Source organism: Bacillus sp. HNG (assembly GCF_003400205.1).
GTDB lineage: Bacteria > Bacillota > Bacilli > Bacillales > Bacillaceae_L > Ferdinandcohnia.
The window spans coordinates 1-57,671 of record NZ_QUQV01000013.1 but is presented as its reverse complement, the minus strand read 5'-3'; the positions used below and the strand labels follow the sequence as shown (position 1 = coordinate 57,671).

General features: G+C 37.6%; 62 protein-coding genes and 1 pseudogene (1 of these 63 running past the window's edge). 6 read left to right on the top strand and 57 right to left on the bottom strand.

The genetic code is table 11. The annotated features are described in order from the left end of the window. The 20 genes and pseudogenes from DZB84_RS19505 to DZB84_RS19410 form a co-directional block, all read right to left on the bottom strand. Positions 1-1,107: the 5' portion of an LL-diaminopimelate aminotransferase gene (locus DZB84_RS19505; protein WP_116353989.1), read on the bottom strand. 135 nt of this gene lie to the left of the window's left edge; 1,107 of the gene's 1,242 nt are visible here — the first part of the coding sequence; the start codon lies at positions 1,105-1,107; its stop codon lies off the left edge, out of view. A gap of 18 nt (positions 1,108-1,125) precedes the next feature. After that, the gene (locus DZB84_RS19500) at positions 1,126-2,604 is read right to left on the bottom strand and encodes a glutamate synthase subunit beta (RefSeq protein WP_116353988.1); all 1,479 of its coding nucleotides are present in this window, start codon (positions 2,602-2,604) and stop codon (positions 1,126-1,128) included. 19 nt (positions 2,605-2,623) lie between these two features. Continuing rightward, the gene (gene gltB, locus DZB84_RS19495; protein ID WP_116353987.1) at positions 2,624-7,111 is read right to left on the bottom strand and encodes a glutamate synthase large subunit; all 4,488 of its coding nucleotides are present in this window, start codon (positions 7,109-7,111) and stop codon (positions 2,624-2,626) included. 320 nt (positions 7,112-7,431) lie between these two features. Then, positions 7,432-8,226 carry a helix-turn-helix domain-containing protein gene (locus tag DZB84_RS19490; RefSeq protein WP_116353986.1) on the bottom strand — a complete coding sequence of 265 codons (795 nt, stop codon included), beginning with the start codon at positions 8,224-8,226 and terminating at the stop codon, positions 7,432-7,434. A 166-nt stretch (positions 8,227-8,392) separates the two neighbouring features. Further along, on the bottom strand, positions 8,393-9,685 hold the full coding sequence (locus DZB84_RS19485) for an adenylosuccinate synthase (protein ID WP_116353985.1): 1,293 nt from the start codon (positions 9,683-9,685) through the stop codon (positions 8,393-8,395). 238 nt (positions 9,686-9,923) lie between these two features. Next, positions 9,924-10,439, bottom strand: coding sequence for a spermidine/spermine N(1)-acetyltransferase (gene paiA / locus DZB84_RS19480; RefSeq protein WP_116353984.1), 516 nt, complete (start codon positions 10,437-10,439; stop codon positions 9,924-9,926). 60 nt (positions 10,440-10,499) lie between these two features. After that, the gene (locus DZB84_RS19475; protein WP_116353983.1) at positions 10,500-10,880 is read right to left on the bottom strand and encodes a hotdog domain-containing protein; all 381 of its coding nucleotides are present in this window, start codon (positions 10,878-10,880) and stop codon (positions 10,500-10,502) included. 60 nt (positions 10,881-10,940) lie between these two features. Beyond that, on the bottom strand, positions 10,941-11,363 hold the full coding sequence (arsC, locus tag DZB84_RS19470; protein ID WP_116353982.1) for an arsenate reductase (thioredoxin): 423 nt from the start codon (positions 11,361-11,363) through the stop codon (positions 10,941-10,943). Positions 11,364-11,375: 12 nt separating this feature from the next. After that, the gene (locus DZB84_RS19465) at positions 11,376-12,674 is read right to left on the bottom strand and encodes an arsenic transporter (protein ID WP_116353981.1); all 1,299 of its coding nucleotides are present in this window, start codon (positions 12,672-12,674) and stop codon (positions 11,376-11,378) included. A gap of 74 nt (positions 12,675-12,748) precedes the next feature. Further along, positions 12,749-13,156, bottom strand: coding sequence for an ArsI/CadI family heavy metal resistance metalloenzyme (locus DZB84_RS19460; RefSeq protein ID WP_116353980.1), 408 nt, complete (start codon positions 13,154-13,156; stop codon positions 12,749-12,751). A gap of 60 nt (positions 13,157-13,216) precedes the next feature. After that, positions 13,217-13,543 (bottom strand): ArsR/SmtB family transcription factor, encoded by a 327-nt coding sequence (locus DZB84_RS19455; protein WP_116353979.1) that lies wholly within the window; start codon positions 13,541-13,543, stop codon positions 13,217-13,219. A 323-nt stretch (positions 13,544-13,866) separates the two neighbouring features. Continuing rightward, on the bottom strand, positions 13,867-14,277 hold the full coding sequence (locus tag DZB84_RS19450; RefSeq protein WP_486187569.1) for an NADPH-dependent FMN reductase: 411 nt from the start codon (positions 14,275-14,277) through the stop codon (positions 13,867-13,869). Positions 14,278-14,348: 71 nt separating this feature from the next. After that, the gene (locus tag DZB84_RS19445; RefSeq protein ID WP_116353978.1) at positions 14,349-14,621 is read right to left on the bottom strand and encodes a hypothetical protein; all 273 of its coding nucleotides are present in this window, start codon (positions 14,619-14,621) and stop codon (positions 14,349-14,351) included. Between the two features lies 1 nt (position 14,622). Further along, positions 14,623-15,330 (bottom strand): pirin family protein, encoded by a 708-nt coding sequence (locus DZB84_RS19440; protein ID WP_116353977.1) that lies wholly within the window; start codon positions 15,328-15,330, stop codon positions 14,623-14,625. Between the two features lie 103 nt (positions 15,331-15,433). Next, positions 15,434-15,859, bottom strand: coding sequence for a DoxX family protein (locus DZB84_RS19435; protein WP_116353976.1), 426 nt, complete (start codon positions 15,857-15,859; stop codon positions 15,434-15,436). A 28-nt stretch (positions 15,860-15,887) separates the two neighbouring features. Then, a complete protein-coding gene (locus DZB84_RS19430; RefSeq protein ID WP_189655314.1) occupies positions 15,888-16,493 on the bottom strand; it encodes an alpha/beta hydrolase in 606 nt (201 codons plus the stop codon). After that, positions 16,490-17,434: pseudogene (locus DZB84_RS19425) on the bottom strand (ring-cleaving dioxygenase). The gene DZB84_RS19430 and the pseudogene DZB84_RS19425 overlap by 4 nt, the downstream one beginning before the upstream one ends. A 31-nt stretch (positions 17,435-17,465) precedes the next feature. Next, positions 17,466-18,404, bottom strand: a complete 939-nt coding sequence (locus DZB84_RS19420; protein WP_116353974.1) for a ring-cleaving dioxygenase — start codon at positions 18,402-18,404, stop codon at positions 17,466-17,468. A 147-nt stretch (positions 18,405-18,551) separates the two neighbouring features. Then, entirely contained in the window at positions 18,552-18,980 is a 429-nt protein-coding gene (locus tag DZB84_RS19415) for a MarR family winged helix-turn-helix transcriptional regulator (RefSeq protein ID WP_116353973.1), read from the bottom strand. Positions 18,981-19,063: 83 nt separating this feature from the next. Further along, positions 19,064-19,558, bottom strand: a complete 495-nt coding sequence (locus DZB84_RS19410) for a hypothetical protein (RefSeq protein ID WP_116353972.1) — start codon at positions 19,556-19,558, stop codon at positions 19,064-19,066. A 288-nt stretch (positions 19,559-19,846) separates the two neighbouring features. Here DZB84_RS19410 and DZB84_RS19405 point away from each other — a divergent pair, with 288 nt between their 5' ends. Next, positions 19,847-20,167: a winged helix-turn-helix transcriptional regulator gene (locus tag DZB84_RS19405; protein ID WP_116353971.1), complete on the top strand. Its 321-nt coding sequence runs from the start codon at positions 19,847-19,849 to the stop codon at positions 20,165-20,167. 100 nt (positions 20,168-20,267) lie between these two features. Here the strand turns inward: DZB84_RS19405 and DZB84_RS19400 are convergent, their stop codons facing one another. The 14 genes from DZB84_RS19400 to DZB84_RS19335 all read right to left on the bottom strand — a co-directional run bounded on the left by DZB84_RS19400 (position 20,268) and on the right by DZB84_RS19335 (position 34,113). Then, positions 20,268-21,605 carry a glucose-6-phosphate isomerase gene (locus tag DZB84_RS19400; protein ID WP_116353970.1) on the bottom strand — a complete coding sequence of 446 codons (1,338 nt, stop codon included), beginning with the start codon at positions 21,603-21,605 and terminating at the stop codon, positions 20,268-20,270. 93 nt (positions 21,606-21,698) lie between these two features. Then, a complete protein-coding gene (gene fsa, locus DZB84_RS19395; RefSeq protein WP_116353969.1) occupies positions 21,699-22,361 on the bottom strand; it encodes a fructose-6-phosphate aldolase in 663 nt (220 codons plus the stop codon). A 21-nt stretch (positions 22,362-22,382) separates the two neighbouring features. Further along, positions 22,383-23,276 carry a phosphogluconate dehydrogenase (NAD(+)-dependent, decarboxylating) gene (gnd, locus tag DZB84_RS19390; protein ID WP_116353968.1) on the bottom strand — a complete coding sequence of 298 codons (894 nt, stop codon included), beginning with the start codon at positions 23,274-23,276 and terminating at the stop codon, positions 22,383-22,385. 28 nt (positions 23,277-23,304) lie between these two features. Then, positions 23,305-25,299: a transketolase gene (gene tkt, locus DZB84_RS19385; RefSeq protein WP_116353967.1), complete on the bottom strand. Its 1,995-nt coding sequence runs from the start codon at positions 25,297-25,299 to the stop codon at positions 23,305-23,307. Positions 25,300-25,318: 19 nt separating this feature from the next. Beyond that, the gene (gene zwf / locus DZB84_RS19380; protein ID WP_116353966.1) at positions 25,319-26,833 is read right to left on the bottom strand and encodes a glucose-6-phosphate dehydrogenase; all 1,515 of its coding nucleotides are present in this window, start codon (positions 26,831-26,833) and stop codon (positions 25,319-25,321) included. Between the two features lie 61 nt (positions 26,834-26,894). After that, on the bottom strand, positions 26,895-27,578 hold the full coding sequence (gene rpiA, locus DZB84_RS19375) for a ribose-5-phosphate isomerase RpiA (RefSeq protein WP_116353965.1): 684 nt from the start codon (positions 27,576-27,578) through the stop codon (positions 26,895-26,897). Positions 27,579-27,620: 42 nt separating this feature from the next. Further along, on the bottom strand, positions 27,621-27,755 hold the full coding sequence (locus tag DZB84_RS19370; RefSeq protein WP_116353964.1) for a BA3454 family stress response protein: 135 nt from the start codon (positions 27,753-27,755) through the stop codon (positions 27,621-27,623). A gap of 203 nt (positions 27,756-27,958) precedes the next feature. Further along, positions 27,959-28,582: a nitroreductase family protein gene (locus DZB84_RS19365; RefSeq protein ID WP_116353963.1), complete on the bottom strand. Its 624-nt coding sequence runs from the start codon at positions 28,580-28,582 to the stop codon at positions 27,959-27,961. 24 nt (positions 28,583-28,606) lie between these two features. Next, positions 28,607-29,173: an NADPH-dependent FMN reductase gene (locus DZB84_RS19360; protein ID WP_116353962.1), complete on the bottom strand. Its 567-nt coding sequence runs from the start codon at positions 29,171-29,173 to the stop codon at positions 28,607-28,609. A 17-nt stretch (positions 29,174-29,190) separates the two neighbouring features. After that, positions 29,191-30,246 carry an LLM class flavin-dependent oxidoreductase gene (locus tag DZB84_RS19355; RefSeq protein ID WP_116353961.1) on the bottom strand — a complete coding sequence of 352 codons (1,056 nt, stop codon included), beginning with the start codon at positions 30,244-30,246 and terminating at the stop codon, positions 29,191-29,193. Between the two features lie 2 nt (positions 30,247-30,248). Further along, the gene (locus tag DZB84_RS19350) at positions 30,249-31,193 is read right to left on the bottom strand and encodes a ring-cleaving dioxygenase (RefSeq protein WP_116353960.1); all 945 of its coding nucleotides are present in this window, start codon (positions 31,191-31,193) and stop codon (positions 30,249-30,251) included. A 51-nt stretch (positions 31,194-31,244) separates the two neighbouring features. Next, entirely contained in the window at positions 31,245-31,688 is a 444-nt protein-coding gene (locus tag DZB84_RS19345) for a MarR family winged helix-turn-helix transcriptional regulator (RefSeq protein WP_116353959.1), read from the bottom strand. A 208-nt stretch (positions 31,689-31,896) separates the two neighbouring features. Then, positions 31,897-32,658, bottom strand: a complete 762-nt coding sequence (locus DZB84_RS19340) for an SDR family NAD(P)-dependent oxidoreductase (protein ID WP_116353958.1) — start codon at positions 32,656-32,658, stop codon at positions 31,897-31,899. 135 nt (positions 32,659-32,793) lie between these two features. Further along, the gene (locus DZB84_RS19335; RefSeq protein WP_116353957.1) at positions 32,794-34,113 is read right to left on the bottom strand and encodes a GntP family permease; all 1,320 of its coding nucleotides are present in this window, start codon (positions 34,111-34,113) and stop codon (positions 32,794-32,796) included. 413 nt (positions 34,114-34,526) lie between these two features. On the opposite strand from DZB84_RS19335, the gene DZB84_RS19330 reads away from it, so the two are divergent. Continuing rightward, entirely contained in the window at positions 34,527-35,438 is a 912-nt protein-coding gene (locus DZB84_RS19330) for a LysR family transcriptional regulator (protein ID WP_116353956.1), read from the top strand. Between the two features lie 148 nt (positions 35,439-35,586). On the opposite strand, the gene dpaL is transcribed toward DZB84_RS19330, so the two are convergent. The 11 genes from dpaL to DZB84_RS19275 all read right to left on the bottom strand — a co-directional run bounded on the left by dpaL (position 35,587) and on the right by DZB84_RS19275 (position 42,298). Beyond that, entirely contained in the window at positions 35,587-36,828 is a 1,242-nt protein-coding gene (gene dpaL / locus DZB84_RS19325; RefSeq protein ID WP_116353955.1) for a diaminopropionate ammonia-lyase, read from the bottom strand. Between the two features lie 207 nt (positions 36,829-37,035). Further along, positions 37,036-37,296 (bottom strand): metal-sensitive transcriptional regulator, encoded by a 261-nt coding sequence (locus DZB84_RS19320; RefSeq protein WP_116353954.1) that lies wholly within the window; start codon positions 37,294-37,296, stop codon positions 37,036-37,038. Positions 37,297-37,334: 38 nt separating this feature from the next. After that, on the bottom strand, positions 37,335-37,700 hold the full coding sequence (locus DZB84_RS19315; RefSeq protein WP_116353953.1) for a rhodanese-like domain-containing protein: 366 nt from the start codon (positions 37,698-37,700) through the stop codon (positions 37,335-37,337). A 162-nt stretch (positions 37,701-37,862) separates the two neighbouring features. Continuing rightward, positions 37,863-38,639 carry a sulfite exporter TauE/SafE family protein gene (locus tag DZB84_RS19310; protein ID WP_116353952.1) on the bottom strand — a complete coding sequence of 259 codons (777 nt, stop codon included), beginning with the start codon at positions 38,637-38,639 and terminating at the stop codon, positions 37,863-37,865. A 56-nt stretch (positions 38,640-38,695) separates the two neighbouring features. Next, positions 38,696-38,923 (bottom strand): sulfurtransferase TusA family protein, encoded by a 228-nt coding sequence (locus DZB84_RS19305; RefSeq protein ID WP_116353951.1) that lies wholly within the window; start codon positions 38,921-38,923, stop codon positions 38,696-38,698. A 31-nt stretch (positions 38,924-38,954) separates the two neighbouring features. Beyond that, positions 38,955-40,082: an MBL fold metallo-hydrolase gene (locus tag DZB84_RS19300; protein ID WP_116353950.1), complete on the bottom strand. Its 1,128-nt coding sequence runs from the start codon at positions 40,080-40,082 to the stop codon at positions 38,955-38,957. Between the two features lie 41 nt (positions 40,083-40,123). Beyond that, positions 40,124-40,699, bottom strand: a complete 576-nt coding sequence (locus tag DZB84_RS19295) for a sulfurtransferase TusA family protein (protein ID WP_116353949.1) — start codon at positions 40,697-40,699, stop codon at positions 40,124-40,126. A gap of 127 nt (positions 40,700-40,826) precedes the next feature. After that, a complete protein-coding gene (locus DZB84_RS19290; RefSeq protein ID WP_116353948.1) occupies positions 40,827-41,123 on the bottom strand; it encodes a rhodanese-like domain-containing protein in 297 nt (98 codons plus the stop codon). A gap of 37 nt (positions 41,124-41,160) precedes the next feature. Beyond that, positions 41,161-41,520 (bottom strand): rhodanese-like domain-containing protein, encoded by a 360-nt coding sequence (locus DZB84_RS19285; protein WP_116353947.1) that lies wholly within the window; start codon positions 41,518-41,520, stop codon positions 41,161-41,163. A gap of 41 nt (positions 41,521-41,561) precedes the next feature. Further along, positions 41,562-42,041 carry a DsrE/DsrF/DrsH-like family protein gene (locus DZB84_RS19280; RefSeq protein WP_116353946.1) on the bottom strand — a complete coding sequence of 160 codons (480 nt, stop codon included), beginning with the start codon at positions 42,039-42,041 and terminating at the stop codon, positions 41,562-41,564. Between the two features lie 29 nt (positions 42,042-42,070). Beyond that, positions 42,071-42,298 carry a sulfurtransferase TusA family protein gene (locus DZB84_RS19275; protein ID WP_116353945.1) on the bottom strand — a complete coding sequence of 76 codons (228 nt, stop codon included), beginning with the start codon at positions 42,296-42,298 and terminating at the stop codon, positions 42,071-42,073. Between the two features lie 333 nt (positions 42,299-42,631). Here DZB84_RS19275 and DZB84_RS19270 point away from each other — a divergent pair, with 333 nt between their 5' ends. After that, complete coding sequence (locus DZB84_RS19270) at positions 42,632-43,537, top strand: ferritin family protein (protein WP_189655312.1); 906 nt, start codon at positions 42,632-42,634, stop codon at positions 43,535-43,537. Positions 43,538-43,638: 101 nt separating this feature from the next. Here the strand turns inward: DZB84_RS19270 and DZB84_RS19265 are convergent, their stop codons facing one another. The 4 genes from DZB84_RS19265 to DZB84_RS25665 all read right to left on the bottom strand — a co-directional run bounded on the left by DZB84_RS19265 (position 43,639) and on the right by DZB84_RS25665 (position 49,745). Beyond that, positions 43,639-45,135, bottom strand: coding sequence for a right-handed parallel beta-helix repeat-containing protein (locus tag DZB84_RS19265; protein ID WP_142759853.1), 1,497 nt, complete (start codon positions 45,133-45,135; stop codon positions 43,639-43,641). Between the two features lie 212 nt (positions 45,136-45,347). Continuing rightward, positions 45,348-47,507 carry a beta-glucosidase gene (locus DZB84_RS25670; protein WP_223254515.1) on the bottom strand — a complete coding sequence of 720 codons (2,160 nt, stop codon included), beginning with the start codon at positions 47,505-47,507 and terminating at the stop codon, positions 45,348-45,350. Positions 47,508-48,437: 930 nt separating this feature from the next. Then, complete coding sequence (locus tag DZB84_RS19255) at positions 48,438-49,331, bottom strand: putative RNA methyltransferase (RefSeq protein WP_116353942.1); 894 nt, start codon at positions 49,329-49,331, stop codon at positions 48,438-48,440. Between the two features lie 369 nt (positions 49,332-49,700). Continuing rightward, positions 49,701-49,745 (bottom strand): erythromycin resistance leader peptide, encoded by a 45-nt coding sequence (locus DZB84_RS25665; RefSeq protein WP_116354017.1) that lies wholly within the window; start codon positions 49,743-49,745, stop codon positions 49,701-49,703. Positions 49,746-50,043: 298 nt separating this feature from the next. On the opposite strand from DZB84_RS25665, the gene arr reads away from it, so the two are divergent. Next, positions 50,044-50,433 carry an NAD(+)--rifampin ADP-ribosyltransferase gene (gene arr, locus DZB84_RS19245; protein ID WP_411266278.1) on the top strand — a complete coding sequence of 130 codons (390 nt, stop codon included), beginning with the start codon at positions 50,044-50,046 and terminating at the stop codon, positions 50,431-50,433. Between the two features lie 1,183 nt (positions 50,434-51,616). Here arr and DZB84_RS19240 read toward each other — a convergent pair. Further along, the gene (locus tag DZB84_RS19240) at positions 51,617-52,216 is read right to left on the bottom strand and encodes a TetR/AcrR family transcriptional regulator (protein WP_099354672.1); all 600 of its coding nucleotides are present in this window, start codon (positions 52,214-52,216) and stop codon (positions 51,617-51,619) included. A 98-nt stretch (positions 52,217-52,314) separates the two neighbouring features. Here DZB84_RS19240 and DZB84_RS19235 point away from each other — a divergent pair, with 98 nt between their 5' ends. Both DZB84_RS19235 and DZB84_RS19230 read left to right on the top strand, forming a co-directional pair. Further along, positions 52,315-53,028, top strand: a complete 714-nt coding sequence (locus DZB84_RS19235) for a GAP family protein (RefSeq protein WP_116353941.1) — start codon at positions 52,315-52,317, stop codon at positions 53,026-53,028. Between the two features lie 24 nt (positions 53,029-53,052). Then, positions 53,053-53,274, top strand: coding sequence for a hypothetical protein (locus DZB84_RS19230; protein WP_099354670.1), 222 nt, complete (start codon positions 53,053-53,055; stop codon positions 53,272-53,274). Positions 53,275-54,071: 797 nt separating this feature from the next. Here DZB84_RS19230 and DZB84_RS19225 read toward each other — a convergent pair. The 7 genes from DZB84_RS19225 to DZB84_RS19195 all read right to left on the bottom strand — a co-directional run bounded on the left by DZB84_RS19225 (position 54,072) and on the right by DZB84_RS19195 (position 57,498). Next, complete coding sequence (locus DZB84_RS19225) at positions 54,072-54,503, bottom strand: DUF4304 domain-containing protein (RefSeq protein ID WP_189655310.1); 432 nt, start codon at positions 54,501-54,503, stop codon at positions 54,072-54,074. Positions 54,504-54,603: 100 nt separating this feature from the next. After that, entirely contained in the window at positions 54,604-55,050 is a 447-nt protein-coding gene (locus DZB84_RS19220) for a WapI family immunity protein (RefSeq protein ID WP_116353939.1), read from the bottom strand. A 45-nt stretch (positions 55,051-55,095) separates the two neighbouring features. Then, positions 55,096-55,332 carry a hypothetical protein gene (locus DZB84_RS19215; protein WP_189655309.1) on the bottom strand — a complete coding sequence of 79 codons (237 nt, stop codon included), beginning with the start codon at positions 55,330-55,332 and terminating at the stop codon, positions 55,096-55,098. 143 nt (positions 55,333-55,475) lie between these two features. Further along, positions 55,476-56,018 carry an SF0329 family protein gene (locus tag DZB84_RS19210; RefSeq protein WP_116353938.1) on the bottom strand — a complete coding sequence of 181 codons (543 nt, stop codon included), beginning with the start codon at positions 56,016-56,018 and terminating at the stop codon, positions 55,476-55,478. Positions 56,019-56,088: 70 nt separating this feature from the next. Next, a complete protein-coding gene (locus tag DZB84_RS19205) occupies positions 56,089-56,352 on the bottom strand; it encodes a CPCC family cysteine-rich protein (RefSeq protein ID WP_116353937.1) in 264 nt (87 codons plus the stop codon). A gap of 183 nt (positions 56,353-56,535) precedes the next feature. After that, on the bottom strand, positions 56,536-57,024 hold the full coding sequence (locus DZB84_RS19200) for a hypothetical protein (RefSeq protein ID WP_116353936.1): 489 nt from the start codon (positions 57,022-57,024) through the stop codon (positions 56,536-56,538). A gap of 84 nt (positions 57,025-57,108) precedes the next feature. Continuing rightward, positions 57,109-57,498, bottom strand: coding sequence for a hypothetical protein (locus DZB84_RS19195; RefSeq protein WP_116353935.1), 390 nt, complete (start codon positions 57,496-57,498; stop codon positions 57,109-57,111). Between the last annotated feature and the right edge of the window lie 173 nt (positions 57,499-57,671).

Genomic DNA, 57,671 nt, shown 5'->3' with positions numbered 1-57,671 from the left:
AATTAAATGCTCATTTATTAAATATTGGCTAAACTCTTCTGCAGATTGAAATTCTGGACCATTTTCTACTGCTCTAGGAATCTTCGTATATAAGAAAAAGGAGCCTTTTGGTTTGTTTGCATGAAATCCACACTCTCTTAAAATCGCAGAAAAAAGAGTATGGCGACGTGAATATTTTGCAGAAGTTCGTTCCGTGATTTCAGGTTGTGACAAAGCATAGGCTGCTGCTTTTTGAATGGGTATAAATTGACCTGAATCATAATTATCCTTTACCGCCGCAAATGCAGAAACAAGTTTGGCGTTACCTGCAATAAAACCAATGCGCCATCCTGTCATATTGAAGGATTTCGATAACGAATGCAGCTCGATTCCAACCTCTTTCGCCCCAGGTACAGATAAGAAGCTTAGCGGTTTTTCTCCATCAAACACTAATGCGGCATAAGCAGCATCATGAATCACGATCAACTCATGTTTTTTAGCAAATTGCACAACCTCTTCAAAAAACGTCCGATTTGCAACAGCACCTGTTGGGTTGTTTGGATAGTTTAAATAAAGTAATTTAGCCTTTTTCAACACACGATCAGGCAATGAATCTAGTTTTGGAAAAAATGAGTTTTCTTCCAAAAGTGGTAGATGTACGACTTCCCCACCTAGATATTCTGTATGAGTACCTAAAATCGGGTAATTAGGTGAAGGCATGATTGTTATATCTCCAGGATTGATAAATGCTGTTGGAAGCATAGCCAATGCTGATTTTGAGCCAATCGCATGATTGATTTCCGTATCAGGATCAAGACCATCTACCCCAAAAACTTCTTTCATATAAGCTGCTGCAGCTTGCTTAAATTCTTGAATTCCATTATCAGCATAAAAGCGATTTTCTACCTTTTTTGCTTCCTCCTCTAATTTTCTAACAACCCTCTCATCAGCCATTGCATCAGGTTCACCGACACCAAGGTCAATTAAGGTTTTCCCAGGATTTCTTTGCAACGCTACCTTCTTTGCCCTTTTAATTTTTTCAAATTTATAGATTTCATTTATTAAGCCAAATTGGGGTCCACCTATTCGGTCAGCAAATAGATCTTGTATATAATCAATTTCCAACATACTGTTTCCTCCGTATTCTTACGCCATCTTTCTCATGATGAAATCATGGCACTCCATCGCTGCTTCTTTTCCTTCCTGGATCGCCCAAACAATCAAACTTGCACCCGTTCGAGCATCGCCAGCTGTAAAAACACCTTTTTCATTCGTGTGATATTTGCTATTGGTTACTGCAATATTTTTGCGACGATCCACCGTTATATTGGTATCGTGGAACATCTCTGCTTCTGGTCCTTCAAAGCCAATTGCTAATAAAACCAATTGGGCTGGCCAATTTTTTTCTGTTCCTGGAATTACTTCTCTTATTTTTTGGCCCTTTTCATTTATGTTTGTGTTAACTTCCGCACTCTTCACACCTGCTACATTTCCATTGTCATCAGCACTAAACTCAAGTGTTGTTGTAGCAAACGCTCTTGGGTCATGCCCGAAAACGCTAGCCGCCTCTTCCTGACCTGTATCCACCTTATGAATAATGGGATACTGTGGCCAAGGGTTATCAATTGCACGGGTAGTAGGACGAATTGGATAAATATCAAACTGTACAAGACTGTTACAGTTTTGTCTTATAGCCGTAGAAACACAGTCTGTGGCTGTATCCCCACCCCCAATGACGATGACATCTTTCCCTTCTGCAGAGATAAAATTTCCATCAGCAAATTGGGAATCGAGGAGGCTTTTCGTATTCAAATGTAAATAATCCATAGCAAAGTGAATTCCTCCAAGCTCCCTACCCGGAACACTTAAATCCCGAGGTCTGGTAGAACCGATACAAAGGACTACTGCATCATTTTCGGTTCGTAATCGGTCTAATGATATTTGTTTTCCAACTTCCATATTGGGAGCAAATTGAATGCCTTCTTCTTGCATCAATTTGATTCTTCGATCAACCACATGCTGCTCGATTTTCATCTTAGGGATTCCATATGTTAACAATCCGCCGATCCGATCTGCGCGTTCATAAACAGTCACCGTATGTCCATGTTGATTTAAAATAGAAGCGCAAGAGAGTCCAGCAGGCCCTGATCCAATAATGGCTACTTTTTTACCTGTCCGTTGAGTAGGAATTTGTGGCCTGACCCACCCTTCTTCAAATGCTTTATCAATAATGGCACGTTCAATGTTTTTGATGGTGACTGAATCATTGGCGAGTGAAGCGACACATCCACCCTCACAAGGGGCAGGACAAGCACGTCCAGTAAACTCCGGGAAAGGATTCGTCCTGCTTAAACGCTCGTAAGCTTCCCTCCATCTTCCTTTATAAACAAGATCATTCCATTCTGGAATTAAGTTATAAATTGGACATCCGGTTGTCATACCCGCTAACTGACTACCATTTTGACAAAAGGGAACAGCGCAATCCATACAACGAGAAGCCTGACTGCGTAGTACCATTTCAGAGGGGAGCTGAGCAATTTCTTTCCAATCTTTCACCCTTTCTAACGGGTCGCGATAGAGTACTGAACTCCTTTGATGGTCGATAAACCCCGTTATGTTTCCCATCTATCTAACCCCCAATCGATTAACTGTATTGTAAATATTCGTTTTGGCTGGATTCTTCAAGAATTCTTTTATATTCTTTGGGAATCACTCGTACGAAACGAGATACGTAGCTGTCCCATTTATTCAGGATTTCTGCGGCTACCGCACTTTTTGTATATTGATGATGTTGTTTGATCTGTCCTTTAATAAAGTCCACGTCATCTCGGTCTTGTAAAGATTCAATGATTACGAGTTCTTGATTACATCGTTGCTTGAATTTTTCGACCTCACCAACTAAAACATAAGCCACTCCACCTGACATTCCTGCTGCAAAGTTTTGACCGACTTCTCCAAGAATAAGTGCGCTACCGCCTGTCATATACTCACAACCATGATCTCCGATTCCTTCGACAACAACATCGGCACCACTATTTCTTACACAGAATCTCTCCCCAGCCTTCCCTCGAATGTATGCTCTTCCACTTGTTGCTCCATAAAAAGCTGTATTTCCAATAATCATGTTTTGTTCCGCTAAGAAATTTGATTTTATCGATGGGAAGATAGCCATTTTCCCACCTGATAATCCTTTTCCAACGTAATCATTGGCGTCTCCCTCTAATGTCATCGTTGTTCCCTTTGGTATAAAGGCACCAAAGCTCTGACCTGCCGAGCCTTTAAAATGAAGCTTGATTGTGTCTTCTTTTAACCCTACTTCCCCATATCTATTAGAAATGGTATTCCCTAGTAGAGTTCCAACAGAACGATTTATATTGTGAATAGGGAGCACTGCGCGTATTGGCTTTCCCTTTTTCAAACCTTTAAGAAATAAAGGCAGGAGCTCCTTACTGTCCAATGTTTGATCAATTTCATGAGCCTGCCGCTCTTTTGGCTTTTTATCAGTAGGTTGATGTAATAAAATTGGCGTTAAATCAAGTTTTTGAGCTTTCCAATGATTTGTTTTAGTCGGTTTTAGTAAGTCAGTGCGCCCGATCATTTCATCCAATGTTCTAAACCCTAATTGAGCCATATATTCACGAATTTCTTGAGCAAAGAAATGCATCAAATGAACAACATGGTCTGCTGTGCCAATCATATTTTTACGGAGTAGTGGGTTTTGAGTCGCAATCCCAACTGGGCATGTATCCAAATGACAAACTCTCATCATGATGCATCCCAGAGAAACAAGTGGTAATGTTGAAAAGCCATATTCTTCAGCCCCAAGAAGCGCGGCTATAACTACATCTCGGCCACTCATCATTTTCCCATCCGTTTCCAACGTTACTTTATGTCTCAAGCCATTCAACTTTAATGTTTGATGAGTTTCAGCAAGCCCCAACTCCCATGGCATACCAGCATGTTTTATACTTGAACGGGTAGCTGCTCCAGTCCCGCCATCATAGCCACTAATTAAAATCACATCTGCTTTTGCCTTTGCTACACCTGCAGCTATCGTGCCAACACCTGATTCTGATACGAGTTTCACATTGATTCTCGCTTTAGGATTTGCATTTTTTAAGTCGTAAATCAGTTGGGCTAAGTCTTCAATGGAATAAATATCATGATGAGGCGGTGGTGATATCAGTTCAATTCCCGGAGTGGACCCTCTCGTTTTTGCTACCTCTGGGGTTACTTTATGCCCTGCCAATTGGCCTCCTTCACCAGGTTTTGCTCCTTGGGCCATCTTAATTTGAATTTCTTCACAATTAACGAGATAGTGACTCGTAACCCCAAATCTTCCTGAAGCTACTTGCTTTATACTGCTACATTTCGAATCGCCATTCTCCATCGGTGTAAATCGCTCAGGATCCTCTCCACCCTCACCACTATTACTCCTTCCACCAATTCGATTCATCGCAATCGCTATTGCTTCATGAGCCTCTTTGCTAATCGACCCGTATGACATCGCTCCTGTTTTAAACCTTTTAAAAATCAATTCAATTGGTTCAACTTCCTCGATTGGTACAGGTTTCCTTTTAAAATTGAACTCTAGTAATCCACGAAGTGTCGTCTGCTGACTGATTTCCTCATTTAACAGATTGCTATATTCCTTGTAGATTTCATATTTTCCTGTACGAACGGCATGCTGTAATAAATGAATGGTTTTCGGTTGGAATAAATGGGTCTCTCCCCCATACCGCCATTGAAAATCTGATCCTGTTTCTAATACTGCCTCTTTCGACTGGAAAGCTTCTTCATGGCGTAACCGTACTTCTTTAGCAAGATCATCTATCGTCAATCCACTGAGCTTTGAAGATGTATTCGGAAAATAACGGTCAATTACTTCATGACTAATCCCTAAAGCTTCGAAAACTTGTGCACCTATATAACTTTGAACAGCTGAAATGCCCATTTTGGACATGATTTTCATAATTCCCTTTGTGATAGATTTCACATAATTTCTGGATGCATCCTCAATCGAAAGACCTTCAACAAATAGAGGAAGTGATTCGTAAACAAGATAAGGGTATATCGCATTCGCACCATATCCAAGTAGCGTTGCAAAATGGTGTACCTCTCTCGGTTCTCCAGATTCTGCTATTAAACTCACTTTACTTCGCTTGCCGGTTTGAATTAAATGATGATGAACAGCTGATACCGCAAGCAATGACGGAATCGCCCCAAACTGTTCAGTTACGTTTCGGTCACTAAGAATGAGGATATTACTCCCTTTTTCAGCCTCCTCATCTACTCGTTGAAATAATTGAACGATGGCCTCACTCAAACTTCCTGTAATCGGGAATAAAGTTGAAATAACCGCTGCTCGCCAATCGTTTGTTTGTAGACTACTTATTTTTTTCATTTCCGAGTCTAGTAGAATTGGGGATTTTAGACTTATTTTTTTATATTTAGTTTGTGTAGGTTGAAGTAAATTACCGCTTGACCCTAACATCACTTCTAAAGAGGTTACAAATTCCTCTCGAATGGCATCTATTGGTGGATTGGTGACTTGAGCAAATTTCTGCTTGAAATAATTAAATAACAGCTGAGGTGTGCTGGATAATACAGCTAAAGGAGCATCGTAGCCCATCGAACCAATGGGTTCATACCCATTCAAAGCCATCGGCTTTAAAACTTTCTCCCATTCTTCATTTGTATATCCAAAGATCGCCTGTTTGCGATGAGTTCCCCCGTCTGGTATACCCTCGGTGTGGGTCATATCATCAGAAATCCTTTCAAGAGGTACGATGGTTTCTTCTACAAGCTTCTGATAAGGTCGTTGGGAGATAATCCTTTGTTTGACTTCTTCATCAGCAAGTAAGGTTCCACTTTCCAGATCAATTAAAAGCATCTGCCCTGGCTTTAAGCGATCTTTACAAATGATTTTTTCCTCTGGAATGTCAACAACCCCTACTTCAGATGAAACGCATATAAAATCATCTTCCGTTATTACAATCCGTGCGGGTCTTAACCCGTTTCGATCAAGACACGCTCCAACTAATTTCCCATCTGTAAAAGCCATTGCTGCTGGTCCATCCCACGGCTCCATGAAACTGCTATGATACTGATAAAATGCCTTTTTTTGTTCATCCATTACCTGATTTTTTTCCCACGGTTCTGGAATCATCATCATCATCGCATGTGGCAATGACCACCCTGATAACACGAGAAATTCCAATGCGTTATCAAACATTGCTGAATCACTACCATCTGTTTCAATAACAGGAAGCAAGCTTTCTATTTCTTCTATTACATCTGATTTGAATGCCGCTTCTCTTGCCTTCATCCAATTCACATTTCCGTTAATCGTATTGATTTCACCATTATGCATCATATAACGATTTGGCTGTGCCCTTTGCCAACTAGGGAAAGTATTAGTACTGAAGCGATTATGGACCATCGCCATGGCCGATTCGAATAATTCACAGTTTAAATCAACATAGTATTCTTTCAGTTGCTCTGGGAGTAATAAACCCTTGTAGATAATGGTTCTTGCTGAAAGACTGACAATATAATAAGAGTCATCCTTTGCGAACTTCGCACTTTTAAGCGCTTTTTCTATTTTTCTTCGAACTTGATATAATTTTCTTTCAAACCTGATATCTCCTGGTTTGCTATAAGGAGATTTCACAAATAATTGGCGAATCACCGGTTGTGTTTCTTTGGCCTGTTGATGTAGACTTTTATCATTCGTTGGGACATTCCTCCAACCGAACAGTTTTAAGCCTTCCGTTTCCATCACGTTTTCAATGATATCTTCACAGCGTTTTCTCGAATCTTCTCGTTGAGGCAGGAAGAACATTCCAACACCATACTTCCCAGCATCGATTAGAGATTTTCCCGCTTTTTCCCACTCTGCTTGAAATAACGTATGAGGAATTTGCGTTAAGATCCCAGCCCCATCCCCCAATATATTGTCAGCACCGCGTCCTCCCCGGTGATCAAGCCGTTCAAGTGCAATTAATGCTTGAGATACAATGGAGTGTGTTTGCTTCCCGTTTATATTGGCGAGCATCGCAATTCCACAAGCATCATGTTCAAATTGAGGATCATACATCCCTTGTTTATCTAGCGTCCATGTCCGATGCATTTCATATCCTCCTTTGCATCTTTGTTTATTTTTAATGTTAAGGCATTACATGATAAATGTATTTAGACTTATTAACTGAAGATTTGTACTTTTTAGATAGTAATAAAGACAGACATTTATAAAATAGTAAGTAAACAATGTTCGTATTCACCGTTTTTTCCTTGTTTTTTATCCTACCATTGCTTTGTTTTTTTATATTTAGATGTTTTGATGAATCATTTGGATTTTTTGTAGGGGCGAGTTAGATTTTCACACAATAAATAAGGTTGCTAGGAATCTTTAACAAATCCCGCAGCAACCTATCCGTGTATATTCTATTTTCAACGTATTTCAGAGGGGTTTTTACCAGTGTATTGTTTAAATTGTCTACTAAAAAAGTGCAAATCGTTGTAGCCAAGGGCATATGCCGTTTCTGTAACTGACATTCCAGTAAAATGGAGTAAATGCTCCGCGCGTTTGATCCGAGAATATACAATATAAGATTTCACCGTATGACCTATAATTTCTTTAAATTTTTGAGAAAAGTATCGTTGAGAAAGGTTAGCACGTTCAGATAAGCTATCAATTGTATGTGGTTCTCCAGGGTGTTGCTGAATATAATTGGCAATTTCACGAATTGTTTCCATGAGGCTATTGCTTGCGCTACCCATTTCTTCTTTTTTATCATGTTCATCTCTTAACAGATGGATCATTAATTGCTTTAAGATTAACTTTCCTTCAATTTCCGCGCCAAATGTATTGACTAAAAACAAACGAACATACTGTGTTAACAGGGATTCAAAGCTAATTGTATTTTCAAGAATTCGATGTGAAGAAGGAATCATCCTAGGTGTTTTGGTTTCAGCAATATCAAAATGAATATAGGTTAAAACGAGAGGATTTTGGGGATTATGTGTCGCTTCCGTCTCATCGCCTGGCCTAAACAAAAAGCAATGACCTTTCCCCACTTGATAAGACTTGTTGTTTAGTCTAACAGTCCCTTCACCACTCCATACATAAAATAAATCATAATTTGGCATGGGGTTATCTCTTTTTCTCCACATCCAGTTCGGTTCACAATGTATGGTGGCTAATGCAGGTTTTAATATAAAATCTTCTGGATTCAGTTCAAGCATCCAATTCCCTCCTTCCCTAGATGGGAAACTTATTTTATATTTTAATTGTTTATTGTCCAATGTAGCAATCAGTCTGCATTAGAATGGTAGACATTTTTTTAGCACGTGTCATTTTTGAAAAAAACAGCCAAATTTAAAAAAGGAAGCTCTAGGCTTCCTTTTCCGATTAGCTTTGACGCCATGGGCTTCGGACGACATTTGTCTGAATTCTATCTGGGCCAACCGAGAAGATTGACAATGGTATACCAGTCAACTGAGAAACTCTTTCGACATAATGTCTTGCGTTCTCTGGCAGTTCTTCCAGTGATTTGCAGGCAGTAATCTCTTCTGTCCAGCCCGGAAGTTCTTCGTATACTGGCTCGCATTGAGCTAATATTTTTAGGCTTGCCGGAAATTCCTCCATCACTTTCCCATTATAACGATAAGCAACGCAAATCTTTAGCGACTCAATCCCTGTTAACACATCAATTGAGTTCAGTGATAAATCGGTTAAGCCACTTACTCGTCGGGCATGACGGACGACAACACTGTCAAACCAACCAACTCGTCGTGGTCTTCCTGTCGTTGTTCCGTACTCACGACCGACTTCTCGTATTTGAGTGCCAATTTCATTATTAAGCTCTGTAGGGAATGGACCGTCACCAACTCTTGTTGTATAAGCTTTACATACCCCAACAACATGAGTGATTTTACTTGGCCCTACTCCAGAACCAATTGTTACCCCTCCTGCAACTGGATTAGAAGACGTAACAAACGGATAGGTTCCTTGGTCAATATCAAGCATAACCCCTTGTGCTCCTTCAAAGAGGACACGTCGACCGTCATCTAAAGCATCATTCAAAACCACAGATGTATCACATACATATTTTGCAATCATTTGGCCGTAATCATAATATTCATCAAGGATATCCTCAAGTTTAAAGCCCTCGGTTTCATATAGCTTTTCAAATAACCGATTTTTCTCTTCCAGATTACGTATTACTTTTTCTTCAAATACTTCGCGGTCCAGCAAATCTGCAATCCTAATCCCAATACGAGCAGCTTTGTCCATATAGGCTGGCCCGATGCCTTTTTTCGTCGTGCCAATTTTATTTTCACCTTTTCTCGCCTCTTCGACTTCATCCAATTTTACATGATAAGGCAAGATGACATGGGCGCGGTTAGAGATCCTCAAGTTATCTAGAGTCACTCCTTTATCATGTAGGTAATTCATCTCCTGCACGAGTGCTTTCGGATCGACGACCATTCCATTGCCGATAACACAGATTTTATCCTTGTAAAAGATTCCGGATGGAATCAAATGCAGCTTATAGGTTTCACCGCTAAATTTAATCGTATGTCCCGCATTGTTTCCACCTTGATAACGTGCAACTACTTCGGCATTTTCTGATAAAAAGTCCGTGATTTTTCCTTTTCCTTCGTCTCCCCATTGTGATCCAACTACGACAACTGATGACATTTCTCTAACGCACCTCCATTAGGTTCATAAGCATTTTTCCTTTTAGAGGTACATTTTATCAATAAATTCCAGGGTCAGTCAACAAAAATACGAACATTTCATTCGTAATTTATATATTCATTCGTGTTTATTTATAATTTTATAAACATCTATTGCCAAATAAAAAAGATTGGCCCCTTAACGGTTCCAACCTGATTTTGACTATTTCTATATTTATTCGTTTCCTCCGAATTGTTAATTAGAGTGTTTTCAGCATAATAAAATCCGTCTGTTCTTCATCCCCCATATAAAAAGAATGGGCTCCTGTTTGGACAAACCCCATTTTCTTATAGAAGGCAATAGCATTTGCATTTTTCTCCCAAACGCCTAGCCAGATATTGTTCTTATTAAAATCCAATGCCATTTCCAGCGCCTTATTAAACAACACTTTACCAAGTCCATGTTTTTGAAATTTATTCTTTATGTAAATCCTCTCAATTTCAAGGGATTCATTACCCATTTCTTCTGACTGAGCATCATCGATATTGACTTTCAAATATCCAGCGACTTCGGTATTAAAATGGACAAAAAAGAATTGTGACGATGTATTGGATAATTCCATTTCCAATTGTTTCAAGTTAAATGCCTTTTCCAAATAGGCTTTCATATTTTCAGGTGAATTTTGTTCCTTAAAGGTTTCATTAAAGGTTTCAATACTTACTTCTTGGAGTGTTTGTAAATCTTCAAGATTACATTTTTTCATTTTTACTGTCATATTAAAAGATTGCCCCTTTAATTTTTTCTGGAATCTCCCTCGAAGCAAATCAAGTGAATGTTAACCTACTATTACTCCCGCAAAATTTCCGCTCAATACTTGTTTCTCCATTTGATTTATGCATAGGAAACTTGCCATAATAGATATTCTATTATTATCTTTCCGTTCCAATTTTTCGATCGTTACTTTACAACTAATGGTATCCCCAGTGAAGACAGGTCTAAAAAACTCAAAATTCATTGTACGAGCCAATACATTGTAATCTCCACCAACTTTTGTTGGTAAGGTAGCAGTTAACAACCCTTGAACCACTACTCTCCCGAGTTCATCAGGGTTCATATGGTGATCCCCTTCATCCATGGATACTTTTGTAAATAATTCAACATCTTCCTCTATAAATGTCCGTTCAAATCGAATGATATCTCCAACTTTCAAATCCAATGCAAACTCCCCCTGAATTTTAATAGTTTTTAAGACCATATTATTCCTATCAAATTTAGACTATTCTCCAGTTTCGGCAAAGCGTTTGATTCTTTCACCAATTTCATCACGGACACGTTGGAAAACGGCCCATTTTTCTTCTTCCGTTCCTACTGCTTTTGCAGGGTCATCAAATCCCCAGTGTTCTCGTTTGACTTGAGGCGGTGTAACAGGACATTTATCTTTGGCATCCCCACAAAGGGTAACAGCTAGTTCTGCGTTGTTAAGTATTTCAGGATCGATGATATCCGAAGTTTGGTTTGATATATCAATTCCAACTTCCTTCATTGCTTTTACTGCATTAGGGTTAAGTCCATGTGCTTCAATTCCTGCACTTTTAACTTCCCATTCATCCTGATTTAAGAATTGTTTTGCCCAGCCCTCTGCCATTTGGCTTCGACAAGAATTACCAGTGCATAGAAAGTAGATCGTTTTTTTTGCCATAACTCATTCTCCTTAGAAAAATAGTAGTGAAATATAAAGCCCAATTAACGTTATTAATAGAATAGGTATCGTTAAGACAATTCCTGTTTTTAAATACGTTCCCCACGAAATTTTCACCCCTTTTTGGGATAAAATGTGAAGCCATACTAAAGTGGCAAGCGAACCAATTGGAGTGATTTTAGGACCTAAATCCGAACCAATAACATTTGCATAAATGAGACCTTCCCGGATTAATCCTGACGTGTTCGTTTCTGCAATGGCCAAGGCATCAATCATAACGGTCGGCATATTATTCATAACCGCAGATAATAGTGCTGCGATAAAGCCCATTGAAACAGTAGCAATAAACAATCCTTCCTCCGCCACATTTTGAATCAGACCTGCTAAGACGGAAGTAAGTCCCGCATTTCCTAATCCATAAACAACTACATACATGCCAATCGAGAATAAGACAATATTCCAAGGGGCTCCTTTAATAGCATCCTTTGTATCAACTGCTTCACTTCTTCTAGCCATGAGAATAAAAAGGATTGCAATCATTCCTGCTACGATGGAAACAGGAACATTAATAAATTCGCTAATAAAGTAACCAATTAGTAACACCGCAAGAACAAACCATGAGAGGCGGAACAATTTTTGGTCTTTAATGGCCTCATCTGGCTGCCTTAATTTAGATAGGTCGTATGTCTTAGGTATGCTTTTTCTGAAGTAAATAAGTAGAACTGCAATCGTTGCGACTAGCGAAAAGATGTTAGGGATAATCATTCTCGAAGCATATTCAAGAAATCCAATTCCAAAGAAATCGGCAGATACGATATTCACTAGGTTACTTACGATAAATGGTAGTGAAGTGGTATCGGCAATAAAGCCACTTGCCATAATAAACGGAAACACCATTTTTTCTTTGAAGTTCAAATTCCGAACCATCGCAAGGACAATCGGTGTTAATATCAATGCAGCCCCATCATTAGCAAATAGAGCGGCAACAATAGCACCTAAAATACTGACATAGACAAACATCCTGATCCCATTTCCCTGTGCAATCCTCGCCATATGTAGTGCAGCCCATTCGAACAAACCAATCTGATCTAATAGTAATGAAATGAGGATAATTGCAACAAAAGATAATGTTGCGTTCCAAGTAATGTCAATTACTTCTAAGACATCACTAAATCCAACAACTCCTACTAATAAAGCAATGATTGCTCCGCCACACGCAGACCAGCCAATATTTAAACCTTTGGGCTGCCAAATAACTAAAATTAATGTTGCAATAAAAATAATAAGTGCTAATACCAATGTTGTTGACAACAGTTGAACCTCCAATTAACAGAATGAAATTCTTGGATGTAAATTATATTTGATATGGAAAACCATTGATTTTTTTAGCTAACACAACAAGTATCTTTTACATCTTGTTTCATATCACTTTCTTCTTTTGTATAAAAGAACTCCCACTCATTTCCATCTGGGTCTGTAACCCAAAATTTATCTTGAAGCGCATAGCAACACGTTGTATTCATCTCCTCACGAGCAAAGAATCCCTCTTTTTCTAATCTTTCTTTATGAAAAATGACTTCTTCAGCGTTATGAACTTGGAACCCAAAATGATTAACTTGATTACCTTTTACTTCATTCTTCACGTTTAACGTAAAATTCAATCTTGTCTCTTCTACTAAGAATTTAGCGTAATCATTTTTCGTTTTAACAGGCATGACCCCAAACACCTTTTTATAAAATTCAATCGACTTTTCCAAATCCGTTACATTAATTCCCACGTGAACATATTTCATATAAAAGCCCTCCCAAATGTTATTCCCCTATATCAAAAAAAATTGATTTAAAAGTTAAAATTAGCAACAGCTGTTTTGTGCTGCCTTATTGCCCGTTTTTCTAAAAATACAACAAAGTTCTTCAGAGAGTAAGCCGTTTACTTCATTCTCATTTAGATCGTAATAACTCCATGTTCCTTTTGTTTGTTTAACAATTAAATTTGCATCTAATAAAATTTTAAGATGGTAAGATAGTTTTGATTGTGAAATCCCAAAGGTTTCTGTTAAATCACATACACACGTTTGACCCCGTTGACAAAGCTCATACATGATTTCTAGCCTCTTTTGATCAGCAAGGGCTTTAAACTTTTTTTCATATTGTTGAAATGTTGGTTTGACTGCCTCCATTGATATCCTCCTTTCATCAAACTTTTTTGATATTTAAATCTTAATTTAAATTCCAATAAAATGCAATTAATAAATCAAAAAAATTTGATTTATGTAAAATGAACTGAACTGGACACAAAAAAACCCGATGTTCTACCAAAGAAGTATTGGTAAACCTTCGGGTTGAGAAGCGAATAATTTTTTCAAGTAATCAATATTAGTTTTGATATCTTCTTATTAAATCAACAAATGCATTCACAAAGGATTGTAAAAACTCAACCGTTCCTTCATCCTTGATCTTACCTTCATCATCCAATAAACTAATAACATTCCCAATATACGCCTCAGGTTGTTGAACTATTGGGAGATTGTCGCAAATGATGGTTTGCACCAAAAGCACTTAAACTTCCTGGAGATTGGCTAATAATGGCTGCCGGTTTTCCATCCCAAACACTTGCTCCATAAGGACGAGACCCCACATCTAATGCATTCTTTAAGACAGCTGGTACAGAGCGGTTATACTCTGGGGTTATAAACAAGACAGCATCAATTTCCTTCATTTTGTTGCGAAATGCAGTATACTCTGCTGGTACATTGTTCTCATCATCGAAATCCTGATTATACAAAGCTAGATTTCCAATCTCTACAATTTCAGCTTCATATCCTTCCGGGAACAATGAAGCTACATTATTTGCGATTTTTTTTGAAAAAGATTCTTTTCGAAGACTCCCTAGAATAATACCGATTTTTGCCATTACAAAGCACCCTTTCAAGTTATTATTATTTCTATCAATTATCGTTTTTTCACTTCGTGGTATACCTTTTATTAAACTGGATAGATAGTTTTATGGTCTGCAGTAATCGTAATTGTAGACTCTTCCATACTAAACTCAACATTACCATCTGATGAATAATACCAAGTCTTTTGGTTCTCTTCGACATCAAACAGATTCAATTCCTCTTTAAATTTAATGACCTCTTTGGCACCTTCATCGGAAATTTTAAGAGATATGACCCACTTGTCTTGCTCTGGATGAATCTCATATTCTTCTGTTTGATAAAAGAGTCGGCTTCCAATCGAATGACGAATTAATAACATATTAGGCACCACCCAAATCTATCAATAAAAAGAAGGTTTCTTTTGTTGATTTTAACGTGAGTTCATTTAGTTCAGTTATACGTGCACTGTCTCTTTTTCCAACAACAACGTCATTGTTTAAAACAAGCACCCCATCAATCACAAAAACATACATCTTTCTTCCTTGTTCTTGTTGATAGAAGATCTCTTCTCCTGCATCCAGTTTGGATAAGTATAATGTAACATCGCTATGAATTTTCGCTGCTCCATTGGTTGGAGCTGTGGAAACGATGGGTAACAATTTATTCCTCATATCATCAGGATTATAAGTAATATCCTCATAGGAAGGAGATAATTGCTTTTCAGTAGATTTGAACCAGAGCTGTAAAAAGCTTACTTCCTCTTCTAGAGAAGGATTCACTTCAGAATGGAGTAAACCAGTTCCAGCAGTCATACGCTGAACATTTCCAAATTGTAAGATCCCACTATTTCCAAGACTGTCCTCATGCTTTAGTTGACCACGCAATACAATCGAAACAATTTCCGCTTCCCTGTGCGGATGAATACCAAATCCCTTTCCTGCTTGTACGGTGTCATCATTAAAAACACGAAGTGGACCAAAATGGATATTTTCCTCGTCATAGTACTCACCAAATGAAAAACTAAGATTGCTCTCTAACCAATCATTTTTAACAGAGTACCTAGATGCTGCCGGATATCTTTGAATCATTTATCTCACCTCTATATATCTCGAATTCAAGATAAACATATAGTAAAAAGCCAAAATTGTCAATTTCCATCTACTCTATATAGGTCAACGGGTACTTCTACATTTAAGCGGCTCTTTTTATCTCATTTGAATCTTCGTTAAATAACAAACGACTTATGGATAATAGCTTACTTCCATTAATTGCAAGGTAAACTGCTATAGCTAAAAACGCTAAGTCTAATTCATATCCTGCCATTTGGCCATTCCCTAGTAAGCCAACTGGAAGTTTTGCTGTAAGTGTTGCCCCAATCATTAATAGAGCAATTAAAATAGATACAAGTCTAGTAGCAAATCCAATGATAAGCGCTATACCCCCAATTACTTCAAGTAAAGCAACAACATATGCCATAAATCCAGGTATATTAATACTTTCAAACCATCCGACAGTATTCTCAATTCCTCCTTGGAATTTCACTACCCCGTGTATTAGAAAGAGTATTCCCAGTGTGATTCGTAAAATAAGTGCTCCAATTTCGTTTTTTTGTACCATTCTTTCTTCCTCCATAAATCTATTTTAGTTATAAATCTTTATACCATTGTGCAGCAGCTTCTACTTCCGTTACCGTCAACTGATGGCCTCTATCTTCCCAATGAATTTCTACATTTGCATGTGCATTTTCAAGAATAGATTTTAATTCAGCTGATTCCATTGGCGAACAAATTGGATCGTTTGTCCCCGCAGCGATAAAGATGGATGTTCCAGTTAGGTCTGGAAGATCCATCCCTTTTCGAGGAACCATGGGGTGATGAAGAATCGCCCCTTTTAATGCATCTTGATAGTGAAACAATAGACTAGCTGCTATATTTGCTCCATTTGAATATCCAATTGCTAAGATGTTATTTCGATCAAATTCATATTTCACCGCAGCTTCATCAAGAAACTCATTCAATTCTTTTGTTCTGAAAATAAGGTCTTCTATATCAAAAACACCCTCTGCTAATCTTCTAAAGAATCGAGGCATACCATTTTCCAAGACATTGCCACGAACACTTAATACGGATGCTTCATCATCTATTCTTCCTGCGAGAGGTAACAAATCTAATTCGTTACCTCCCGTACCGTGAAGTAATAACAATGTAGGTTTTTCAGGATTTTTACCCTTGTTAAATATGTGTTTCATTATTTCTCTCCTTCCAATACGCGAACCTTAACAGGTGGTAAGGTTGCTTCTAATTCTTCTCGTTTTGACTCAAGCCATGCAGGAAGCATAAGTTTTTCACCTAGTTCAACATTTGACTCATCTACCGAAAACCCAGGTGGGTCTGTTGCTATTTCAAAAAGAATGCCTCCCTCTTCGTGAAATTAAATAGCTTTGAAATATTGTCGATCCCTTACTTCTGTTGGATAATAGCCTTTTTCTTGAAGGAGCTTTCTCCATCGGAGAAGATCCTCTTCATCCTTTGCTCTCCATGCGATATGGTGAACTGTTCCTGCTCCCATAAGGCCCCTAACTGAAGGGGTTAACTTAATATCAATGACATTTCCTAGTAAGCCATCGGACTTGAATCGAAGAAAACCCTCTTCATCACCAATACATGTTAGACCTAATACATTCTCAAGTACTTCTGCCGTTTTATTGGGTTGTGCGGAAAGTAATGTTGCTCCAGCAAAACCTCTTATTGCATTCTCGACTTTTATCCCGCCAAAACTCCAATGATTAGTTGGTCCTTCTTTTCTTTCAATTAGTTCAAGTTCAAGACCGTCTGGATCTTTAAATGTTACATATCTTTCTCCAAAGCGGATGGATGACGTGAAATCAATACTGAACTTTTGCAAACGTTCTTCCCAAAATTCCAATGATCCGGTAGGTATAGAGTAGCTTGTAACCCCTACTTGCCCCATTCCAATTCGACCTTTTAGCTGTTTGGGCCATGGAAAAAAGGTAATAACGGTTCCTGGATCTCCAGTTTCATTTCCAAAGTACAGATGATATACCTCTGGTCGATCAAAATTTATGGTTTTTTTAACAAGTCTAAGTCCAAGTACACCTGCATAAAAATCAATATTTCTTTGGGCATCGTTGACCATTGCCGTTATATGATGGATACCAGATGTTTTTTGCATCTCATTCTCTCCATTCATCATAATTTGCTAATTAATCTAATTCTTTCACCTGAATTGGAATCAAACTATGTTCGAGTTGCTCTCTATACTGTTCATACTGTGCAGGTAACATTAGTTGTTCTCCCATTGTTTCATGTGATTCGTCATGTGCGAATCCAGGAGGATCTGTTGCAATTTCAAATAAAATTTCTCCGTGTTCTCTAAAATAAATCGCATTAAAATAATTTCTGTCTTGTACAGGGGTTACACCATATCCATTTTCTGCAACGTATTTCTGCCAATCCAATTGATCTTTGTCGTCAATTGCTCTCCATGCAATGTGGTGAACTGTTCCAACGCCCATTTGTCCTCTTCCAGTTGGAACCACCTTTAAGTCTATGATATTTCCTATGTCAGCTGAAGAACGAAAACGGACAAAATCTGCTTCTTTATCTACGTATTCAAGACCCATTACTTTTTCTAGTAATTCTGCAGTTTTATCTGGATGGGATGAAAACAAAGTCGCTCCACCAAAACCTTTTATTGCAACTTCAGGGGTTACTTCTCCGAATGTCCAATTATTGATTTCTCCTTCTTCTCTCTCGACGATTTCAAGGTGTAATCCATGTGGATCATCGAATTCCAGATATTCTTCTCCAAAACGCTTTATTTTAGTGAAAGGAATATTAAATTTTTCTAATCTTGACTCCCAGAAATCCAATGCTCCTTTAGGTACAACATAAGAAGTAACACCTACTTGACCATCACCAATTCTTCCTTGATAAGCACCTGCCCAAGGGAAAAATGTAATAATTGTTCCTGGTTTTCCACCTTCATTCCCAAAATACAAATGATATGTTCCTGGGTCATCAAAATTCACTGTCTTTTTAACTAAACGTAATCCTAAAACACCTGCATAGAAATCTACATTCTCTTGTGGGTGACCTACTATTGCAGTTATATGATGAATCCCCATTGTCTGTTTACCCATTTTGGTCTCACTCCTATTAATCGTTTTTTTATCTAATAAATTCAATTTCAGTTTTTAAAATCATTCAATTCTTATCTTTTATCTTTAATTTAAGTATCTTCATTTCAAGATATTACTTCTAAAAAAATGTCAATACTAAATTGACCTTTAATCTTCCACCTTTTCTTTTACTTTTTTTAGTAGGTCTATCAGAGTATCTACTTCCTGAGAATTTAGTGAATCAAAAATACTATCCACACAATCCTCATGTTCAGGCATAATTCTATTCATCAATTCACTTCCAGCAGTCGTTAACGATACATGTATCGCTCGTCGATCATCTGGACAAGCACTGCGCTTTAATAATCCTTTTTGTTCTAATTTATCGATTACATATGTCATTGAACCACTTGTAATCAATATGCTCTTTCCAATTTGATGAATGGTTTGTTTACCTTTATGAAAAAGCACTTCTAGAACCGAAAATTCAGTTATGCTTAAGTTATTTTTCATCATATCGTCTCTGATTCTTTCTTGGATCGCTCTAGATGTTTGCATCAAAATTAAAAATGGTTGGTTTGAGCATTTTTTCGCCATATTGCACCTCCTCAAAAGAATCTTTAATTAAAATATCTCGAATTCAAGATAATTGTAATATATTAAAAAGCATGTGTCAATAACTAACTAGCTTTTTTGACTTCAGCCTTTAATATATCCTCTGTTTTCAGTTCAAGTGTCTTTTCTAATAATTCAATGGTGCGTAATGTTTCTCGAATGTCTTTTTCTGTTACCACATTTTCAGATTTCTTTTCTTCAATCAGATTTTTTATTGAAGATTTAAAAGCATTTGTGTTAATTAACCATTCACCAATTAATTTTTTCGTTGCCACTCTTTCATTCACATCTTTAATACTAAAAATGTTTTGTATTTCAGGTTCTAATAAAGCAATTGTATTCATCTCTGGATGTATTCTTATCCAAAAGTAGTTGACCTGGCTATCATAATAGTTCTGGTCTATCAAACGATAATATTCAATTCCTATCTTAATATCGAAAAAAGGACTGTCTTCTGTTGGGATGTGTAGATCGGCAACATGGACATTTTTTTGGATATCTAAATACGTTTCCAATCCCGACTTGGTATCAATCATTTTTGCGTCTAATATTTGCATCATTATCAATCTCCCCTAGTGTATTTATTGGGTGAAAACTTTAGGTTACTTTATGTAACCTATATTACAATATTGGTTACTTTTAGTCAACAAGTAACTATAAATATAAATAACTAGCAGCTTATTATTTTTCTATAGTTTCATTACTATTATCCCTTTAATATTGTCACAATTCATTCATAATATTCCCTTTTTATAATGGTCTATTTAGGATATAATTTTATTAAACATTACATTACCTTGTTACTTTTTGTGTATATAGATGATTACTGATATAGGAGGTGTATAGTCATGATAGATAAAGTTATTCAAGAAAGAGAATGCTCAAAGGTTGAAGAATTATATCATATGATCGGAAAAAAATGGATGGGGTTGATCATTCATACCTTAATGGAGGAACCAAAACGATTTAGTGAAATACATTCCTCGATTCCTGATTTAAGTAAAAGAATGCTTAACGAACGGATAAAAGAACTTGAAGATTGCGGATTAGTCCTTCGAAACGTGATTACGGATCGTCCCGTACGAACGGAATATTCACTAACAAAAAAGGGACATGAATTGGGAAAGGCATTAAAAACTGTTGAGGATTGGGCTAATAACTGGTTATGATGATTAAACTCTTACTGCTTGCTTGATCAAGCAGTATTTTTTTTGACATAGAAAAGAGGATGCAATACACAGATATATAGCATCCTCTTATATAGTCACCCTACTTAGAAATACGCTCTAGCAATTCAGCTCTTTCTTTTTCATAGCCAGGTTTACCTAATAACGCAAACATATTCTTTTTATATGCTTCTACTCCAGGCTGATCAAATGGATTTACGCCCATTAATAAACCACTAACTCCACAAGCCTTTTCAAAGAAGTAAACCATCTCTCCAAATGTAAATTCGTCTAGTCTATCGAGCTCTACAGACAGGTTAGGGACGCCTCCATCCACATGGGCCAATACCGTACCCTGTGCTGCATTCTTGTTCACATAGTCCATTGTCTTTCCAGCTAGATAGTTTAAGCCATCTAGGTTAGCCGCTTCCTCACCAATCGTAATATCAAGCTTAGGTTCTTTTACAGTTACAACTGTTTCAAGAAGGTCCCTGCGACCTTCTTGAACATATTGTCCCATCGAATGCAGATCAGTAGAGAAGTCAACTGAAGCTGGGTAAAGTCCTTTTTGGTCTTTCCCTTCACTCTCTCCAAATAATTGTTTCCACCATTCAGATACGTAATGTAAAGATGGTTCAAAGTTAACCAATAGTTCTATAGATTTCCCTTTTCGATAAAGTGCGTTTCGAACTGCTGCATACTGATAGCTTTGGTTTTCGGCCAAGTTAGGATTACTATATTTTTCTGCTGCAGCTGCAGCACCGGCCATCATTTTATCAATATCTAGCCCCGCTGTAGCAATCGGCAATAACCCTACCGCTGTTAATACGGAGTATCGGCCGCCAACATCATCAGGGATAACAAAGGTTTCATACCCTTCTTCGTCTGCAAGAGTTTTTAAAGCACCTTTTGCACGATCTGTTGTTGCGTAGATACGTTTTCTCGCCTCTTCTTTTCCATACTTTTTCTCCATATACTCTCGGAAGATACGAAAAGCAATTGCAGGCTCTGTTGTTGTACCAGATTTTGAAATAACGTTAACTGAAATATCTTTATCCTTAAGTACATCAAATAAGTGTGAAATATATGTAGCACTTATATTTTGTCCAACATAATAAATCTCTGTTTTGTCATCCATTTGGTTATGGAATGTATGTGAGAGCGCATCGATTGCAGCCCTTGCACCAAGGTATGAACCACCAATTCCGATTACAACCAAAGCATCTGAATTGCTACGAATTCTTTCAGCAGCTGCTTTAATTCTAGCAAATTCCTCTTTGTCATAGTTATACGGTAATTCAACCCAACCAAGATAGTCAGAACCTGGTCCTCTTTTCTCATGAAGCATATCATGTGCTACCTTTACAAATTCACTTAAATATTCAACCTCATGCTCCTGCATGAATGATAACGCATTAGAATAATCAAAAGTAATAGACATATATATTTCTCCTATTCTTCCTAAAATTTATGTAGAGAGGGACTACCGTAAATAGAATCCCTCTATTCTAGTTGTAATGTCTTCAAACATTTTTTACAGTGCAGATTTCCAATCAGCAGCAAATTTTTCAAGGCCTTGATCTGTAAGTGGGTGCTTAGTAAGTTGCTCAATTACAGAGTACGGAATAGTTGCGATATGAGCACCAGCCAATGCTACACGAGTAACGTGGTCTGGGTGTCTTACAGATGCAGCAATGATTTGAGCATCTAGGTTGTGAACACGGAATAGCTCAGCGATTCTTTCAACAAGCTGTACACCATCTTCAGAAATGTCATCAAGACGACCTAAGAATGGGGATACATATGTTGCCCCAGCACGAGCTGCTAATAGAGCTTGGTTCATTGTGAAAATTAATGTAACGTTCGTTTTAACACCTTTTTTAGAAAGATAACGAGTTGCTTCTAATCCAGCTACAGTCATTGGTACTTTGATTGTGATGTTTTTGTCACCACCGTTTATTTTTAGAAGCTCTTCCGCTTCAGCTATCATTTCTTCAGCAGTTTCGGCACTTGGAGAAACCTCTGCAGATACACTTTCTACTTCTGGCACTGCTTGAAGGATTTCGGCGATGCGGTCTTCGAATTTTACGCCTTCTTTTACAACAAGTGATGGGTTTGTTGTGACACCAGATAAAACACCCATTTTGTACGCTTTTTTAATATCATCTAGGTTAGCAGTATCTATAAAGAATTTCATTTTTCATTTCCCCCATTTACATTATTTTTTTACAACAGCATGTCCACCAAATTCATTTCGTAATGCGGCTACAACTTTCCCTGTAAAAGTATCATTTTCTAATGAGCGGTAGCGCATCAATAGCGACATCGCAATAACTGGAGTAGCTGTTTGTAAATCTAAAGCTGTTTCAACGGTCCATTTCCCCTCACCTGAAGAGTGCATGATTCCTTGGATTTCATCCAATTTAGCGTCCTTTGAAAATGCATTCTCTGTTAATTCCATGAGCCAAGAACGAATAACGGAACCGTTATTCCACACTCTTGCTACTTTTTCATAATCATAATCAAACTCACTTTTCTCCAACACTTCGAAACCTTCTCCTATCGCAGCCATCATTGCATACTCGATGCCATTATGAACCATTTTTAAGAAGTGGCCGCTTCCTGCTTTTCCTGCATACAAGAAACCATTTTCTACAGCTGTATCTTTGAAAATAGGTTCAACCTGTTCCCACGCCTCCGGATCGCCTCCGATCATGTAGCAAGCACCATTTCGTGCCCCTTCCATTCCGCCTGAAGTACCAGCATCCATGAATCGTACGCCAATTTTCTTTAAATCATTATAGCGTTGGATAGATTCCTTATAGTGAGAATTTCCAGCTTCAATCACAATATCATCTTTCTCTAGAAATGGTGCGACTTCATCAATGACAGAATCTACAACTGAATGGGGGACCATAATCCAGATAATTCTTGGCTTCTCTAATGACTCAACTAGTTCTTTATAGCTTGATACCCCAGAAGCTCCATATTTCTTCATTTCATCCACAGCACTTGGGTTCACATCATATGCCACTACTTCGTGATTATTATCGATAAGATTTTGTCCTAAGTTTAAACCCATTTTTCCTAAACCTATTAATCCAATTTTCATGCTGTATTCCTCCAATAATGTTGTATTTTTAAGAGTGTAATAGATTTTTTGTTATTTGAATTACGTTTTCAGTAGTAAAACCAAACTGTTCCATAACTTCAGATCCTGCTCCCGAAGCACCAAATGATTCAATTGATACGATTTTTCCTTCCGTACCAACAAATCGTTCCCATCCCATTGAGATCCCAGATTCGATTGCAATTCGTTTTGAAATGGATGATGGAAGTATGGCTTCTTTATAATCAGATGGTTGTTTATCAAATAATTCCCAGCTTGGCATTGCTACTACTCGAACAGATCTGTTTTCTTTTTCAAGCTCTTCTTTTGTACTTACGGCTAATGACACTTCAGAGCCTGTCGCAATTAGAATAACCTCTGGAGCTGAATTTGTTTCAGTTAGAATATAAGCCCCTTTTGAAACATTTTCTAGATTTGCTCTTGTTTCGTTATATACCGGTAGGTTTTGACGACTTAAAATCAACGCAACTGGGCCTTCCGTCTGTTGAAGAGCATATGCCCAAGCACTTGCTGTTTCGTTAGCATCAGTTGGTCTTATCACTGTAAGCCCAGGAATTGAACGAAGCGCTGCTAAATGTTCAACTGGCTCATGTGTAGGACCATCCTCACCTACAGCAATTGAGTCATGTGTAAATACATATGTGACTGGAAGTTTCGAAAGTGCTGCCAGACGGATAGACGGACGAAGATAATCATTAAATACAAAGAATGTACTTACGAAAGGCTTCACCCCACCATGATAGGCCATACCGTTTGCAGCTGCACCCATTGCGTGCTCCCTTACACCAAAGTACACATTTCGAGCACCATAGGATTCTACCGCAAAAATTTGTTCTCCCTTAATGTCTGTCATAGTAGATCCAGACAGGTCTGCGCTTCCTCCAAAAATGGCAGGAACTGATTTTACGTAATGGTTAATCGCTTCTCCACTAGCGACACGGGTGGAAACACCTTTACCTGTTTCAAAGGTTAAAATGTCGTTTGCATCAATTAGAACTTTTCCTTGTATCGCATCCGTTAGTTGGACAGCTAATTCTGGGTATTCTTGTTGATACGAACGGAATAAATCATTCCATTTTTCCTCAACATCTATTCCCTTATTCTTTAAATCCTCAAAGTGAGCTTTCACGTTTTCTGGAACAAAGAAGTCCTCTTCATATTCCCATCCATAAGCTTGCTTCGTTGCCTTTGCTTCCTCAAGCCCTAGCGGTGCGCCATGTGCTTTATTGCTACCCGCTACTTTCGGACTTCCATACCCAATAATCGTTCTGACCTCAATAATGCTTGGTTGATGGGGATTTTCTTTTGCTAGGTTGATTGCGTTTGAGATTGCTTCTAGATCATTTCCATCTTCCACTCTTATATAGTGCCATTTAGCAGATTCTGCTCTTTTCTCAATATCTTCAGAAAAAGAAACGTTCAAATCACCATCAAGGGAAATATCATTTGAATCATATAGGACGATTAATTTACCTAGTTTCATATGTCCAGCCATTGACATAGCCTCATAGGATATCCCCTCCATGAGGTCTCCGTCACCTACTAAAGCATATGTATAATGATCAATGACAGGGTAATTCTTTTTATTAAATTTCGCTGCAAGATGTGCCTCTGCCATCGCCATTCCAACAGCATTAGCAATCCCTTGTCCTAATGGTCCTGTTGTCGCTTCTACACCAGAAGTATGGCCAAATTCAGGATGTCCCGGCGTTTTACTGTTTAATTTTCTGAAGTTCTTTAAGTCATCAATAGTGACGTTAAACCCTGCTAAATGAAGTAAACTGTATAATAAGCTAGATCCGTGTCCGGCTGATAAAACAAATCGATCACGGTTAAACCATTTTGGATTTTCAGGATTATGGTTCATATGTTTTGACCATAATGCATAGGCCATTGGTGCTGCGCCCATTGGCAATCCTGGGTGACCGGAGTTTGCTGAATTGATAGCATCAATAGATAAAGTTCGTATTGTTGTAACGGCTAAGTTCTCAATATTTTGTGTCATGGTTTCCCCCTGAATTTCTTTATTTCATTTCTACTAATTCTTTGGCTTCTTGCTTTTCAATTCTTTCATCTAACCACCATTTAAATCCATGCTCTTCTAACAATAAATCGGATGCCATTGGACCATTTGAACCTGACTGGTATTCATGTAGTGGAACAAGGTCTTCTTCAAATGCATCAAGGATTGGTTGAACCCACTCCCAAGACAACTCAACTTCCTTCCAATGCGCAAAGAATGTTGAATCTCCAATGAAAGCATCATGAATGATTCTTTCATATGCTTCCGGTATTTCACTTCCTGTAGCTTCACTTGAAAATTCAATTCGGACAGGCTCGATATTCCCATTATTAGTCGGGTTTTTACTATTTAACTGAAGAGAGATATTTTCATTGGGACTGATTTCAACTATTAATAAATTTGGCCCAATTTCTTGATTCGTATTTTCATAATGTGAATTCAATGTGTTTTTAAATTCAATGACGATACGAGTTGATTTTTCCTTCATTCTTTTCCCAGTTCGGATATAAAAAGGTACACCTTTCCAGAATGGATTATCGATCAAGATACGTGCTGCGATAAATGTATCTGTTTTGGAAGAAAGATTTACTCCCGGTTCGTCTCTATACCCTAGAACCTGGTTACCATTACTCTCCCCTAGCCCATATTGCCCGCGAATGATATTCAGGTGAACATCTTCTTTATTCAATGGACGAATCGCTTCCATTACCTTACGTTTTTCATTTCGAATTTCCAATGCATTCATCTTTTTAGGTAAGGACATGGCTGTCATCATTAACATTTGTAGCATATGATTTTGAACCATATCACGAATTGCTCCAGCTTGATCGTAATAGCCTGCTCTTGTCTCAACACCGACTGTTTCACTCGCTGTGATTTGAACATTCGCAATGTGATCCTTGTTCCAAATGGATTGTAGGATTGGATTTGCAAATTCAAGAGCTTCAAGGTTCTGAACCATTGATTTTCCTAAGTAATGGTCAATCCGATAGATTTCTTCTTCCTCAAATGCACCGCTTAGTTTTTCATTTAATTCACGAGCTGACCCGAGATCATGCCCGAATGGTTTTTCGATCATCAATCGTTTCCAGCCAGTTGTATTACCAAGCCCGCTCTCTTTGATGTTTAAAGCAATAACGTCGAAAAATTCTGGAGCTACTGAAAGATAAAATACTCGGTTTTCCTTTATTTTCAGTTCTGCTTCTCGTTGCTTAACCAGATCGAGTAATGGTTTATACCCTTGTTTATTGGTAACATCGAGTGCCAGATATCGAAATGAATCCAGAAATCCCTCTAGATCATCAGGATCATGTTCAAGACGACGCGAGAAAGAAAAGATGGATTCTTTCACTTTGTCTTGAAAGTCTCTTTGAGAAAGTTCAGCTCGTCCAAGACCAATTATTGATATAGGTTGTGGTAATTTATTATCAATAAACAGGTTGTACAGAGCAGGAAAAATCTTTCTTTTTGCTAAATCACCTGTTGAGCCAAATAATACAAAAGTCATCGATTCCAATTTAAGTCCTCCTAGTACATGTAAATCAGGTAGTAAGATTCATTCTATTGTTGTAAATCATTTACTCATTGTTTCTATGTCTGACTACAATAGAGTTATTCTTATCACGATCTAAAGTAATGTAGATATCAGTCTTTCCGAGAAATAACCCATTCTCAATAACGCCAGGTATTAGGTTAAGCTCTCTTTCCAATTCTTTAAGATCCGTCTTATCCGGTAAACGACAGTCAAAAATATAGTTACCATTATCCGTTCTAAATGGATCTCCCTGAACTTGTCTTAAATCGGGGATAAGCCCAAGTTCTTGTATCTTTTTCTTTGTCAGTTCAAGACCAAAAGGTAAGACTTCAACTGGTAATGGGAAAGAACCTAATTTAGCAACATTTTTATCCGGGTCAGCAACTACAATAAACTTCTTAGCTGCATGTGCGATGATTTTTTCCCGTAACAGGGCACCACCGCCCCCTTTGATGAGATTTAATTCAGGATCTACCTCATCAGCGCCATCAATAGCAACATCAATTTGTTTAACCTCACTAAATGAAATAAGTGGGATTCCGAATTCCTTAGCTAGTTTTTCAGTTTGTTTTGATGTAGGAATTCCTCTAATCGAAAGTCCATTTCGAACGAGTTCTCCAAGTTTAGTAAGGGTATAGAACACAGTCGTTCCAGTCCCTAGACCAACTACCATTCCATCTTTTATATAATCTAAAGCTTTTTCTCCAACTTCTTTTTTCTCATTCAAAGGATACTTACTCCTTTCCTATCTGGAGATTCCACTTTTATTTTAATTTTGCCATTGTTTCTTAATTTGCTCTTCCGCGATACGGAATATTTGACTTTGAGGTGTGCCTTTCTTAACAATGACGTTGGTTAGATATTTTTTGCCTTTATATTCAAGGTTCAAGGTTACCTCAACCATATGATTCACTCCTATCTGAAAAATATTTACTTTGTATATCTTTTTATAACAAGTCACTATTAGTAACCTAAGTTACTTTATGTAACCAATAATAACTCTCATATTATTTATAGTCAAGAATAATATCTTGAATTCAAGATATTATTTTTTAAAAAAACTCTCACCGTTTAAACAGTGAGAGTTTTCCCAATTCCTTGAAGTCCCTATTCAATGTAGCTAACAAGCTCCGCAACTGGTTTACGATATCCCCTTGGTCTTCGGCTAGACACCTTTTCTTTTCCAATCGTTATCATCATAACCACTTCTTGTTCAGGACTAATATTTAATATTTCCTTTACGGCCTGTTGATCAAACCCAATCATCGGACAAGTATCCCAGCCTTTATCTTTAGCTGCGAGCATAAACATCATCGCAGAAAGCGAAGCATTCCGAATGGCTTCATCTTTTTGAAACACTTCACCTCTACTTGTATATAATGAAGTAATATCTTCAATCTCGTGATCATATTCCTGTTTGTTGAGGATTCCTAACATCAGGAGTCCCTCGTTTATTTTTGAAGCGTCTCGATAGGCATTAGTATCCCCTGTTACAATAATGACTGCAGAAGATGAATGTACTTTATATTGACCATATGCCGCCGTTCTTATCTTCTCTTTAACCTCTGGGTTTGTAATAACAACATAGTGAGCATGTTGTAGATTGAAAGCTGTTGGAGCAAACTTTACTAATCCAAAAATTTCGTCTAACTCTTCTTTTGTTATTGGATGATCAGGCAAGAAATTACTTGCTGATCGTCTTGCTTTTACTAAACTACTAAATTCAGCCACTCGTTTCACCTCAAATTGATAAAGTTAAAAACCGTATTCTTCCTCTTTAGCCTTTCTTATCAAATCCACTGCATGATATGTCTGGACTGTGTCATCCACTAACCGATCTAAGCGGAAAAGTATATCATCGTTAATGATTTCTTTGCGTAAGAAGTCTTTTTCTTCGATAAATACATATGTTGGAACGATTTGAGCTTTCATATACACCAAAATTGGCTTTAATTGTTGCTCGACCATTAAATAATGCTTCGCTGTACCAGCTGTGACGACAACACTTACGACCTTATCGCGAAAAGCATTAACGGGCAGTAGGTCGAAGATGTTTTTTAACGTTGCTGGAATGGAGGCTTGGAAGGTTGGTGTCCCAATAATAATGGCATCTGCTGACATAACCGTCTCTGTTACATATTTTGTATCTCCTTCATATTCGAAGTAATTACGGCCATCACTAAATTCCAATTTATTATCGGCTAAATCAAGAAGTTTGACTTCATGTTCCGGGAATTTTTGCTCAAGTATTTCCACAGTTTTAAGCATTGCAGTTTTTGTTTTCGAGCCAACAATTGAGCCTGCTAGTGCTACGATTTTCATAGGTTGCTCTCTCCTTTTTATTTTGCTGTATATTTTTTGATCGTAGGAATGATGTCGTTCCCAATGATTTCAATATTTTTCATGATGTTTTCGTAAGGTACCCCACCAAAGTCAATTTGCGCCATAAAACGTTGCATACCGTAAAGCTCATATTGGTAAAGCATTTTTTCGATAATCTGCTGTGTACTACCAACCATTAATGCATCACGAGTATCTGGTGCTTGAGCAAATTGTTGCTTTGGATAGCCACTACCACGAATCGCTTGGAATCCCCCATTAATATGTGGGTACATTCCTTGTAACGCTTCTTGTGTTGTATCTGCTACATAAAATAAGCTTGTTGTTGCAATAGGTAAAGTCTTTGGATCATAGCCACTGCGTTCAGCTGCTTCACGATATGCATCAACAGAAGGCTTAAAGTTGATAGCTGGGCCACCTAATGTCGTCAGCATCATCGGGATACCCATGTAACCTGCTTTAATGGCACTTGCAGGTGGACCACCTACAGCACGCCAAATTGGAAGCGAGCCATTTTTTGGTTGCGGCAGAATTTCTGCATTTTGTAGTGGTGGACGGTATTCACCTTGCCAATTAATTCGCTGATCTTCATTAATTTTTTTCAGCAGTTCTAATTTCTCTTCAAAGATTTCCTCATAATCCTGTAAATCAACGCCAAGCAGGTGATAGGCACCTACACGAGACCCGCGACCAGCAACGATTTCTGCACGACCATCTGAAATTAAATCAATTGTGGCGAAATCCTCGTACACACGCACAGGGTCAGAAACACTTAGTACAGTTGCTGAGCTTGCAATTTTTATCTTTTTTGTCGCTTGGGCAATGGCACCTAAAACAACGGTATGCGCTTGTGTGGTGAAATACGTTTGGTGACTTTCGCCAACGCCAAATACGTCAATACCTGCTTGTTCTGCTAATTTACTTGCCTCTATAAGTTCATTGATTCGTTGTTGTGCAGAAATTCGCTCACCTGTTAGGGGGTTAGGTATGTGATCCCCCAAAGAATATAGTCCAAATTCAATGCCTTTTGTTGGATCGATGCGGTATTTTTCCATAGTTAATCCTCCTCAATTGGTTTTAAATTTTCTTCGATTTCAACACGTCGATTTTCTAAAAATGGTGGAAGATCTAATGTTTCACCTAGCGTTTCAATATCACCATCAATTGTGAAACCTGGTCCGTCTGTAGCAATTTCAAATAAGATACCATTGGATTCGCGGAAATATAAGCTCTTAAAGTAGAAGCGATCCACAATGCCAGATGTATGGAAGCCACGTGCTCGAACCTGTTCATCCCAGTAGGCAAGCTCCGTTTCATCTTTAACACGAATTGCTAAATGATGAATACTTCCGCGTCCAGGTCGTTCAGTAGGTCCATCTAAAAATTTCACAACGATTTCTCCAAAAACTTCGCCTTGGATGGATTGGAAAATGGCTTCATCTTCTGTTCGTGAAATTTTTACATAACCAAACATCTCTGTAAGGGTTCTTGCTAATTTATCAAGTCTGCGAACAGTCATCTCCACTGAACCCATTCCCTGAATTTGGTGTTCTTCTGGCACATTTGACTTTTCCCATGTATCCCAGTGTTCAACTTTTTCACCGTTTGATACTAGTAACACCATACGCAAACCTTCTTCATCTTCAAAATGCAAGGCTGCCTTGTTTGCATATGTTGTGATTTCACTGTGTTGTACACCATATTCTTCAAAACGCTTTTTCCAAAAGGTTAAGCTACTTTGGGTTGGCACAAGCAAACCAATTCGAGTGATGGCATTTGTGCCTCGATGCGTCCTCCCCACTGGAGGAATTTCAAAAAATGATAGCTCTGTACCAGGACTTCCAGTTTTATCTCCATAAAATAAGTGATACATCGATGGATCATCCTGATTTACTGTCATTTTCACACGTCGTAGTCCGAGAACCTCACGATAAAAATGGTTATTTTGTTTTGCATCCTTTGTAATCATTGAAATATGATGATGCCCTGGAATTGTATACATAGGTACTCTCTCCTTTTATCATTTTACTAGTCAAGTGATATGGCAAAAAAATTATCTGGTCTGCATTTTCTTTTTTTCGCTATTTTTTTGTACACGTGACATGAGCGTATACAAAATTTTTTGTTCTTCCTTAGATAAACATTCATCAAAGAATGAGGACTGAAATTCAAGCTGGGCTTCAAACGCATGATCTAGTTTTTCACGGCCCTTTTTAGTTAACAAAATTGTTTTCGTCTTCCAATCTTGCTTTCGTTCAATGAGCCCTTCTTTTTCAAGGCGAGTCAGCATGCGCGAAATACCGCCCTGTGTCACCGTAACTTTCTCGGCCAGCTCACTTTGAGTTAATGGCTCGTATGTCGAAATTTGCATTAATACATCAAATTGAGCAGTCGTTAAATCAAACTTCTTTAAAAAATCATTTGATAACAAATTACTTTGGTGTGTAAATCTAGTCAGCCTCAACCAGATTAGTGAACCACGCGTATTTTTTTGCATAGCGTTGTGTCACTCCCTTTCGTTATTATCACTTTACCACTCAATTGATAACAACTCAATAAAAATGTCTCGAATTCAAGATATTTTTTCTAAATGACAAAACAATTAAATATTCTCCAAACAGCACAAGATAATATCAGGGTTATTAAAAAGGTCTGATGAAATCTCACCAGACCTTTAATATATATATCGTTATATACGTATCCGATTATTCCCCGCCTGTAACACCAAGTGCTTCGCCAGTAATCGCGGATGCACCATCAGAAGCTAAGAAAAGAGCTGTAGCTGCAATTTCTGAAGGTTCAAGTAAACGTCCTAACCATTGGCTACCAAGAATATGTGTTTTCAATGCTTCTTCTACTGTAGTTCCATCTTTTTCTGCAAGTACCGGTAATTGTTTTTCAATTAAGTTTGTACGAGTTGGTCCAGGTAAAATTGAATTAGCTGTAATACCGTATTCAGCATTTTCCATTGCAACTACATTTGTAAACCCAATTTGTCCATATTTTGCTGCAACATATGCAGATTTATATTTATCAGGTCTTCTACCGTGTCCTGAAGAAATTGTAATGATACGACCATATTTTTGCTTCTTCATTGCAGGAAGTACATGTTTCGTTGCTAAAAATGTCCCTTTTAAAATAACATCTACCACTAGATCCCATTTTTCTTCTGGGAATTCATCAGTAGGTGAAATAAACTGAAGGCCTGCGTTGTTTACTAATACATCTACTGTTCCACGGTCTGCAATAACCTGTTCAACTGCAGTTTTCACACTTTCTTGATTTGCTACGTTTGCTTTGTATCCTTTTGCATTTCCTAATTTTTCAGCCGCACCATTTGCTGCTTCTTCATTTAAATCAAAGATGGCAACAAAGTCACCGTTTTTTACAAATTCCTCTGCGATAGCATAGCCGATTCCTTGAGCTGCACCTGTTACGATTACTGTACGTTCTTTTTGAGTTGTCATTTTTAATTCCCCCAAATATATAAAAGTTTTTAAAAGAAATAATGTAGTAAAAATGTATGAGTAGCTAATTTAGTTTTTGTTAACATTTCTCTATTGATTCACCTCCTTATATGGAAGTTTTTCAAATATCAAATATCAATAGATAATAATAGCTGCGATTATAACCGCGATTAAAGCCAGTAAATTAGCACCCGTTACTGCGATAAATTGATACTTAAAGCCATTTTGATGAGTAAGTCCTGTTAAAGCTAAGAAGGTTAATACTGCACCATTATGTGGCATTAGTGTAATGACTGATGATGCAACTGCTGATACCCTATGGATGACATCAGGACTAAGCCCCATCGCAAGGTAACTTTGGCCGAAAGCTTCCATAACGATGCCTAGTGCCCCTGAAGCAGACCCAGTAATTCCGCCAAAAAGGGCAGAAGCAACAGATAAGCTGATAAGCGGATTACCTGGAATGTTTAAAATAAAGTCAGATATATACTTAAATCCAGGTGCAATTGTGATAACCACACCAAAAGCTACGGCTGATGATGTGAAGAATACAGGCATAATAGAACCACTTGCGCCTTCATTAATCACTGTTTTTTGACTTGGAATATATTTTTTAAATAAAATAGCTGAGACAATAACAGCAGTTGCTAATCCGATGACAATTATATTTGGTACTTTTAAAGCACTACCGACGATAATTACCGCAATCAATAGCACAATCGGAATGATACTTACAATAAAGGAAGGGATCTCCTTCTTTAGTTCTTCATTTGAATCTTTCACATTAAAATCAGCAAATGTTTCTCCATTTGCCAAACTTTTATTTAGCGTGAATCTCATATACCATAGACCAAATGCAATCGCTACAACCGCACCAATAATCCCTAACATCGGTGCCGCCGTAAGGGTTGTACCAAGATATGCCGTCGGAACAACATTTTGAATAGATGGTGTAGCAGGTAACATCGTCATCGTAAATGTACCTAAACCGACCTGTATAGGAATGGTTACTAAGTTCCACGCAATATTTAATTGCTTAAATAATGGTTTTGCAAGCGGAATAAGTACAAATATAACGACAAATAAACTTACTCCTCCATACGTTAAAATGGCTGTAATCATTAATAGTGCCACTAATACGGGAAACGGTTTTTCTGTTCCTGTTTTTTCTAAAATCTTTTGCGCAATCGATTGAGCAGCCCCACTCTTATCGATATACTGCGCTAAAATCGCTCCTAACAGAAATACAGCAAAAAAATTAATGATAAATCCAGTAAGTCCTGTCATGTAAGAGCTCTCTTTGCCTATTAAGGATGAAAAAAGCTCCATTTGGTTGGTTACTATCACTATAATGGAAGCAATCGGAGCAACAATTAGAATACTAAAGCCTTTCATTGCTCCATAAATGATTAGCATAATGGCAATAACTATACCTATAACTTGAATGATCTCCATAATTATCTTCCCCTTATTTTTCTTACATGGTAGGTGTCTCTCAACCCTAAAACATTATCTTGAAATCATAAATCTTAAATTCAAGATAATTAGTTAAAAAAGTAAACTAAATTAAATGACCACATTTATAGATCGGTTCCTAATATTACTATTTTTTATAGATAAATATTAGGGATGATTTCATTGGCCTTATAATCTCTGTTCCCCCCAATATTCTTTTCTTTAACTATTCCACTATAGTATGTCACAAATTATTCACATTTAGAAATACTAATAAGGTTATGGATTGTATACCCGACAGGTTATAAATTGCTCATTTTGTTATAATAATATTTTGAAGCTAAATAACATATCACTATTCTATTAGAAATAGTAAATATGACAATTAGGTTATATAAGGAGACTTGAGAAAGATGAAAGACCTTTCTGGAAAGTATTTAAAGTCAATTGCTGAATACGGAAACTTCTCACACGCTGCAAAGGCTTTATATTTATCACAGCCATACCTTAGCAAATACATTAAGAATTTGGAGGATGAACTTGGAATTGAGTTAGTAAACAGGAAAGTAAATCCTTTGACGTTAACATATGCTGGGGAACGATATCTATCCTATATGAATGAAATAGAGCAGACCTATATAAAATTACACCACGAAATTGAGTCTATCTCTAACATGGAAAAAGGGAAGCTAAAGCTTGGCATAAACCCAATATTAGGCTCTCATACCCTCTACAATATTTTGCCTGATTTTATTCTAAATTATCCTGGGATTGAAATTGAACTGGTTGAGGAATCTGCGAATAATATGGAATCTTTGCTTTTAGAGGGGAAGATTGATATATGTTTAAACATGCTTCCTATATTTAATCAAGAAATTGTCTATGAAATCCTTTATGAAGAAAAACTATTTCTTGTGATTCCTCCTACCCATAAGCATTATCATCCTGATAAAAAACCGGTGGCCCACATTCCATTTAATCCCCATCTTCTGGACGGAGAAAAATTCATTTTACTAAAAAAAGGACTGGGTTTAAGAAGACTAACAGATGAAATATTCAAAGAATACTCCATTAATCCAAATATAGTAATCGAAACGCAAAATATCGAAAGTGCATTCCGCTTAGCAAATAGAGGCGTTGGCTTAACCATTATTCCAGAAAGTGTGGTTACCCGGGATAATATAATTACGGATTCCATTTTCTACACTCTAGGAAACCCAATTTATAAGAATCATGTAGTGGTCAGTTATAAAAAAGGGGAATCCTTATCTACTCCCGCTCTCACATTCCTGAATATAGCAAAAGAAAAATATAAGCAATTTTAATGTATTTATTTGGCCCCTTAAGAATCTCTTAAGGGGCTCTTTGTGTTTACATACATTTTAAGCGAAAATTTAAAAGGACTGAGTTTTATTCTCCAAGGCATTTACCCTATTCCTATCTTGACTGACGTACTCTTTGTTCCAAAAATCATTATAAGAATGGATAGGCCCCATCCCAAACAACTTTTCGATAATGCACTGGATCAGTGTCACCTTCAGTGTTGATAATAAGAATTTTCGAATCTTGATTCAGTTTCAGTGTATTTTTCATATCATTTAGCATTCTATTTTCTGCTATTAGACTAACTAATCCTATACCTACTGCTGCACCAGATTCACCTGAGACAATCTGGGGGTCACAGCCTAGTGGGTTTGCAAGAATTCGCATACCTCGTGAGGCTACGTATTCTGGGCAAGAAACAAAAACCCCGGCATAATCTTTTAAAATCCCCCAAGACGTTTTACTTGGTTCCCCACATGCTAAACCTGCCATAATCGTATTTAAACTTCCCGTCACGGCATGAGGATTCCCATCCCCAATTTTCATAGATTGATATAGACAATCAGCTTTATCTGGTTCAACTATTACTGTAATAGGACGTTCATCTCCAAATTTCTCTACTAAATATCCGAGCACACTCCCCGCAAAAGAACCAACTCCCGCTTGCAAAAATACATGTGTTGGTCGATCTTTAACTGTTTCAGTAGTCTGCTCTAGCACTTCATCTATGATTGTGAAATAACCCTGCATGATCCAAGCAGGAATCTCTTCATATCCATCCCAAGCCGTATCCTGTACCAAAATCCAGCCATTTTCTTTAGCCCTCTGACTTGCCAACCTAACCGTATCATCATAATTTAAATCTGTGATAGAAGCTTCGGCCCCTTCTTTTCTAATATTGTTTAATCTTATTTCTGAAGAACCCTTTGGCAGATAAACAACTGATTTTTGTCCAAGCTGATTTGCAGCCCATGCAATCCCCCTACCATGATTTCCATCAGTTGCAGTTACAAAAGTAATATCCCCCAATTTCTCTTTTATTTCTTCACTTCTTAATTTTTCAAAAGATAGTTCTGAAATATCAGCGTTTAATCTTTTTGCTAGAAATTTACCAACAGCATAGGATCCACCTAATACTTTAAAAGCATTAAGTCCAAATCGGTAGGATTCATCTTTAACCCAAATATGACGAACCCCAAATTGTTTAGATAAAGTATCCAAGCTATGAAGGGGAGTTACTTTATATTCTGGAAAGCTTTTATGAAAATTTCTTACCTTTTCCACTACTTCCCTATTCAAAAATACTGCAGATGCTTTCTCTGAGTTTGTTTTTTTTGTATTTTCATTTACAAAATATTGAATTTCTGTTTTTATTTCTTCTAAATTCGTCATATTCAAACTCCTTAGCAAAATGATTTGTTTTAAGAAAAAAGCGATACTTTCTCTCTTTATATGTAGGAAACTGCCACAAATTCCATTCCAACCTTTTTCTAAAAGAAAAGGCGTTATAGACAAGTTTTTCATTAAAAGTTGTCTATAACGCCCAGTTTGAATTCAATATATATATTTTCTTATTAATAAAAAGACCTTTATAGGCCTTTATCTACTTTTCACAAGTAATTCAACTGCTTCTTTTACAAGTTCCTCTGTGCTTTCCCCTTTTTCATCAGCGTTACGTACACATTCAACAAGGTTGGAGCTTACCACTACTCCAATTGTTCGATCAATAGCTGTACGGGCTGCAGAAAGTTGAGTAATAACATCTTTACAATCTTTGTTTTCTTCCATCATTCGTAATATTCCACGTAATTGACCTTCGATCCGTTTTACGCGGTTCTTTACCTTCTCATCGTATTCCATGTAAATTGCCCCCTTTCATCATAGGGTTATGGTTTCTCCTATTTTACCGCCAAATTCCCGAGAAGTTTACGAGAGTTACTCATTGTATAACCTGTCACTCGAAATCCTTTACGTCTTAAAATACGGATAGCGACGTTTTTCTCAAGTCTTGTCGAAGCCACGATATGAACCTTTTTATCAGGTATCTCATAACAATACCTTTCCAAATAAGCAACAGGAATATTAATAGATTTCTCGATTACATCTTTGTATGATATATTGTAGTCTCTTACATCTATGATCTCAATATCCGTCAGATTAACTTTTATCTCATCATTGTAGCGTACACCAACTACAGGGAAATACCTTTTATATAATTCCCATACTATAAATAGTATCAAAAGAAAAAACAAAATCAATAGCATAGCAACCCCCTTAACGCAATAAATTAAGGAAACACTGTATATATAGTTTATACCCACATGGGTATGTTGTCAATTAATTACTTTTTCTCAAAAAAACCCGCCTATGACGATTTGAATATTAAAGGCGTCATTCGTACATTGTGTTTTTCATTTAAACTTATTTTAAAGAATATCCATCCAAATCTTCACTGCCGTTGCAGCGATTAAGATTGCTAGGATAATCTGTAAAACCTTTGTGTTCATCTTCTTCCCTGCATTTGCACCTAGAGGGGATGCTATTAAGCTTGCCACGATCATGATTACGGCTGGGACATATTCGATTTGCCCTGTTGTGATTTTACCAACAGTCGAACCAATTGATGAAATAAAGGTAATCGCAAGTGAAGATGCGATTGTCATTCTTGTTGGAATTTTTAAGACAACGAGCATTATTGGCACTAGTAAAAATGCACCCGCTGCTCCAACAATTCCAGCACCGAGGCCTACGATAAAGGCAAGTATTGCAGCTAGCCATTTATTAAACGTTACTTGGTCAAATGGAACATCATCTACATTCTTTTTCGGAATGAACATCATGATTGCTGCAATTAACGCTAACACTCCATAGACAACATTAATACCACTCTCTGACATAAATTTAGATCCAAATCCACCAACAAAACTACCTACTAAAATACTAATCCCCATATAGAGAATAAGCGATTTATTTAAATAGCCACCCTTACGATAAGCCCATACACCACCGATGGTTGCAAAAAACACTTGAACAGCACTAATCCCTGATACCTCATGGGCACTAAAAGCTGCTAAACCAAATAATGGTGGAATATATAATAGCATTGGATATTTAATGATAGATCCACCGATTCCTAACATACCTGAAATATATGATCCAATAAAACCAATTAAAAAGATTGTAATGATAAATGCAAAATCCATTTCATGTTGCCTCCTCTTAAGAAAAGGGAACCCTATACGGTTCCCTTTATGGTTGATTACGCCTTTTTAATCCAAAACTTTAATACTTCATTTTCTGCTTCGTGGTTTAGTAGTTCATGACCACCAGACTTAGCCCAAGCAGAAAGATCATTGATTGCACCTTTGTCAGTTGCATGTACTTCAAGGACTTGGCCTGATTCAATTTCATTCATTGCTTTTTTCGTTTGTACAATTGGCATTGGGCATGCGAGTCCTGTTGCATCTAATACCTTAGCTGCATCCATTGTTTAACTCCTCCTATCAATCAATTTGTAATTAGCGAACCGCACAGCGGTTTGGTCCGATTTCCATTTCTCGTTGTTTTTCTTCATCAGGAGAGATTTTCCCCATATTTGTTTCACGGATCTCTTGATATGCATTTGGTTGTGGTGGTAGGTTTTCTGTTACCATTTTTCTAAATTCTGCTTCGTCCGCAATATTTAGACCATGGTTTTTCGCAAACAGTGTTCCTAGTTTTTCAGATACACTTCCATCTTCATTTAATTCGTCGATGATCATGAAGTGAGCTGGTAATACAACTAGGTCATCAGATAATTCTCTGTATCGGTTATAAAGAGTTTCTCTTAAATCTCCTACCCAATCCTGTGCTAAACCAGCAAGGTCTGGTCTACCGATTGAATCGATAAATAGAATATCACCAGATAGTAAATATTTTTCATCAATAACGAAAGAAGTAGAACCAATTGTGTGACCTGGAGAATACAATGCATGAATATTAATAGTTGTATTTCCAATTGTCACATCTTGCCCGCCTTCTAAAGCTGCGTATTCAAACGTAACTTCAGTTGCATCTTTAGGTGGTAACCAATAAGTTGCATTCGTGCGTTGAGCAATTTTTCTTCCGCCAGAAATATGGTCAGCGTGTAAGTGAGTATCAAATACATGTGTAATTTTTGCCCCCTTGTTCGAAGCAAATTCAAGGAAAATATCCGTCATACGAGTTGCATCAATAATGGCTGCTTCGCCATTAGAAACCACCATGTATGATAGACAGCCTTTTCCAATACGAACAAATTGATAGATTTCCCCACCATCTTTTAAGTCGCCCACTTTAACCGGCTCTAAATGCTCACTCCAAGCCTTCATACCACCTTTTAGGTATGAAACAGTTAGCCCAGCTTCTGATAGCATATCTGCTACCATGACAGATGATCCTTCTTTTGCACAAACTCCTAAGATATCCTTATCCTTCGGTAGCTTTTCAAGGATTTCCTCAACTCCGTCTAGTAGTTCAAAGTAAGGAATGTTTAAATAGTCGAAGTTTTCACCTTCAATTTTCCAATCGTTAAAATCACTCTGGTTACGTACGTCTAAGATAAATAATGGTTCTTTATCAAATACTTTTTTTGTAACATCTTTTGCAGTCATTACATTAACAGTCATTTCTGCCTTACCCCCTACGGTATATTTAATCGGAAAAAAAATTAGTTTTTAATACTTGTTGTGTTACCAGTCCATTTACTCATTCCAGGAAGAACATTAATTATATTTTTAAAGCCTTTTTCTGTAAGCTTTTGAGATGCTAAATCACTTCGGCTACCCGTGCGACAAACGACATAAATTTCTTTTTCTTCATTTAGTTCATTCATTCTTTCCTCTATTTCTCCTAACGGAATGGAGACAGCTCCTGGGATATGATTAAATGCATATTCAGCAGCTTCACGAACATCAAGAACAAGAATATCTTTACCAGAAGAAATAGTAGCTTCTAATTCTTCGTTTGATGCTACATTTGGGTGTTTCTTTTCTACAGCTTCTTCACTGTTAGCTTTACGAATATAATGTTTTAATACATCGCCTTCTTCTATCGTTCCAAGATATTGATGACCAGTGCTCTCAGCCCATGCTTTTAGATCTGCTTTCGATCCTTTATCAGTAGCTTGAACCTCTATAACCTGTCCGCCTTCTAGATTCGTAATTGCTTTCTTAGTTTTAACGATTGGCATAGGACAAGCTAAGCCCTTAGCATCCAACACAAAATTTGTTTTTAATGATTCCATTTTCGAACCTCCCAAGAACTTTTATTTATCGTGTTATACACTATTGAATGAAGGTGTATATTCCTGGGAAAACCCAGGATATATACACACTTTTATACCTGTGTGGGTATAAAATTTATCAAAAAAATTATTCTACTTCGCCTTCCCATGCAAGCATGCCGCCTACCATGTTAATTACTTTAAAGCCCTGTCCTTCAAGAAATTGTGATGCATTTCCACTTCTACCACCAGAACGGCAAACCATCACATATTCTTTAGACTTATCAAGTTCATGCATACGGAATTCGATTAACCCTAGTGGAATATTCACAGCCCCAGGAATTTTTCCTGCTGCAACTTCATCCACTTCACGAACGTCGATTATATTTAATGTTTTACCTTCGTTTAGTAATGTTTCAACTTCTTTAGCTGTTAGTTGTTTCATTTTCAATTCCTCCTATTTATATTTGTGATTGCATTCCTTATCTCCAGGAGCTTACGCCGCCTTTAACATTTGTTATATGCTTAAACCCTAATTTCTTTAATTGCTTGCTAGCTTTTTGACTTCTCATACCACTTTGGCAAATTACAACTACTTCTTTATCCTTTGAAAGTTCATTCGCTTTTTGTGCGAGCTGATGAAGTGGCATGTTTTTAAAACCCTTTATATGGTAGCCCTTGAACTCACCAGGAGTACGAACATCGATAAATTGCTTGTTTTTGTCCTTTAATTCATTTTTCAATTCAACTGTTGTAATGTTTTTAATTCCTTTTGTAGGAACAAAACGTTGTACGATAAAAATTACAATGAGTGCAAATACAATGTAATTGATATATTCCATGTTTTAATCCTCCTGTTTTGAATGGGATTACCCGTATACTTTTAGATAAACAGGTTCACATTTCCATTTTCTGCATCGCCCAAATAAGCTGCAACTCCTGCTAATTCAACATTATCTAAAAGTTCTTCTTGTTTAAGTCCCAGTAAATCCATTGTCATTGTACATGCAACAAGCTTTATATCTTGCTCTTGTGCTATTTCAATAAGTTGTGGCAATGGCAAAGCATTGTGTTTTTTAATCACATCTTTAATCATCTTCGGGCCCATACCTGCCATATTCATTTTTGAAAGTCCTAATTTATTAGCACCCCTTGGCATCATCTTGCCAAACATTTTTTCAATGAAGCTTTTTTCCGCTTTAATTTCTTCATCTTTACGTAAGGCATTTAATCCCCAAAAAGTATGAAAAATCGTCACTTCATGATCATATGCTGCTGCACCATTTGCAATAATATAGGCAGCCATTACCTTGTCATAATCACCGCTAAATAAAACTATCGTTGTTTTTTTACTTTCTGTCATTCTTTTTCCTCCCCGTTTTCTCCAAAGGTTTAGCCTTTTTTAATATAAAAGTAAAGAACTCCATTTTCTTCTTTTGATTCAACTAGTTCATGTCCAGTAGATGCAGCCCATGCTGTTAAATCATTTTTTGCTCCTTTGTCAGTTGCAAGAACTTCTAAGATTTGTCCTGACTCAAGAGCGTCAATAGCTTTTTTTGTTTTTACAATAGGCATTGGGCAAGCTAGCCCTTTTGCATCTAACACTTTATCTATATTCATGCATATTACCTCCAGATTTTATTTTTACCTCTACCCCTATGGGTATGATAATAACTAAAATAAAAGTGGGTGTCAACCCTCTTAGTTTCTATTACTATTTAATCTGTGTGATGAACTCACATGTCATATATTATACCCCTGTCGGTATATTGTCAACAAATAAATGAATAACGTTCATACATCTAAAATTTTTAATATAAGTTCACAATGAAAAGGAGTTAAAGTCCCTTTTTAGATGCAACTGCAATTGATCAAATAACAAGAAATGAACTGGCACAGCTACCCAATTATAAAACATAAGATAAGTAGATGGTTTTCAAAAGGAGGACAAACATGTATTTAAATCAATTTGGTCCATATTATTATGATTCATATCGTATGCCAAATGACATTCAACTTGTAAATGATATTCAAAAAGCTATTAATGGAGAATACAGCGCTATTGCATGTTATAAGGAATTAGCCAGGATGGCACCTACAAACGATGAAAGGGACAAAATTTTGGAGATACGAAAGCATGAAATACATCATCTTGGTGAATTTAATAGAATTTATACAAATTTAACAGGAAAAAATCCATCTTATCATATCATTGAGAAATGTCCTAATACGTATAGAGAAGGAATAGAATTTGCGTTTAAAGATGAGCAGGAAACTGTTGATTTTTATTTAGAGATTTCAGATAAAGCGAATGATCCAATTATTAAAGAAAGGTTCCGCCGTGCAGCTGCAGACGAACAAAATCACGCTGTATGGTTTTTGTTCTTTTCTAATTATCCTAAGGGAACGCAAATCAATCGGCAAATAAACAATTACGGGGCTAAAGGAGCATTAAGTGCCTCCATGTTAACTTTACCCCAAATGTTGACATATGCCCTTCAAGATGAATACCTAGCTCAAGCAAGATACGATGATATCCTACAAAATTTTGGATATATAAGGACATTCACACAAATAAAAGAAGCTGAAAAGAGACATATAAATACTTTATTACCAATACTTGATCGTTATCATGTGCCACTACCTGAAGATATTTCACAGTCATTCGTTACAACACCAGAGAGTATTAAGGCAGCATATGCTGCTGGTGTTCAGGGGGAAATAGACAATATTTCTATGTACGACCGGTTTCTATCACTTACTATTCCTAATGATGTTCGAACCGTCTTTTCTCAACTTCGTAATGCTTCTTTGAATCATCTTGCAGCATTTGAAAAAGGTCTTGAACAATATAAATAATACTATTCAGATTAGAGTTTAAAAGGTAAGAAGGGGCTCCTCCCCTTCTTTATCTCCATAACTTGCACTATTTTTGATTACGATTGAACTACCCATTGGACTTATTTGCTCACCTCGACTCCATCGGCTATCCTCATCTTATCTCCGTCGATACCCTCTACTATATTTTCGACCACGCTGAGGTCCTTTCCGGCATCAATCCTGATGCCGTTGGCTGCCTGCCGCATAATGTTACTCTCGATTCTAATTCCTGAGGGGATTCCTATACCCCGCCCGTCAGTACCTTGATCCTCACGGAGCCGGATTGCCCAGAACCCGCTATTTCCTCCAGTGATGTGATTACCTCGCAGCTCCGTTCCCGGCGCATTTCGAAGCTCAATCCCAACCTTGGAATCCTTGCTGGCGGTAATCTTATTGTCCTCGATGAGTGTTTCTGGAGTTCCCAGGATAACGAGGATTCCCTGACGGTTTCCAATCAGTTTGTTGGAGTGCACCCAGTTTCCACGACCTGAGGCGTCGTGTTTGTTCTTGGTCCCTCCTGAATTGCCTAGCGCGATCCCCGCCCGTTTTCCGCCGATGACCGTGTTGTTCCTAATCTCGTTCAGGTATTCACCCTCGCCGTGCAGGTCGATGGCATCGAGATAACTGCCGACAATAGTGTTCTCCGCCACAAGATTGTTGTGCGTGGGGAACTGCAGCAGAACGGCGTGCCGGAGATGCCTGCCGTCGAATGTATTACCGATGACGACATTGTGCCGGGAATCATTAGCGGCATCAGGGTCGTGCTGGTCAACTGAGCCCTCGATGGCGATGCCGTAGCCCTGTCCACCAGGACCGACGGCAGTTGCCTCACTTATGTGGTTTCCCGATAGGGTCACTTCACGGCTAGCCTTGACGGAGATCCCGTGGCGCTCGAACTTTCGTATGCCTAGGTTCTCCACAAGGATCCTGTAGCTCGCCTTCCCTTCATGCGCTCCGAGGTATATCCCGTACATTGGTCCGCCCCCCGCGTCGCTGTCGTCAGGGTCTTCACCAAGTGGACCCTCATGACGGGAGGTTATGGTGAAGTCAGCAATGATGACATCGTAAACTCCAGACCCACGGATCACCCGACTGTCATCCTCGCCGTTGAGAGAGGTCAGCAACACGGTGCGCTCCTGGCCATCGCCGCGTAGGTCCACACCACTGCGCAACACGATGTTCGCCGTCTTGTCTGCCGGGTCAGTGGAGCGCAGGTCATATGTGCCTGCTGGCAACACGACCTCGTCTCCCGGTTTGGCAGCGTCTATGGCCTTCCTGATGGCAGCTGCATCGTCGTGTGAGTCTGGCGCAGGATCTGCTCCAAATTCCGTGACATCTAGCGTTCTACCCGTGGCTGGAACCGGCGTCGGCACCTCAATCGGCGCGCCAGAACGGTCTACTAAGCCGGGGTTCTTCCAGTCTCCGTGCCCGGTCGGAGCGTGTTCTACGGTATCATCTTTCCCGACCTGCCCAGCGGAATTTTCGTCAGTGCATCCGATCAAGAGGATCACTAGGACAAGAGCAAGCCACCACAAATGCACAGGACCTCGCTGGCTGTTTCGACCGGATTGTTTCATCAAATTTTTTCACATCCTTCTTTGATTCCTTTCGTAATACGCGTCTCCCATGAAGAAGTCGTGAGAAGCAGAAAGCCCGCGTGCCTCAGCTTGTTTCGCCGAGCACGCGGGCTCACTACCTTTGGGATACCTAATGACCACTAACGGTCGTCGACGTCATCCCATGGCCAGGGCCTACCAATTAGAGTCCCCCTTTGCCATAAATATTATCATTAGTTGTTGCCTTTGCCATTTTCCTTATCGAGTTTGAAGTTCAACGGAACATCCTTTTCCAACGGAGTGTCTGCGGAAGAACCACCGACATGCACGCGGTACTTTCCGTCAACAGTAGCCCACTCGCCGTCAGCCCAGTTCGCCAAATTGTCTGGCTCTTCTGGAACGAAATAAGAGAATGGATGGTTAGAGTCAGCATGGTTAATTCGTACAGTCACACGCTGGCTTTCACCTGGCTCAAGATCAACCTTCTCGAAGTTAACAAGACGTTTCGTTGGCTGACCTGCCTCGTCCGGAAGTGTCAGATAGACTTGTGCCGCTTCTTTTCCGGCAACGTCACCGGTATTCGTTACAGTGAAGGACACGTCAAGACCGGATAATGCTCCTTTGCCGCCTTTTCCTGTCTCGCGGACTTTCTTCACTTTTAGGTCACCATACTCAAAAGTTGTGTAAGACAAGCCGTACCCGAATGGGAAGACCGGCTTCACGTTGTTTGCTTCGTACCAGCGGTAACCCATCTCAAGACCTTCAGTGTATTGAGCAATTAGCTGATCGGACTTACCATCACCGTAAGGGCCTGGGCCACCTACTTTACCTGTATCTTGACGAGTTCCAGGGTACTGTTTTTCAGTCGCGAATGCTGCTTCACGCTCAGTAGCTCCAAACGTCATTGGCAGCTTACCAGATGGATTAACCTTACCGTAAAGTAGGTTAGCAACGGCATTGCCATCCTCCATACCTGGGTACCATGCTTGAAGAACTGCAGGTACCTTATCCAACCACGGCATAATTGACGTACCGGAAGTCTTTAATACCACCACAGTGTTCTCAGGGTTAGCTTCCATAACTGCGTCGATCAACGGCTCCTGCTCAGCCACGCCCGATTTGAGGTTCAATGCTGGGAATCCAAGTGTTTCACGGTCCACTGTCTCATGTGGGTTATCGCCGACCATGAGAAGCACGACATCAGATTCAGCAGCTAACTTAGCAGCAGCTTTCGGATCACTGCCATTGTTGTACGTCACTTTTGTGTTGTAGCCCAACTCTTTGATAACATTCTCTAAGCCTTCTTGTGGTGTAACCGTATATGGAGTCACTACATAATCATTATCGTCACGAACAGAACGTGGGGACATCTTTGCCGCACCAGCGAACGTCTCAATGCCGATCAACGCAATCGACTTTGGCTCACCGTCTAATGGCAGGAAGCCGTTGTCGTTCTTTAACAGCACGGAGCCTTCCTCGGCCATCTTCCGTGCGGTAGCGCCGTTAGCCATCGGATCGACGATTTCCGGCATAAATTTGTCGAAAGGCTCATCCATATGACCAAACTCGATCATCTTGATGTAACGTGGACGAAGCAGATTGTCGATGTCGTCCTCAGTTACCGCTCCTGAGTCGAGAGCCTCTTGGATCTTCTCTTGAGTGTAGTACTGTGGTGCCCAGTCGAGTTCCACATTTGTACCCGCTTTGATAGCAGCCACTGTGTCGTGAATCGCACGACGGTCACTCATAACGTATCCGTCAAAGCCCCAGTTTTTCCGTAGGGCATCTTGTAGAAGTTCAGAACTGTCACATGCATAAGTACCGTTAACATCCGGGAATGAACACATCACGGAAGCTGGGTCAGCGTCTCTGACGGTCATTTCGAATGGCAACATGTACAATTCGTTCATAGCTTGTGAAGGAACTTGGACACCCATCGTCCAACGTTCAGTTTCCTGTTCGTTTCCAGCCATGTGCTTGAGTTGTACCTGGACTCCCTGATCCTGGATACCCTTTGTTTGCTCGATTGCAAGGGTACCTGTCAAATAAGGGTCCTCACTAAAGTATTCATAGTTACGGCCACCGTACGGGTGACGGATGAGGTTCATACCTGGTCCGAGGAACACATGATGCGCGAAAGCTCGTGTCTCCTCACCAAGGATTCGGCCAGCCTCATAGTTTAGCTCGTGGTCGAATGTCGCAGCCAAACCTGGGGTAGACGGAAGGCCAGTCGCCAATGGGTCATTGTGACATGATCCGCCCTTAACGCCCGTACCACCGTTGGTCATACGTACTGTAGGGATACCAAGTTCCTCGATCCCTTTGATTTGCCGGCCTGTGTCTTGAAACTCACACCCAGGAAGGGTACCTTGTGGTGCGAATTCGCCGTTCATATACTTACTAGTTCCGCCTCTTTTGATGACAACCGGATCACCTTTGTCATTCTCATTGAAGCGCGAGATAGCGATTTGCTGAATCTTCTGTTCCATTGTCATCGCATCGAGAAGTAGCTCGGTGCGCTCCTCAGCAGAGAGCTTGGTGTTCATCCAGGGTTTGGTCCCTTCCGTTCCAGCATTCTCCGCATTAGCAGGAATTACTAAAGAAGACATATAGATCATTGCTGTTAAAAAAATTTAAGTAATGCGTTTTATCATCTTATTTCTCCCTTGCTGTCTATTTTTCTATTTTTTTTGAAATCATTCAACTCATCTTCCTATCCTATCCTCTCCTTCACTGATGTACTAGTATATTAGTATAGTGAAAAACCATTACGTCCGTATGAACGTTTAATTACAAAACAGCAACAAAAACCACGAGATTGGTAATGCTTCTATAGTCCCGAATACGATTACAAACACTGTAAAATCAATGATTTGGCGGATAACCAAAATTTCAACAAACATTGTGTTAATTATTGGAAACACACTAAAATAAGGTGAAAGAATGAACTTCTATATATTAAATAAGCTTTGTTACTATAATATTTGGAAATATTTAGATGTTTTTCTTAAATATCGCAAAGGTTCAAAGGAAATTTAAAGTAAAAGAAAAAAGACTGAATCCCATTGGATCCAGCCATGAATTTTGATTTATTTTAGATTGTAAAAAACAGTTGATCAGCGATTACTGCCTGTATCTATTTCTCCATGCTCTTATGTTAATTCTTCAAAAAAACTATATACCTTCTGAATCAAGATAGGGAGTTGGGTCATCAATTAATAATCCCTCAAGATAGTTTGATAAAATTTGGCTAACTGGTGTACTGCCATTCATGGGATGTTTAATACCACTTTTTCTAAATATGATAGTTCAATATTTTCCTATTACTCTTTACCCCCTTTCGTCTGCTTGTTTATTCCAATCAGTATATCTAAATCAACAGTGACCTCAGAAATACCTTGATTTATGATTCGGCTCATATCACTTTTGCTCGTGTTCCACGTAAGAGGAGACATTTGAACTAAATGAATGAGCTCAGTTTGCGTTATTTCCTTGGTATAACTGAGTTTGAGTATATCTAAAAGATAAAAGTGACGGTTAAACAACGATACTGTTTCATCATTTTTGTAAAATTTTCTGTCTGAATGATCGAATAGTGCTGCTCGTAATTCTTTTAGATAATTGGATCGAGGTACAACTTTCAATACGAGACCATTTGGAAACAAAATCCTTTTGAAATCCTTATAATTAGCAGGAGAAAGGATATTCAAAATAAAATAGCATGATTGATTAGCTAAAGGTGAGTTTGCTAAATCACCGACAAGCCAAATGGATTCTTTATAATTTCTTGCAGCAATTCTAATGCCTTCTTTTGAAATATCTAAACCAATTCCTGTAATTCTTAGATTCTCACATTCATCTAAAATTCTTTGGAAATGTGAACCTTCACCACACCCCGCATCAAGAATCATGATTTCATCTTTTAAAGCATCGATATTTTCAATGATTATTTCTGAAATCTTCTTGTGTAGAGGTGCAAAAAGATTACTTTCCATAATGACTTTTTGTCTTGCTTTAAACAATTCCTTGTCATAAAGGCTATTTGAAGAACGAGTCGTCATGTTTACATAGCCTTGTTTTGCAAAATCAAACGTATGATTATTCAAACAGACAATACTTTTTAAATGAGTGACCTCCATTGGACTTTTACAAATCGGACAACTAAATACATGAACATATTTATTAACTAATTCTGCACTTTTTTCTTTATTAGTCATAGTTCTCTTCCTTTCATAAAAAAATCACAAGCATCTGGCTGTGATTTGTGAGTAAAGGGGAAAGAGGCCTATCCTTATTCCATTAGCGCTTAATAAAAGACGTCAGCAAATAACCCTTTCCTTGCCAAAAACAACGAAAGGTTAAAATTAGACAAAAATAAAGAAAGGCAGAACAAGCTGCCTTTCTATACATTACATATTTTCCACACATAAACAGACAATAAGTACCCACACATAAGTTGAATGGGGAAAACATATTGCTAGTATATGGTGAATATCTATCCGAAATATGAAATGAAGATTATTAAAAAAGGACAGACTAATCCCGTTTACTCTGTATACACAAACAGAGCCTTTGACCGTATTCAATTACTGGTTCAAAGTTGGGAATCGTAGTCTCATAAAATGTATCATTTTTTAATAATCCTCCTACAATTGAAAATTCACTATTAATTGTAAACCGCCTTACAGAAAAAGCAAAACATAAAAACAGTTTTCCATAAAACCCCTAACAACCCAAAATGGTGATTGCTAATTAAAACATAAATAATAGGTAACTGTTTTTCGATATTACTCTCTCTAATTATATTATACCACTATTTATAAGTTATTTTTAGACTACTTATTAGGCAGTTCATATATTATACTGTTTTAACATATCTAAAAAATAAGAGGTGTATCAATATGAATGACAAAAAAGATGTCTTAGATAATGGGTCCTTTTTTTCACGGTACGAAAGCAGAACTAAAAATTGGAGATTTATTAGAACCACAACACTTATCAAATTACCAAGATAAAAAGTCTAACTATATTTATTTCACTGCAACATTAGATGCTGCAAAATGGGGTGCCGAATTAGCAACTGCTAAATCAAAAGAAAGAATTTATGTTGTAGAACCATTAGGTGATTTTGAAAATGATCCGAATTTAACAGACAATAGATTTCCGGGAAACCCAACACGTTCTTATAGGTCTAAATCTCCTTTAAAAATAGTAGCTGAATTAGGTTCATGGGAAAGACATTCCGATGAAGAGATAAATCATATGCTTACATCTTTAAAAACGTTACGTGAACAAGGAAAGGATGTAATATACGATTAATCTATAAGGTAATGATTTAAGAAACCAAAAATCAATTTGCTTTTGCAATAGGTTTCTGGTTCGGCTTTTCTGCCAAGAAGTTAAAGAATTTAGAGAAAAGACGTGAAAAATGATTAGAATAACCACGAAAAAGAGTGGGACCTACGGATTAACGTATTGCACAAAGGAATAAGACTGGACCCGGTATTTCTGGATCCAGTATTCCCCTGCCAAAAAGTCCTTCCCTCCCCCACTCTCCCTCTCACTCCCCTCAAACCCTTGCGACCCTAAGTCCCACCCCTCTTATCTCGCCCTTTTTCTTCATTCCATTATGTTACATAGTTCTTCCCCAAAACCCCCAATTTCGCCCTCCTTTTTCCATTCTGGCTTGTATATAATATTCTGACAATGTTAAAGAGTTGGTACCGATAATGGAGGAAAGAATCAGGAGAAAAGAAAGGAAAATGATTGAAAAACCAGCGAAAAAGAACTAAAACCCTACGGGTTTATACAGTGAGGAAAACAACAGATTAGATATTCAACTGCTAAAATGTTGGTATTTTTATTCCTCTCCCCCTCACTCTCCCCAAATCCTTGCGGCTCTAAGCCCTACCCCTCTTCTCTCGTCTTTTTTCTTCTTTCCATTCTGCTATATTGTTCTTCCCCAAAACCCCCATTTTCGCCCTCTTTTTTCCGTTCCGGCTTGTATCGAATATTCGGACAATGTTAAAGAGTTGGTACCGATAATGGAGGAAAGAATCAGGAGAAAAGAAAGGAAATGCAGCAATTCTAGGATGGTATCACAGTTAGGAAACACACTGAATAGAGATTGGAAATCCTACGGATTTTTGTATTGGAGAAACGATTGAAACCTATATCGGACAAGGGATTGAAGGAATATTTGGCAAAAGAAAAGGACTGGATCATATTGAATCCAGCCCCGAATTTTGATTGGTATTTTATTGAAAAAACCAATTGAAAAACGATTGAGTACATAAAGATCGCCCGCTGCTCTTCCCACTTCCTTTGCCGTTTGGAAACCAACTATAAAGCAGTGGGAACCAACTTTTTAGCATGGGGAAGGGGAAAGTAACAGTTATATATACTAGAAAAAAGAATAGAGAAATAAGAAGCATGGTATTGGTCCCACCTTTATTCCGCAAAAGCCCTCGTTACTCGAATATAGTCTCATTTTATTAACTTTCTAATTACATACTTTGCAAAGTGTTTCTAAATGATAACGGATTACTTCCTTAACCTTTTCTGAGGAGTACACATCAGGTCTTAGTAGAGCATGAATTGACAAACCTTCAATCAATGCTGATAGCCTACTTGTTTCTAATTCTACATTAATTGACTCGGGTAAAAGCCCTTGTAAAACTAACATCTGAATCATAGAATTCGCTAATTCATACGTTCCGTTAGTCATTTCATCTTTTTTTTCTTTTAATGTATCACTTGTAAGTGAGCGAAGTGCAAAGATCCACCAAACACTCGTTTCAATTTTCTTTTTTTCGTCAATTGGCACAAGCTCTAATAGAACTTCCTCAACTGCTTGCAATGGGTTTTCTGACCAATTTTTACTTTGAGAACGTTTTTTTCCTTCTTCCAGGTAATAATTCATGATAAATAATAACATTTCATCCTGTGTTGAAAAATAATGTCTTAACGCACCAGAGGACATCCCTGCTTCAGTTGCAACTCTGCGTATTGATGCTTTCTCAAACCCTTCTTGCTTAATAATATTCCATGCAGCTTCTGCGATCGACTTCCTCTTTTGCTCATGATTAACAATCTTTGGCATTATTAAAACCACTTCCCTTATTTAACACAGTGTGTTATTATCTTTTTAGCACATTGTATTATAATAATACCACATATTAAAAAGGAGGTACTATTTAATTGATAGAAACGATTGAAGCAATGATGCCATCTTCATTAATAGACATATCAACAGCCTTAATAATTATTTCCATTTGTGCCTTAGTTGACATATTAAGTCCTGGTGTACTAGCTGTAACAGCCTATTTATTATTGATACAACCTAATCAATTATCTTCTCGCTTGCTTGTTTTTCTATCTATTACGCAATTAGGCTACTTTGTAATGGGTTTATTACTATACTTTGGTGGAGAATCACTATTGACGAGAATCGAACAATTATCTGAAATTGACTTTATCAATTGGTTTTATATCCTTTTTGGAATGGTTCTTGTTCTAATTAGCTTCAGTAAACCAAAAGATACTACAAAAAAACGTTTAATTTCAATTATACCCACAAACACAACTATCAAAGGGATGATCATATTAGGAAGCATTGTTTTTCTAATTGAATTTGTAACTGCATTGCCTTACTTTTATTCAATTTTATTAATGGATCACCTAGCAATAGAGCCTACTCCTTCTATCTTAATTATAACTGGGTACAATCTTGTAATGGTGCTTCCTTCACTACTGCTTTTAGGAGTTAATATTGTGCTTAAAGACAAACTACATCAATTTCTAAATAAAATCAGGTCAAAATTAAATGAAGCTCCAATTTCTTCACTCTTAGTAGCGATAGGAGTAGTAGGTGCAGTTTTTTTCAACATTGGTCTTAGAGGCATATTAAATTAAAAAAATTTTAATGAGGTGTTCATCATGAAAGAAATTATTAGTGGACTTAGTTTACTATTCCTTATCCAAGGAGTAGGAGGGCTAATTAATCATCTAACAAATGGAGGTAAAAGCTGGTTTTTAGTTAATTATGTTGATGCCTTTCAAGGATTTGAAATCATTTTAAACATTGTATTTATTATAGTTGGCGGGGTCATAGGTTTAGCATCTCGTAAAAAAGACGACTCTACTAAAAGTGAAAACTAAAATGTACAAATTTACACTACAGCGGAGGAATTCTCACCACTTCCGCTGTTTTCCCTTTACTTTGCCTTTTACAAAAGAAAAGGGACGAAGTCAAACTGGACCCGCCCCCCGAATTTTGATTGATTTTACGATAGAATCAAGATTGAATACATATTTGTTTACCCGCTGGTCTTCCCGCTCTGGATACCAACTATTTAGCAGTAGGTACCGACTTTTTAGCGTGGAAATCAACTTTTTAGCATGGAGATAATTGTTGTCCCCATCGAATTATAACGTTCCCCCGCTCCATCTTCCCCCAATCCCCCTCAAACCCTTGCCACACATGCCCTCACACCCTTTTCTCACCTTTCCCCAATCTCGTTAAAGAATAATAACGTTCCCGCTTTTTTCACCCTTTTTCCTCATTTGTGTAACGATTTTTCACTGAATCCGAAAGAATAATAACGTTCCAGAATAGAGGTAAGATTTAAGGTTGGAGGGAGCGGTTTTTCCCGCTTTCTTTCACACGTTTGCTCATGCCTTTTCTTCTTCTTTTTTGTTGCGAAACCCTGTAGTTACTTGTCTTCTCATGCTTTTCTTCATGCTTTTTCTCATGCTCTTTCTCGCTCTTTCCCCCGCCTTTTTTCGGGCATAAAAAGACCGAAGGTCTGCCTGAATCGGATCAGGAAACCTTCGGATTTAGGAACGTTCTTTTTAGTTAAGGAACGGTTTTATTGTGTAAGAAGCGGTAATTTTAGTTTGAGACATAGTAGGGATAAGGTTTAAGGAAGAAATCATTTCGTTTGTTAGCCCTTATTTCAAGAATGTTTCTGTTGGTTAAGTAACTTTGAAATCCATGAACGGTCAGATGTATTTAATAAATCTAAAACATTCGATGCAACCTTTTCAAAATCTTCTTCTGTTTTTACATTTTCAAAATTAAACCAGATTCCATCTTCATCTTCTGATTTAGCCCCTAACCTATACCGTCTGTTTATATGATGGGCAGTAACTTTATTAAGCGGGACTTGTTCTCCCCAAGACATCGTTACACCTTTAATTGGACAAATTGCTAATTCCACTACAAATGAACCGCCCCATTTGTTAAATTGGAAAGTAATTAAATCAATATTATCTTCATTTTCACGTCTAAAGTGAGGAAATGAGCCTTTAAACCCTTGATTTCTTAATACAGGTATAACAACTTTTTTCAGGGCATTATCCATCATTTTTCTTTCATTCGATGCCACAATATTTCCCCTTACCTTTAGTTTATTCATAATCCTTCTTCATCGTCTAAAAGAACCACTATTCTATTGAACATTCGCACTCGTAGAAAATATAAAGAAGTTACTTATTCTTAACACCTTTTAAATCACCATAATAATCCACAATTTTCTTTAACTCTTTAATGGTTTCTTCAAAAAAACTTTGATCGCTTTCAATTTCGAATTTCAATTTGTTCTCTTGATATGCTTTTTCCTGAAAATAACCGTCTATGGTGATTTGACCTAATTTATCAAATTTAATTTCAATTTTCAGGTTAGTTTCGGAAGTCCAAAACGTAGCAACACCGCTCAATTTACGATAACAACTTGCTAATTGTTCGTGGAACTCATAGATTTCACCAGTAGTAAACCACAGTTCACCATTAACGTAATAATTCCCACTCTTAATTTCTATTCTTCCTTGAACATCATAGCCACCAAAATTACTTGTCAAATCGGGAAAGCCAAATACTTCTTTTAACTCAATTCGTATAAAGCCCTCTTTACCTTTAATGACAAACTCATTCACACTTTTCATCTCATTTCAATTAGGTAGATAGTTAGCTTACTGTTATTAATATGTAGGCGAGTAAATTCTATCGGTATCAGTATCTATAACAAAGTCCACCTTAATAGCCTCTGAATAAGGTATTTGTTCAAAGTTGTAAATTTTGCAAAATACGTCAGAAAAATCCCTTTGCTCAAAGTTCAATTCTTTGGCTTTGAGATACATTTGCTCCAATTGTTGTTTTGAACACTTTTTACCCGTAAGTAGAACTTGTTGAAAGTAACCATCAATTTCAATAATCATAATAATCACCACTGTTTGCTGAACAGTCATATAGCTCAAAATTCTCAATACTTTTCTGTATCATGCATTGCATTATAATAAGGATAAAATAACTAAACACTAAATTTTAACAGAAGCAGACATAGTAGGGAAAAGCTAACCGCCTAAGAACAATCGGAAGCAATATGCATGTTTTCTGCCTGACAACGTAATTCATAAAAATATCTAACTAATTCATGTTCTCCTAAAATAGACACTTCCATATTATGCAATGTTCTTTTTCCTACTCTACGGTCTAACAAACAGAGTATTTTAATTAGGATATCATATGACTTTAGGGATTCTTCAATGGAAGAGTTGAAATATTCCTCTAATGAAGAAAAGAAGTCGTATTGAGCAAAGATACCTTCTTTTTTCAATTGTGTGTGGGCTTGATCTTGTATGAATCTATTTTTTGCTACATCATCATAATCAAAATCATTCAGATTCCTTCTGAGATCTCTTTCTCTATAATACTCTTCTCTTTCTGCTGTAATTGTACACATACTTAATTGCTCAACTTTATCAACAGTAATGACAGCCCGACCTAACCCATCATGTGCTTTTCTATAATTAATGACTTGAAAATCCACCCTTGAACGCAAAGGCTCACAGATAAAACTTTTTAAATGTTTCTTGGCTTTACTCCACTTAGGCTGATATAACAATTAACCATCTCCTGATTATTTTATTTAATCGTTCCCTTTTATTGTGTAATACATTTGATGCCTTAATAAACTATAACGGTTGCCATTCTGAATCTTTTTCATCCTTTTCGTTAGGTTTTCTGACAAACTCCATACACTTCTCCTCGCAAGCTCCAAATAAGATGTAGTTTCTTTGTGCCTGCCTTAATGATGGAGTATTTGCACCACCCTCATAATCAACATCATCATACTGAATCCCGTCATCTTCCCAATAACAGATATTGCATATAGCATATGTTCCAGGTGGTTTTTCATCTAATGTTTTATAACCGCAACAAGGACAAGTATATTTCACTTAATCACCTCAGTATAAGAATCACTTTTATTCCATTTCTGTATATGTATTTTTCAATAAGAGAAGGCACTTTTCTTATTCCAAAAGGATTAGAGCATTTCTTTTGATCTAATCACCTGTTCTGAGTTTTCTAAGAACAAAGGACTTTTTTCAATTATAGGATAATAGATTTAGTATTCTTTGTTAGTTGAAGAATACCGTTTCATTAAATGAAATCCCCAAATAGCTATATCTTATATCAACCTTAAATATTGCCTCATGATGAATAACACTAACACCATAAATTTCATCATCCTTAGTGGCAGTACCATCATCTAATTTATTAAAGTACGAAGAAGGGGCTGTACCTTTTTTAAGAACAATATCCCCTATATTCTTAAATCCATATTTTTCTGATTCTTGATTTTCAAAATCATCCGTTATAATGAAACCTTGTACAGCATCACTTTTTTGTACTTTTAATTTTGATGGTTTTTCATTGTTATTAACTGAAACGTCTAAATTCTTCACTTCGAGAAACCCTTTATTACCAATTCCGACAACAACCGATTTTTTATCTTCACTTGAAGCAAGTGTACCAATTTCTATAGGCGGGTTGAATTTTACTAAGGAATAAAGACCACCAATAACTATTACTAAAATTAGAACTGAAAACCATATTTTCTTCTTCAAATTCTCCCATCCTTTATCGTAATCACTCTTCAACTAACCTGTTCTATGAAAAAATGCGACATTCCTCCGTTTGCTTAGTAAGGTCTAAATTTTTTTAAATTTACTTTGAACTTTAACAAGAACATATTTTTTACTCCACATTTGGGTAGTAGCAATTAATCTTTCTCCCTCTTTTTCAAAGAACAGACCACTACCATCTTTTTCTTTAAATTCCCATCCCTTAGAACCGATCATTTGTTTAATATTTTCATCAGCGATCAAAACACCTTGATTATCTGTTCTGGTAATATACCAAATCGTATCGCCTTCTACTGCAATTTTTACTACTTTACTATCGGAGTTTTCCAATTTTTCAATCGTCTCTTTAGCTGATAAATTATTAATTGGAAGAGAAGGATAGTATAATTTATTTACAAATATGAAAACAACCAAAATAACAATTACAATAGCCGAAATAAATCCAACTCGTTTCAATGAACTCCCCCCTTGTTTTTAAATTGTGATATCTAAATAATTATTCTTCAACTCCCTCAGTTTGATACGAATATCTCTCAAATGCTCACTTATTCGCAGGATTTCATACCCCTTTAAAATGGATTTATAGGTATTAGAAGTGAGTTCAGATCATTTTGGCTTCGTGAAGGCAT

What these genes read in the sequence shown, in the direction of transcription:
- DZB84_RS19265 (WP_142759853.1), bottom strand. Translation starts at nt 45,135, where the DNA reads ATGAAACAATCCGGTCGAAACAGCCAGCGAGGTCCTGTGCATTTGTGG.
- DZB84_RS19350 (WP_116353960.1), bottom strand. Translation starts at nt 31,193, where the DNA reads ATGTATACAATTCCAGGGCATCATCATATTTCAATGATTACAAAGGAT.
- DZB84_RS19460 (WP_116353980.1), bottom strand. Translation starts at nt 13,156, where the DNA reads ATGAAATATGTTCACGTGGGAATTAATGTAACGGATTTGGAAAAGTCG.
- DZB84_RS19255 (WP_116353942.1), bottom strand. Translation starts at nt 49,331, where the DNA reads ATGACTAATAAAGAAAAAAGTGCAGAATTAGTTAATAAATATGTTCAT.
- arr (WP_411266278.1), top strand. Translation starts at nt 50,044, where the DNA reads ATGGGTCCTTTTTTTCACGGTACGAAAGCAGAACTAAAAATTGGAGAT.
- DZB84_RS19230 (WP_099354670.1), top strand. Translation starts at nt 53,053, where the DNA reads ATGAAAGAAATTATTAGTGGACTTAGTTTACTATTCCTTATCCAAGGA.
- DZB84_RS19315 (WP_116353953.1), bottom strand. Translation starts at nt 37,700, where the DNA reads ATGCTATTGATTTTGTTTTTTCTTTTGATACTATTTATAGTATGGGAA.
- gnd (WP_116353968.1), bottom strand. Translation starts at nt 23,276, where the DNA reads ATGAAAATTGGATTAATAGGTTTAGGAAAAATGGGTTTAAACTTAGGA.
- DZB84_RS19275 (WP_116353945.1), bottom strand. Translation starts at nt 42,298, where the DNA reads ATGAATATAGATAAAGTGTTAGATGCAAAAGGGCTAGCTTGCCCAATG.
- DZB84_RS19370 (WP_116353964.1), bottom strand. Translation starts at nt 27,755, where the DNA reads ATGGTTGAGGTAACCTTGAACCTTGAATATAAAGGCAAAAAATATCTA.
- DZB84_RS19280 (WP_116353946.1), bottom strand. Translation starts at nt 42,041, where the DNA reads ATGACAGAAAGTAAAAAAACAACGATAGTTTTATTTAGCGGTGATTAT.
- DZB84_RS19450 (WP_486187569.1), bottom strand. Translation starts at nt 14,277, where the DNA reads ATGGCAAAAATCGGTATTATTCTAGGGAGTCTTCGAAAAGAATCTTTT.
- DZB84_RS19500 (WP_116353988.1), bottom strand. Translation starts at nt 2,604, where the DNA reads ATGGGAAACATAACGGGGTTTATCGACCATCAAAGGAGTTCAGTACTC.
- DZB84_RS19300 (WP_116353950.1), bottom strand. Translation starts at nt 40,082, where the DNA reads ATGACTGTTAATGTAATGACTGCAAAAGATGTTACAAAAAAAGTATTT.
- arsC (WP_116353982.1), bottom strand. Translation starts at nt 11,363, where the DNA reads ATGGCAAAAAAAACGATCTACTTTCTATGCACTGGTAATTCTTGTCGA.
- DZB84_RS19445 (WP_116353978.1), bottom strand. Translation starts at nt 14,621, where the DNA reads ATGTTATTAATTCGTCATTCGATTGGAAGCCGACTCTTTTATCAAACA.
- DZB84_RS19420 (WP_116353974.1), bottom strand. Translation starts at nt 18,404, where the DNA reads ATGGGTAAACAGACAATGGGGATTCATCATATAACTGCAATAGTAGGT.
- DZB84_RS19355 (WP_116353961.1), bottom strand. Translation starts at nt 30,246, where the DNA reads ATGGAAAAATACCGCATCGATCCAACAAAAGGCATTGAATTTGGACTA.
- DZB84_RS19345 (WP_116353959.1), bottom strand. Translation starts at nt 31,688, where the DNA reads ATGCAAAAAAATACGCGTGGTTCACTAATCTGGTTGAGGCTGACTAGA.
- DZB84_RS19295 (WP_116353949.1), bottom strand. Translation starts at nt 40,699, where the DNA reads ATGGAATCATTAAAAACAAATTTTGTGTTGGATGCTAAGGGCTTAGCT.
- DZB84_RS19335 (WP_116353957.1), bottom strand. Translation starts at nt 34,113, where the DNA reads ATGGAGATCATTCAAGTTATAGGTATAGTTATTGCCATTATGCTAATC.
- tkt (WP_116353967.1), bottom strand. Translation starts at nt 25,299, where the DNA reads ATGACACAAAATATTGAGAACTTAGCCGTTACAACAATACGAACTTTA.
- DZB84_RS19435 (WP_116353976.1), bottom strand. Translation starts at nt 15,859, where the DNA reads ATGGTACAAAAAAACGAAATTGGAGCACTTATTTTACGAATCACACTG.
- DZB84_RS19215 (WP_189655309.1), bottom strand. Translation starts at nt 55,332, where the DNA reads ATGATTATTGAAATTGATGGTTACTTTCAACAAGTTCTACTTACGGGT.
- DZB84_RS19415 (WP_116353973.1), bottom strand. Translation starts at nt 18,980, where the DNA reads ATGGCGAAAAAATGCTCAAACCAACCATTTTTAATTTTGATGCAAACA.
- fsa (WP_116353969.1), bottom strand. Translation starts at nt 22,361, where the DNA reads ATGAAATTCTTTATAGATACTGCTAACCTAGATGATATTAAAAAAGCG.
- DZB84_RS19485 (WP_116353985.1), bottom strand. Translation starts at nt 9,685, where the DNA reads ATGTCATCAGTTGTCGTAGTTGGATCACAATGGGGAGACGAAGGAAAA.
- DZB84_RS19340 (WP_116353958.1), bottom strand. Translation starts at nt 32,658, where the DNA reads ATGACAACTCAAAAAGAACGTACAGTAATCGTAACAGGTGCAGCTCAA.
- DZB84_RS19240 (WP_099354672.1), bottom strand. Translation starts at nt 52,216, where the DNA reads ATGCCAAAGATTGTTAATCATGAGCAAAAGAGGAAGTCGATCGCAGAA.
- DZB84_RS25670 (WP_223254515.1), bottom strand. Translation starts at nt 47,507, where the DNA reads ATGAACGGCGAATTCGCACCACAAGGTACCCTTCCTGGGTGTGAGTTT.
- dpaL (WP_116353955.1), bottom strand. Translation starts at nt 36,828, where the DNA reads ATGACGAATTTAGAAGAAATAAAAACAGAAATTCAATATTTTGTAAAT.
- DZB84_RS19270 (WP_189655312.1), top strand. Translation starts at nt 42,632, where the DNA reads ATGTATTTAAATCAATTTGGTCCATATTATTATGATTCATATCGTATG.
- DZB84_RS19285 (WP_116353947.1), bottom strand. Translation starts at nt 41,520, where the DNA reads ATGGAATATATCAATTACATTGTATTTGCACTCATTGTAATTTTTATC.
- DZB84_RS19305 (WP_116353951.1), bottom strand. Translation starts at nt 38,923, where the DNA reads ATGGATGCAGCTAAGGTATTAGATGCAACAGGACTCGCATGCCCAATG.
- DZB84_RS19490 (WP_116353986.1), bottom strand. Translation starts at nt 8,226, where the DNA reads ATGCTTGAACTGAATCCAGAAGATTTTATATTAAAACCTGCATTAGCC.
- gltB (WP_116353987.1), bottom strand. Translation starts at nt 7,111, where the DNA reads ATGCATCGGACATGGACGCTAGATAAACAAGGGATGTATGATCCTCAA.
- DZB84_RS19400 (WP_116353970.1), bottom strand. Translation starts at nt 21,605, where the DNA reads ATGTCTATTACTTTTGATTATTCTAATGCGTTATCATTCATGCAGGAG.
- DZB84_RS19320 (WP_116353954.1), bottom strand. Translation starts at nt 37,296, where the DNA reads ATGGAATACGATGAGAAGGTAAAGAACCGCGTAAAACGGATCGAAGGT.
- DZB84_RS19290 (WP_116353948.1), bottom strand. Translation starts at nt 41,123, where the DNA reads ATGAAACAACTAACAGCTAAAGAAGTTGAAACATTACTAAACGAAGGT.
- DZB84_RS19310 (WP_116353952.1), bottom strand. Translation starts at nt 38,639, where the DNA reads ATGGATTTTGCATTTATCATTACAATCTTTTTAATTGGTTTTATTGGA.
- DZB84_RS19455 (WP_116353979.1), bottom strand. Translation starts at nt 13,543, where the DNA reads ATGGAGGCAGTCAAACCAACATTTCAACAATATGAAAAAAAGTTTAAA.
- DZB84_RS19410 (WP_116353972.1), bottom strand. Translation starts at nt 19,558, where the DNA reads ATGATGCAAATATTAGACGCAAAAATGATTGATACCAAGTCGGGATTG.
- paiA (WP_116353984.1), bottom strand. Translation starts at nt 10,439, where the DNA reads ATGACAGTAAAAATGAAAAAATGTAATCTTGAAGATTTACAAACACTC.
- DZB84_RS19330 (WP_116353956.1), top strand. Translation starts at nt 34,527, where the DNA reads ATGAAAGACCTTTCTGGAAAGTATTTAAAGTCAATTGCTGAATACGGA.
- DZB84_RS19440 (WP_116353977.1), bottom strand. Translation starts at nt 15,330, where the DNA reads ATGATTCAAAGATATCCGGCAGCATCTAGGTACTCTGTTAAAAATGAT.
- DZB84_RS19360 (WP_116353962.1), bottom strand. Translation starts at nt 29,173, where the DNA reads ATGAAAATCGTAGCACTAGCAGGCTCAATTGTTGGCTCGAAAACAAAA.
- DZB84_RS19405 (WP_116353971.1), top strand. Translation starts at nt 19,847, where the DNA reads ATGATAGATAAAGTTATTCAAGAAAGAGAATGCTCAAAGGTTGAAGAA.